This window comes from Rhodanobacter sp. Root179 (assembly GCF_001428465.1).
Classification (GTDB): Bacteria; Pseudomonadota; Gammaproteobacteria; order Xanthomonadales; family Rhodanobacteraceae; genus Rhodanobacter.
This window is the reverse complement of record NZ_LMHR01000084.1, coordinates 1-55,437: the sequence shown is the minus strand read 5'-3', so window position 1 is coordinate 55,437 and position 55,437 is coordinate 1. Positions and strand designations below refer to the sequence as shown.

56 protein-coding genes, 1 tRNA gene and 1 pseudogene (1 of these 58 only partly in view) are annotated in these 55,437 nt (G+C 67.4%); 39 read left to right on the top strand and 19 right to left on the bottom strand.

Annotated features, from left to right (window positions below; translation table 11 throughout):
• Both cycA and ASD82_RS12885 read left to right on the top strand, forming a co-directional pair.
• On the top strand, positions 1-878 hold the 3' portion of the coding sequence (gene cycA / locus ASD82_RS12890; protein ID WP_056718227.1) for a D-serine/D-alanine/glycine transporter. 502 nt of this gene lie to the left of the window's left edge; only the last 878 of its 1,380 coding nucleotides appear in the window; its start codon lies off the left edge, out of view; its stop codon occupies positions 876-878.
• 13 nt (positions 879-891) lie between these two features.
• Entirely contained in the window at positions 892-1,713 is an 822-nt protein-coding gene (locus ASD82_RS12885; protein WP_056718226.1) for an alpha/beta hydrolase-fold protein, read from the top strand.
• Positions 1,714-1,784: 71 nt separating this feature from the next.
• Here ASD82_RS12885 and ASD82_RS12880 read toward each other — a convergent pair whose 3' ends face one another.
• Entirely contained in the window at positions 1,785-2,444 is a 660-nt protein-coding gene (locus ASD82_RS12880; RefSeq protein WP_056718225.1) for a glutathione S-transferase family protein, read from the bottom strand.
• A 293-nt stretch (positions 2,445-2,737) separates the two neighbouring features.
• Here ASD82_RS12880 and ASD82_RS12875 point away from each other — a divergent pair, with 293 nt between their 5' ends.
• Both ASD82_RS12875 and ubiM read left to right on the top strand, forming a co-directional pair.
• Positions 2,738-2,977, top strand: coding sequence for a hypothetical protein (locus ASD82_RS12875; protein WP_056718224.1), 240 nt, complete (start codon positions 2,738-2,740; stop codon positions 2,975-2,977).
• An 87-nt stretch (positions 2,978-3,064) separates the two neighbouring features.
• Complete coding sequence (ubiM, locus tag ASD82_RS12870; protein ID WP_056718223.1) at positions 3,065-4,276, top strand: 5-demethoxyubiquinol-8 5-hydroxylase UbiM; 1,212 nt, start codon at positions 3,065-3,067, stop codon at positions 4,274-4,276.
• A gap of 85 nt (positions 4,277-4,361) precedes the next feature.
• Here the strand turns inward: ubiM and ASD82_RS12865 are convergent, their stop codons facing one another.
• Positions 4,362-4,778 carry an OsmC family protein gene (locus ASD82_RS12865; protein ID WP_056718222.1) on the bottom strand — a complete coding sequence of 139 codons (417 nt, stop codon included), beginning with the start codon at positions 4,776-4,778 and terminating at the stop codon, positions 4,362-4,364.
• A 44-nt stretch (positions 4,779-4,822) separates the two neighbouring features.
• Positions 4,823-6,583, bottom strand: coding sequence for an acyl-CoA dehydrogenase family protein (locus tag ASD82_RS12860; protein WP_082585341.1), 1,761 nt, complete (start codon positions 6,581-6,583; stop codon positions 4,823-4,825).
• 131 nt (positions 6,584-6,714) lie between these two features.
• Here ASD82_RS12860 and ASD82_RS12855 point away from each other — a divergent pair, with 131 nt between their 5' ends.
• The 3 genes from ASD82_RS12855 to ASD82_RS12845 all read left to right on the top strand — a co-directional run bounded on the left by ASD82_RS12855 (position 6,715) and on the right by ASD82_RS12845 (position 8,624).
• On the top strand, positions 6,715-7,479 hold the full coding sequence (locus ASD82_RS12855) for a hypothetical protein (RefSeq protein WP_056718220.1): 765 nt from the start codon (positions 6,715-6,717) through the stop codon (positions 7,477-7,479).
• A 39-nt stretch (positions 7,480-7,518) separates the two neighbouring features.
• Positions 7,519-7,785 carry a DksA/TraR family C4-type zinc finger protein gene (locus ASD82_RS12850; protein ID WP_056718219.1) on the top strand — a complete coding sequence of 89 codons (267 nt, stop codon included), beginning with the start codon at positions 7,519-7,521 and terminating at the stop codon, positions 7,783-7,785.
• A gap of 278 nt (positions 7,786-8,063) precedes the next feature.
• Entirely contained in the window at positions 8,064-8,624 is a 561-nt protein-coding gene (locus tag ASD82_RS12845; RefSeq protein WP_235580711.1) for a 2'-5' RNA ligase, read from the top strand.
• Between the two features lie 14 nt (positions 8,625-8,638).
• Here ASD82_RS12845 and ASD82_RS12840 read toward each other — a convergent pair whose 3' ends face one another.
• Positions 8,639-9,517: an EamA family transporter gene (locus tag ASD82_RS12840; RefSeq protein WP_082585340.1), complete on the bottom strand. Its 879-nt coding sequence runs from the start codon at positions 9,515-9,517 to the stop codon at positions 8,639-8,641.
• Between the two features lie 656 nt (positions 9,518-10,173).
• On the opposite strand from ASD82_RS12840, the gene ASD82_RS12835 reads away from it, so the two are divergent.
• A complete protein-coding gene (locus ASD82_RS12835; RefSeq protein ID WP_082585339.1) occupies positions 10,174-11,655 on the top strand; it encodes a carbohydrate-binding protein in 1,482 nt (493 codons plus the stop codon).
• Positions 11,656-11,698: 43 nt separating this feature from the next.
• On the opposite strand, the gene ASD82_RS12830 is transcribed toward ASD82_RS12835, so the two are convergent.
• Positions 11,699-12,064, bottom strand: coding sequence for a VOC family protein (locus ASD82_RS12830; RefSeq protein ID WP_157599266.1), 366 nt, complete (start codon positions 12,062-12,064; stop codon positions 11,699-11,701).
• 115 nt (positions 12,065-12,179) lie between these two features.
• Between ASD82_RS12830 and ASD82_RS12825 the strand changes: the two genes are divergently transcribed.
• Positions 12,180-12,524, top strand: coding sequence for a zinc ribbon domain-containing protein YjdM (locus ASD82_RS12825; RefSeq protein WP_056718215.1), 345 nt, complete (start codon positions 12,180-12,182; stop codon positions 12,522-12,524).
• A gap of 15 nt (positions 12,525-12,539) precedes the next feature.
• Here the strand turns inward: ASD82_RS12825 and ASD82_RS12820 are convergent, their stop codons facing one another.
• Both ASD82_RS12820 and ASD82_RS12815 read right to left on the bottom strand, forming a co-directional pair.
• Positions 12,540-13,784, bottom strand: a complete 1,245-nt coding sequence (locus tag ASD82_RS12820; protein WP_056718214.1) for a bifunctional diguanylate cyclase/phosphodiesterase — start codon at positions 13,782-13,784, stop codon at positions 12,540-12,542.
• A 78-nt stretch (positions 13,785-13,862) separates the two neighbouring features.
• Positions 13,863-15,077: an HD-GYP domain-containing protein gene (locus tag ASD82_RS12815; RefSeq protein ID WP_056718213.1), complete on the bottom strand. Its 1,215-nt coding sequence runs from the start codon at positions 15,075-15,077 to the stop codon at positions 13,863-13,865.
• 256 nt (positions 15,078-15,333) lie between these two features.
• On the opposite strand from ASD82_RS12815, the gene ASD82_RS12810 reads away from it, so the two are divergent.
• Entirely contained in the window at positions 15,334-15,783 is a 450-nt protein-coding gene (locus tag ASD82_RS12810; protein ID WP_235580710.1) for a PepSY domain-containing protein, read from the top strand.
• Positions 15,784-15,829: 46 nt separating this feature from the next.
• Here ASD82_RS12810 and ASD82_RS12805 read toward each other — a convergent pair whose 3' ends face one another.
• Together ASD82_RS12805 and ASD82_RS12800 are read right to left on the bottom strand one after the other, a co-directional pair.
• Complete coding sequence (locus ASD82_RS12805; RefSeq protein WP_056718211.1) at positions 15,830-16,255, bottom strand: organic hydroperoxide resistance protein; 426 nt, start codon at positions 16,253-16,255, stop codon at positions 15,830-15,832.
• A gap of 81 nt (positions 16,256-16,336) precedes the next feature.
• Positions 16,337-16,804 (bottom strand): MarR family transcriptional regulator, encoded by a 468-nt coding sequence (locus ASD82_RS12800; RefSeq protein WP_056718210.1) that lies wholly within the window; start codon positions 16,802-16,804, stop codon positions 16,337-16,339.
• A gap of 171 nt (positions 16,805-16,975) precedes the next feature.
• On the opposite strand from ASD82_RS12800, the gene ASD82_RS12795 reads away from it, so the two are divergent.
• Positions 16,976-17,452, top strand: a complete 477-nt coding sequence (locus ASD82_RS12795) for a nuclear transport factor 2 family protein (protein WP_235580709.1) — start codon at positions 16,976-16,978, stop codon at positions 17,450-17,452.
• A 12-nt stretch (positions 17,453-17,464) separates the two neighbouring features.
• On the opposite strand, the gene ASD82_RS12790 is transcribed toward ASD82_RS12795, so the two are convergent.
• Positions 17,465-17,998 (bottom strand): lipocalin family protein, encoded by a 534-nt coding sequence (locus ASD82_RS12790; protein WP_056718208.1) that lies wholly within the window; start codon positions 17,996-17,998, stop codon positions 17,465-17,467.
• 107 nt (positions 17,999-18,105) lie between these two features.
• Positions 18,106-19,326: an FAD-dependent oxidoreductase gene (locus ASD82_RS12785; RefSeq protein WP_056718207.1), complete on the bottom strand. Its 1,221-nt coding sequence runs from the start codon at positions 19,324-19,326 to the stop codon at positions 18,106-18,108.
• Positions 19,327-19,477: 151 nt separating this feature from the next.
• On the opposite strand from ASD82_RS12785, the gene ASD82_RS12780 reads away from it, so the two are divergent.
• Both ASD82_RS12780 and ASD82_RS12775 read left to right on the top strand, forming a co-directional pair.
• A complete protein-coding gene (locus ASD82_RS12780; protein ID WP_056718275.1) occupies positions 19,478-20,404 on the top strand; it encodes an ABC transporter ATP-binding protein in 927 nt (308 codons plus the stop codon).
• On the top strand, positions 20,401-21,162 hold the full coding sequence (locus tag ASD82_RS12775) for an ABC transporter permease (protein WP_056718206.1): 762 nt from the start codon (positions 20,401-20,403) through the stop codon (positions 21,160-21,162). Before ASD82_RS12780 ends, ASD82_RS12775 begins: the two co-directional genes overlap by 4 nt.
• A 4-nt stretch (positions 21,163-21,166) precedes the next feature.
• On the opposite strand, the gene ASD82_RS12770 is transcribed toward ASD82_RS12775, so the two are convergent.
• Positions 21,167-21,664, bottom strand: coding sequence for a hypothetical protein (locus ASD82_RS12770; protein WP_056718205.1), 498 nt, complete (start codon positions 21,662-21,664; stop codon positions 21,167-21,169).
• 282 nt (positions 21,665-21,946) lie between these two features.
• Between ASD82_RS12770 and ASD82_RS12765 the strand changes: the two genes are divergently transcribed.
• From ASD82_RS12765 to ASD82_RS12745, 5 genes are all read left to right on the top strand, one after another.
• The gene (locus ASD82_RS12765) at positions 21,947-22,804 is read left to right on the top strand and encodes a DUF3014 domain-containing protein (protein ID WP_056718204.1); all 858 of its coding nucleotides are present in this window, start codon (positions 21,947-21,949) and stop codon (positions 22,802-22,804) included.
• 18 nt (positions 22,805-22,822) lie between these two features.
• Positions 22,823-23,419 carry an RNA 2',3'-cyclic phosphodiesterase gene (thpR, locus tag ASD82_RS12760; protein ID WP_056718203.1) on the top strand — a complete coding sequence of 199 codons (597 nt, stop codon included), beginning with the start codon at positions 22,823-22,825 and terminating at the stop codon, positions 23,417-23,419.
• A gap of 231 nt (positions 23,420-23,650) precedes the next feature.
• Entirely contained in the window at positions 23,651-24,460 is an 810-nt protein-coding gene (locus ASD82_RS12755) for an SAM-dependent methyltransferase (protein ID WP_056718202.1), read from the top strand.
• A gap of 211 nt (positions 24,461-24,671) precedes the next feature.
• Positions 24,672-25,007 carry a hypothetical protein gene (locus tag ASD82_RS12750; RefSeq protein WP_056718201.1) on the top strand — a complete coding sequence of 112 codons (336 nt, stop codon included), beginning with the start codon at positions 24,672-24,674 and terminating at the stop codon, positions 25,005-25,007.
• 174 nt (positions 25,008-25,181) lie between these two features.
• Positions 25,182-26,831, top strand: a complete 1,650-nt coding sequence (locus ASD82_RS12745; protein WP_235580708.1) for a GGDEF domain-containing protein — start codon at positions 25,182-25,184, stop codon at positions 26,829-26,831.
• A gap of 21 nt (positions 26,832-26,852) precedes the next feature.
• On the opposite strand, the gene ASD82_RS12740 is transcribed toward ASD82_RS12745, so the two are convergent.
• Entirely contained in the window at positions 26,853-29,615 is a 2,763-nt protein-coding gene (locus ASD82_RS12740) for a M14 family zinc carboxypeptidase (RefSeq protein WP_056718274.1), read from the bottom strand.
• A gap of 178 nt (positions 29,616-29,793) precedes the next feature.
• Here ASD82_RS12740 and ASD82_RS12735 point away from each other — a divergent pair, with 178 nt between their 5' ends.
• The 6 genes and pseudogenes from ASD82_RS12735 (at position 29,794) to ASD82_RS12715 (ending at position 35,813) form a co-directional block, all read left to right on the top strand.
• The gene (locus tag ASD82_RS12735) at positions 29,794-30,606 is read left to right on the top strand and encodes a class I SAM-dependent methyltransferase (protein ID WP_056718199.1); all 813 of its coding nucleotides are present in this window, start codon (positions 29,794-29,796) and stop codon (positions 30,604-30,606) included.
• A 116-nt stretch (positions 30,607-30,722) separates the two neighbouring features.
• Positions 30,723-30,881, top strand: a pseudogene (locus ASD82_RS17960) (oxidoreductase-like domain-containing protein); the annotation flags it as partial.
• A 21-nt stretch (positions 30,882-30,902) separates the two neighbouring features.
• The gene (locus ASD82_RS12730; protein WP_056718273.1) at positions 30,903-31,673 is read left to right on the top strand and encodes an arginine deiminase family protein; all 771 of its coding nucleotides are present in this window, start codon (positions 30,903-30,905) and stop codon (positions 31,671-31,673) included.
• Between the two features lie 3 nt (positions 31,674-31,676).
• Entirely contained in the window at positions 31,677-32,147 is a 471-nt protein-coding gene (locus tag ASD82_RS12725) for a GNAT family N-acetyltransferase (RefSeq protein ID WP_056718198.1), read from the top strand.
• Positions 32,148-32,289: 142 nt separating this feature from the next.
• Positions 32,290-35,010, top strand: a complete 2,721-nt coding sequence (locus ASD82_RS12720) for an Ig-like domain-containing protein (RefSeq protein ID WP_056718197.1) — start codon at positions 32,290-32,292, stop codon at positions 35,008-35,010.
• Positions 35,011-35,099: 89 nt separating this feature from the next.
• Entirely contained in the window at positions 35,100-35,813 is a 714-nt protein-coding gene (locus tag ASD82_RS12715) for an ion channel (protein ID WP_056718196.1), read from the top strand.
• Between the two features lie 259 nt (positions 35,814-36,072).
• Here the strand turns inward: ASD82_RS12715 and ASD82_RS12710 are convergent, their stop codons facing one another.
• Positions 36,073-36,795, bottom strand: a complete 723-nt coding sequence (locus ASD82_RS12710) for an rRNA pseudouridine synthase (RefSeq protein WP_056718195.1) — start codon at positions 36,793-36,795, stop codon at positions 36,073-36,075.
• Between the two features lie 122 nt (positions 36,796-36,917).
• Between ASD82_RS12710 and ASD82_RS12705 the strand changes: the two genes are divergently transcribed.
• Together ASD82_RS12705 and ASD82_RS12700 are read left to right on the top strand one after the other, a co-directional pair.
• Entirely contained in the window at positions 36,918-37,913 is a 996-nt protein-coding gene (locus ASD82_RS12705; protein ID WP_056718194.1) for an LLM class flavin-dependent oxidoreductase, read from the top strand.
• Between the two features lie 61 nt (positions 37,914-37,974).
• Positions 37,975-38,832 (top strand): PA4780 family RIO1-like protein kinase, encoded by an 858-nt coding sequence (locus tag ASD82_RS12700; RefSeq protein ID WP_056718193.1) that lies wholly within the window; start codon positions 37,975-37,977, stop codon positions 38,830-38,832.
• A gap of 100 nt (positions 38,833-38,932) precedes the next feature.
• Here the strand turns inward: ASD82_RS12700 and ASD82_RS12695 are convergent, their stop codons facing one another.
• Complete coding sequence (locus ASD82_RS12695; protein WP_056718192.1) at positions 38,933-39,367, bottom strand: FKBP-type peptidyl-prolyl cis-trans isomerase; 435 nt, start codon at positions 39,365-39,367, stop codon at positions 38,933-38,935.
• A 138-nt stretch (positions 39,368-39,505) separates the two neighbouring features.
• A complete protein-coding gene (locus ASD82_RS12690) occupies positions 39,506-40,063 on the bottom strand; it encodes a YaeQ family protein (protein ID WP_056718191.1) in 558 nt (185 codons plus the stop codon).
• 64 nt (positions 40,064-40,127) lie between these two features.
• Here ASD82_RS12690 and ASD82_RS12685 point away from each other — a divergent pair, with 64 nt between their 5' ends.
• The 5 genes from ASD82_RS12685 to ASD82_RS12665 all read left to right on the top strand — a co-directional run bounded on the left by ASD82_RS12685 (position 40,128) and on the right by ASD82_RS12665 (position 45,394).
• Entirely contained in the window at positions 40,128-41,015 is an 888-nt protein-coding gene (locus tag ASD82_RS12685) for a pseudouridine synthase (RefSeq protein WP_056718190.1), read from the top strand.
• Positions 41,016-41,117: 102 nt separating this feature from the next.
• Entirely contained in the window at positions 41,118-43,121 is a 2,004-nt protein-coding gene (locus ASD82_RS12680; protein ID WP_056718189.1) for an oligopeptide transporter, OPT family, read from the top strand.
• 90 nt (positions 43,122-43,211) lie between these two features.
• Positions 43,212-43,553, top strand: a complete 342-nt coding sequence (locus ASD82_RS12675; RefSeq protein ID WP_056718272.1) for a carboxymuconolactone decarboxylase family protein — start codon at positions 43,212-43,214, stop codon at positions 43,551-43,553.
• Between the two features lie 72 nt (positions 43,554-43,625).
• Positions 43,626-44,696: a methyltransferase gene (locus ASD82_RS12670; protein WP_056718188.1), complete on the top strand. Its 1,071-nt coding sequence runs from the start codon at positions 43,626-43,628 to the stop codon at positions 44,694-44,696.
• Entirely contained in the window at positions 44,693-45,394 is a 702-nt protein-coding gene (locus tag ASD82_RS12665; protein WP_056718187.1) for a 16S rRNA pseudouridine(516) synthase, read from the top strand. The genes ASD82_RS12670 and ASD82_RS12665 overlap by 4 nt, the downstream gene beginning before the upstream one ends.
• Before the next feature lie 3 nt (positions 45,395-45,397).
• Here ASD82_RS12665 and ASD82_RS12660 read toward each other — a convergent pair whose 3' ends face one another.
• Positions 45,398-45,742, bottom strand: coding sequence for a YkgJ family cysteine cluster protein (locus ASD82_RS12660; protein WP_056718186.1), 345 nt, complete (start codon positions 45,740-45,742; stop codon positions 45,398-45,400).
• 46 nt (positions 45,743-45,788) lie between these two features.
• A complete protein-coding gene (locus ASD82_RS12655; RefSeq protein WP_056718185.1) occupies positions 45,789-46,379 on the bottom strand; it encodes a DUF1415 domain-containing protein in 591 nt (196 codons plus the stop codon).
• Between the two features lie 215 nt (positions 46,380-46,594).
• On the opposite strand from ASD82_RS12655, the gene ASD82_RS18125 reads away from it, so the two are divergent.
• Positions 46,595-47,701 (top strand): lytic transglycosylase domain-containing protein, encoded by a 1,107-nt coding sequence (locus tag ASD82_RS18125; RefSeq protein WP_235580707.1) that lies wholly within the window; start codon positions 46,595-46,597, stop codon positions 47,699-47,701.
• 82 nt (positions 47,702-47,783) lie between these two features.
• Complete coding sequence (locus ASD82_RS12645) at positions 47,784-49,343, top strand: YdiU family protein (protein ID WP_056718184.1); 1,560 nt, start codon at positions 47,784-47,786, stop codon at positions 49,341-49,343.
• A gap of 47 nt (positions 49,344-49,390) precedes the next feature.
• Here ASD82_RS12645 and ASD82_RS12640 read toward each other — a convergent pair.
• Positions 49,391-49,467: transfer RNA gene (locus ASD82_RS12640), tRNA-Arg, on the bottom strand.
• Between the two features lie 145 nt (positions 49,468-49,612).
• Here ASD82_RS12640 and ASD82_RS12635 point away from each other — a divergent pair.
• The 6 genes from ASD82_RS12635 (at position 49,613) to murB (ending at position 55,155) form a co-directional block, all read left to right on the top strand.
• Positions 49,613-51,148 carry an aldehyde dehydrogenase family protein gene (locus ASD82_RS12635; protein WP_056718183.1) on the top strand — a complete coding sequence of 512 codons (1,536 nt, stop codon included), beginning with the start codon at positions 49,613-49,615 and terminating at the stop codon, positions 51,146-51,148.
• 84 nt (positions 51,149-51,232) lie between these two features.
• Entirely contained in the window at positions 51,233-51,535 is a 303-nt protein-coding gene (locus tag ASD82_RS12630; protein ID WP_056718182.1) for a DUF4190 domain-containing protein, read from the top strand.
• A 6-nt stretch (positions 51,536-51,541) separates the two neighbouring features.
• Positions 51,542-52,315: an SDR family oxidoreductase gene (locus ASD82_RS12625; RefSeq protein ID WP_056718181.1), complete on the top strand. Its 774-nt coding sequence runs from the start codon at positions 51,542-51,544 to the stop codon at positions 52,313-52,315.
• Entirely contained in the window at positions 52,308-53,075 is a 768-nt protein-coding gene (locus tag ASD82_RS12620; protein ID WP_056718180.1) for a class I SAM-dependent methyltransferase, read from the top strand. The genes ASD82_RS12625 and ASD82_RS12620 overlap by 8 nt, the downstream gene beginning before the upstream one ends.
• 3 nt (positions 53,076-53,078) lie before the next feature.
• Positions 53,079-54,116, top strand: coding sequence for a quinone-dependent dihydroorotate dehydrogenase (locus tag ASD82_RS12615; protein WP_056718179.1), 1,038 nt, complete (start codon positions 53,079-53,081; stop codon positions 54,114-54,116).
• A 10-nt stretch (positions 54,117-54,126) separates the two neighbouring features.
• Positions 54,127-55,155: a UDP-N-acetylmuramate dehydrogenase gene (gene murB / locus ASD82_RS12610; protein WP_056718178.1), complete on the top strand. Its 1,029-nt coding sequence runs from the start codon at positions 54,127-54,129 to the stop codon at positions 55,153-55,155.
• Positions 55,156-55,437 lie beyond the last annotated feature (282 nt).

The following is a 55,437-nucleotide window of genomic DNA, read 5'->3' as shown; positions in this document are numbered from 1 at the left end:
TCGCTGCCGGCTTCGCCCTGGTGGCCTGGGGCTTCACCTCGCCGACCGGGCACCAGGCGTCGGTGGCGAACCTGTGGAATGACGGCGGCTTCTTCCCGAAGGGGCTCAGCGGCTTCTTCGCGGGTTTCCAGATCGCGGTGTTCGCCTTCGTCGGCATCGAGCTGGTCGGCACCACGGCGGCCGAGACGGCCGACCCGCAGCGCAACCTGCCCAAGGCGATCAACTCGATCCCGGTGCGCATCATCATTTTCTACGTGCTGGCCCTGGTGGCGATCATGATGGTCACGCCGTGGCGCATGGTGGAGCCGGGCAAGAGCCCGTTCGTGGAACTGTTCGTGCTGGCCGGCATTCCGGCCGCGGCCACCCTGATCAACTTCGTGGTGCTGACCTCGGCCACGTCCTCGGCCAACAGCGGCATCTTCTCGACCAGTCGCATGCTGTACGGCCTGGCCGAGGAGCAGCACGCGCCGAAGACGTTCGCGCGGCTGTCGCGGGCCGCGGTGCCGTCGCTGGGCCTGCTGTTCTCCTGCGTGTGCCTGTTGCTGGGCGCGGCGCTGATCTACCTGATCCCCGACCTGATCACCGCGTTCACCCTGATCACCACCTTGTCCGCGGTGCTGTTCATGTTCGTGTGGTCGCTGATCCTGTTCGCCTACATCGCGTACCGGCGCAAGCGCCCGCAGTTGCATGAAGCGTCGACCTACAAGATGCCCGGTGGCGTGTTCATGTGCTGGGCCTGCCTGGCGTTCTTCGTGTTCGTGCTGGTGCTGCTGAGCCTGCAGCCGGATACCCGCGAGGCGCTGATCGCCAGCCCGGTGTGGTTCGTGCTGCTGGGTATCGGATACGCGTGGAAGGGGCGCAAGGCGCGCGGCGCCTGAGTCCGGTCCTGGCATGAAGCGGCGTTCCACGCGGGGAGTCCTGTTGCTGCTGGGCCTGGTCGTCGCGGGCCACGCCGCTGCCGCGGACGTCGCGATGCCGGCGCATGCATCGTTCACCCTCGATTCGACGGTGCTGCGCGAGGCGAGGCACATCAACGTGTACACGCCGCCGGCTTACCCCACGGCGAAGGACGCCCGTTACCCGGTGCTGTACATGCCCGACGGCGGACTGCAGGAGGATTTCCCGCACGTGGCCGCCGACGTCGACGCGGCGATCCGGGCCGGCGCGATGCGGCCGATGATCGTGGTCGGCATCGAGAACACCGAACGCCGGCGCGACATGACTGGCCCGACCACGGTGACCAGCGACCGCGAGATCGCGCCGCGCGTGGGCGGATCGGCCGCGTTTCGTGCCTTCATCGCGGACGAGCTGATGCCCGAAGTGCAGCGACGCTATCGCACGGACGGCCATCGCGCGATCGTCGGCGAATCGCTGGCCGGGTTGTTCGTGGTCGAGACGTTCTTCGCGCAGCCGAAGCTGTTCGACACCTGGATCGCACTCAGCCCCAGCCTGTGGTGGAACGACATGGCGCTGGCCCGTGGTGCCGCGGCGCGACTGCAGGCGCAGCCATCACTGGCGTCGACCCTGTACGTGGCCAGCGCCGGCGACGATGGCCTGGACGAGAGCGGCGGTGGCCTGCTGCGGGACGCCCTGCGCAAGCACGCGCCGCGCGGACTGCGCTGGTACTACCAGCCGTGGCCGGAACTGAAACACGCCACCATCTATCGCGGCGCGTCGCCCGCGATATTCCGCCAGCTGTTCGCGCCGAAGTAGCGGTTCTCGCTCTGCAGGGCGGGCACGGCCCGCCCTGCGCGTCGACTTCGCTCGCGCAAGCGAGGGTGCGCTCAGTCGCGGTCAGGCGCACCGAGCGGGAAGTACGAGCGGTAAGGGCGTGCCTCTTCCACCGCGCGGGCGAACGAGGGACGCGCCAGCAGGCGCTGCCGATACGCGACGAGGTTTGCGAAGGCGGCGGGGATCGGGTGCGCCCAGTCGGCGTAGAACAGGGCGGGTGCGGCGGCGCAGTCGGCGAGGCTGAAACCGCCGCCGGTGGCCCAGTGCCTGTCGGCGAGTTTGTGGTCGAGCCAGGCATAGGCGGTGTCGAGCATGCGGCGGGCTTCCTCCACGCCGCGGGCATCGCGCTCGGCGGCGGGGCGCAACTGGTCGAACACCATCTTCTGCAGCGGCGTATGCACGTAGTTGTCGAAGAACCGGTCTAGAAAACGCGCTTCCAGCGCGGCTTCGGCATCGTCGGGAATCAACCGCTGCGGACCGGGATGATGCTGGCCCAGGTACTCGATGATGATGCTGGATTCGACCACGTTGCGTTCGCCGTCGCGCAGCAACGGCATGCGCCGCAGCGGCCACCAGGCGGTGAATTCGCGGTCGGTTTCGGCATCGTCCGGGGTGAGCAGGCGCAGCTCGAAGGCGATGTCATTCTCGTACAGCGCGATCAGCACCTTCTGGCAGTAGGACGAGAACGGGTGGGCGTAGAGCTTGAGGGTCATGGTGGAGCACCTGGCTGGGGATACGCGAAGGCGACGAACGAAGGTGGTCGGAATCGACAGGCCATGCTCGACCCTGCTGGCATCGGTACGTCACGGATTGCCCCGGGAAAGGTCGCGCCGAATCAGCGGCTGCGAGGCGTGCCGGATTCGCGCAGGCAACAGTGGCGCCGCCGGTGGAACGGATCGCCGTCTGTCTCGACCGGGCTTGACCGCGATCAAGGAAACGCCGCGGCGGGGCGACCACGATCGACACCGGCGACACCGGCCAGGTGTCGGTGCAGCGAGGAACTTCGATGGAATTTCATATTGCGCTGGTCGACGCGTCCCCCGAGCCCGGCGTGGTGCAGGACGCGCTGTTCGACATCGATCCCACGGCCGTGGTCGACCTGGACATGAGCGGACTGGTGATGCGCATATCGTCCTCGGCCACGGTTACCGACCTGGTCGAGGTGCTGGGGCAGGTCGGCTGGACGGTGGCGCCCGCACAGGTCGCGCAACAGCCGACGATCTGCTGCGGCGGCTGCAGCGGCTGAACCGCATCGACACAAACGTCTCTTGTTGATCGCGCGCCGTTCGCTCGCGCGCGTCGGCGCGCGGGCCTTTTCTCCGGAGTACCTGCCATGTGTTGCGATATCGTGATCATCGGCGCCGGCCCCGCCGGCTTGTGTTTCGCCCGCGCGCTGAAAGGCAGCGGCCTGCGCATCGCGCTGGTGGAGCGCCAGCCCGAAGCCGGCCTGATCGCACCACCGGATGACGGTCGTGAAATCGCGATCACCCACCACTCGCAACGCCTGCTGCGCGAGCTGGGCCTGTGGGCGCGCCTGCGCGAGGAGGAGATCGGCACGCTGCGCGACGCGATGGTGCTCGACGGCGACGACCGCGAGGGGCTGATGTTCCGCCACGACGAGGCGGGCAAGTCGCAGCTGGGCTGGCTGCTGTCCAACCACGCGATCCGGCGCGCCGCGTACGCCGGGGTGATGGAGTTGCCGGAGGTGGAACGCATCACCGGCGTCCAGGTGAGCACGGTGCGCACGGGTCGCGACGGCGCCGAGGTCGAGCTGGCCGATGGCCAGACGCTGCGTACGCAGCTGGTGGTGGCGGCGGACAGCCGCTTCTCCGACACGCGCCGGGCCATGGGCATCGGCGCCGACCTGCATGATTTCGGCAAGACCATGCTGGTGCTGCGCATGCGCCACGAGATGCCGCACGAACAGGTGGCGTGGGAATGGTTCGGCCACGGCCAGACCCTGGCCCTGCTGCCGCTGCACGATTCGCACACCTCATCCGTGGTGCTGACCCTGTCGCCGCCGGCGATGCGCGAGATGCTGGCGCTGGACGACGCGGCGCTGGAACAGGCCATGGCCGAACGTTTCGAGCAGCGCCTGGGCGCGATGCGCGTGGCCGGCCCGCGCTGCGCCTATCCGCTGGTCGGGGTGTATGCGCAGCGCTTCATGGCCGAGCGCTTCGCGCTGATCGGCGACGCCGCGGTGGGCATGCATCCGCTCACCGCGCACGGCTTCAATTTCGGCCTGCTGGGACAGGACACGCTGGCGGGCGAAATGCGCGCCGCGATGGCCGTGGGCCGGCCGTTCTGGGAGGCATCGGTACTGCAGCACTATGAGCGCCGGCATCGCCTGGCCACCCGGCCGCTGTATCTGGCCACCCGGATGCTGGCCGGCCTGTACACCGACGACCGCCGCCCGGCGCGGGTGTTGCGCAAGCTGGCATTGGGCGCGGGCGCGCGACTGGGGCCGTTCAAGCGCCTGGTGATGTCGGGGCTCACCGCCGAGTCGGCCGGCGTCCCCGCCTTGTTGCGCCGGCGCTCGACCTGAGAGTTGTGACTTTTCAACCTCGAAGCAACAGAAGAAAACCACAGGCAGTGGCTTTCCTCACCGGCCATGGCCGGAGCCGGCCTGCTCAGGCGGGGTAGCTGGCCAGGCTGCTGGCGATGCGCACTTCGCCGGTCAGCACCTTGTGGATCGGGCAGGCGTTGGCGATCTGCAGCAGGCGTTCGCGCTGCTCGTCGGTGAGGTCGCCCTGCAGGGTGATCACGCGGGTGATGTCGTTGCCGCTGGCCGGCGTGCCTTCGGGATTGAACTGCAGGTCCACGCCGACCCGGCGCAGCGGCCATTGCTTGCGCGCGGCATACATCTGCAGGGTGATCGCGGTGCATGCGCCCAGCGCCGACAGCAGCAGGCGGTGCGGCGCCGGCCCGGCATTTGCACCGCCATCCTCGACCGGTTCGTCGGCCAGCCAGGCATTGCCCTGGTCATCGGTGAAACTCACCGTGTACGGCGTTTGCCCGGTGACGGCGTGGACGGAGTAGATGGTCATCGGCATGGTTCCTGCGGCAGGGAAGGCAAGCTTGGCGGGCGCACTCAGATCACGTCCCACATGTAGCCATCGTTGGCCAGCACGGCGCCGGCCAGTTGCTCCACGGCGGCGTCCTCGTTGCGCTCCAGCCCGCGCACGTTGCGCGACATCCGTCGGCGCGCCTGCCTGGCGAACATCTCGGCGATGCTGACGGCCTGCGCCGCGGCGGGATGCGATTTCTTTTCCAGGCTGTCGGCACGCGACAGCACGCACAGGCCCACGAACAGGTCGATCGCGATGTCGGCCAGGCGTTTCTGTGCATGCTGCATGTCGGTGGCTTTCTTGCCGAAGCGACGCAGCAACTGGTCGGACGATCTGGACAACTCGACGGTGTATTTCTCGTACATGCCGGCGACCTTGCGCAGCCGCGGCGACAGCTCGTGGGTGATGCGGTCGATGCCGTAGCCGGTGGCCTCGCGCATGCGCCGGCCGGTATAGCTGCCGAGCACGCCGAAGCCCTTGATCGGGTCGTTGAAGATCTCGCCCACGGCGGATTTCAGCTCGCTCAGCCCGGTGCCCACGTCCTTCAGCCCGGACAGCGCGATGTACAGGTGCAGGATCTCGTTGGTGCCTTCGAAGATCGACAGGATGCGCGTGTCGCGGGTGATCTGCTCGTACGGGAACTCGCGCATGAAGCCGTTGCCGGCGGCGATCTGCAGCGCTTCGTAGGACGCGCGCTGCACCGCTTCGCTGGCGAACACCTTGCTCATCGCCGCCTCGACCGAATAGTCGCTGCCGCCAGCGTCGATCAGGTGCGCCACCATCCACACCGCGCTTTCGGCGGCGAAGCAGTCCATCGTCATCTGGGCGATCTTCTCGCGCACCAGGCCGAACTCGGCGATCGGCTGGCCGAACTGCTTGCGCTCCTTGGCCTGGGCGCAGGCCAGGCGGATCAGCGAGCGCATGCCGCCCACCGCGCCGCCACCCAGGCCGGTGCGGCCCGAGTTGAGAATGCTCATGGCCACCTTGAAGCCCTTGCCGACCGGGCCCAGCACGTTCTGCGCCGGCACCTGCACGTCGGCGAACGCCACCGTGGTGGTGCTTGATGCGCGGATGCCCATCTTGTCCTCGTGCGGACCGTGGCTGACGCCGGGCCACGCCGCTTCGACGATGAAGGCGGTGATCTTGCCCTCGGGCGTGTCGGTGCGGGCGAACACGGTATAGAAGTCCGCGATGCCGCCGTTGGTGATCCAGATCTTCTCGCCCGAGAGCGTCCAGCTGCCGTCGTCGTTGCGCACGGCCTTGGTGCGGATCGAAGCGGCGTCGGAACCGGCGCCGGATTCGGTGAGGCAGAACGCGGCGATCATCTCGCCGGTGGCCAGCTTCGGCAGGTAGCGCTGCTTCTGTTCGTCGCTGCCGAACAGCAGCAAGCCCTTCATGCCGATCGAGCTGTGCGCGCCGATGGTCAGCGAGACCGAACTGTCGTGGCTGGAGGTCTGGCCCAGCACCCGGGCATAGGCGCCGTTGGAAAGCTCCAGTCCGCCGAACTCCTCGGGAATGATCAGGCCGAACAGGCCCATCTCGCGCAGCGCCTGGATGAATTCGGCCGGCTGCTCGGCGTCGCGGTCGTACTGTTTCAGCTCGGCGGTCTTGTCGGCGAGGAACTGGTCGATCGCGTCGGTCATCGCGCCCAGCATTTCCCGGTCGCGGACGCGGATTTCCGGATACGGGAACAGGTTCTCTTCGAGGATATTGCCCAGGAACAGCTGCTTGGCGACGCTGTGCTCGCTGCGCAAGGCGGGGGTGGCGGGCAAGGGCGTGTTCACGGCGTTCTCCGGACGGGGGCTGAAGCGGCATTCTGGCACCTGTGGCGTGCCTGGCCATGACGCCAATCGCCGCAGGCCGATCACGCAAGCCGACGGGTTATGCTGGCCGTGCATCTGAACAGGGGAAGTCCATGCATCGTTTCGTCATCTTCGCCGCGCTGGTCGCGGCTTCCATGCTGGCCGGCTGCGCGCCGCACACCGCGGTCAAGCCGGCCAGCACCATCACCTTGAACGTCGATGCCGCGGGCAAGCCGGGGGCCGATGCGGACATGAAGAAAGTGCTGGGCGCCCTGGAGATGATCCAGGCTGGCCGCATCCAGCTGGCCATCGATGGCCCCCTGAACGAGGTGATCGACAAGTACGAGGCGCTCTACAAGGGCAGGGCGGGCACGGTGTTCTGCGCCCGCGGCCTGGGCGATGCGCTGATCTACTCGACCCTGGGCAGCAAGACGGTCAACGGCAAGGCGGATGTACCCGTAGAGGTGATCGGCTCGGCCTGGGCGCTGGCCTACTGGGCGCGTGGCTACGCGTACAGTGAAATGGCCCGCTACGCGGATGCGCGGGCCGAACTGGAAAAGGCGCTGGCCCTGTCGCCGATGGACAGCCAGTACAAGAACGAATTGGCGTTCACCTATCAGCGCAGCGGGGACTGGAACCGGATGCTGGCCCTGTATCAGGAGGCCGAGGGGACTGCGGAGATCAGCGGCACCACCCCGGAGGCGACCACCGAGCTGAAGTGCGTGGCGCTGCGTGGCCAGGGTTATGCCCTGGTCGAGCTGCACCGCCTCGACGAGGCGACCAAGGCCTACCAAGGCTGCTTGAAACTGGTCCCCGGCGAACCCAAGTCTTTGGGGGAACTGGGATATATCCAGAATTTGCGGGCGAAGGCGCACTGAGCTGCCGGCGCCCGCCCTGAAGTCTCGCGGAGGCAAGCCATGGCAACCGGTTGGGCCGGCGACGGCGCCGTCCAGGATCAGATCGATGCCACCGTCAGTGATGCGGTGCAGCGGGCGCGCCAACAGCTGCGACAAGGCCCGGGGCTGAGTCACTGCGAGGAATGCGAGGCGCCGATTCCCGAGGCGCGGCGCCAGGCCGTGCCTGGCGTGCGCCTGTGCGTGACCTGCCAGCAGGCGCAGGACACGGAACAGCGCAGCAGCGGCCCGTACAATCGCCGGGGCAGCAAGGACAGCCAGTTGCGCTAGCTGCCTGGGTGGTGGCGGGCTACGGCCATCGCGATGGAAGACGCTTGTGCGACTGCCCGGCGCGGGGCAAGCTCCGCAGGCTGCCGGACTGACGATGGGTTGACCTGATTGCAGCCGCCAGTTTGGGTAAGCTTGGCGACAGCGTTCGAAGCGCTGCCGGCGTGACCAGGGGGGACACCATCATTTCCAATCCGTCGAATCCTTGCGGACTTGCAGCTGGCATCAACTATTTTTTTGCCCTGCTGCCGGACGAGTGCGCGCGAACCGCGATGGCTGGCATGGGCGAGCGTTTTCGCAAGACCCACCGCATGGGCGGCACGTCGGTGGGCGTCGACAGCCTGCACCTGACCCTGTGCCCGATGGGCAAGCCCGAGCGACTGCGGCAACCGCTGGAGCAGGCCCTGCTTGCCGCCGGCGACGAAGTGCACGAGCAAGGGTTCCTGGCCACCTTCGACGCGGCGATGCGGTTCACCGCACGCGACGGCCAGTTTCCGTTCGTACTGTGCGCGGACAGCGCCACCGCCGAGGCGGCGCTGGGCCTGCGCAAGGCGATTGCGGCGGGGCAGGCCCGCGCGGGCCTGCAGGTCAGCGGAGTGTCCAGCTTCCTGCCGCATGTCAGCCTGCTGCACGGCGCCGCCATCGAGGCGATCGAGGAATCGGTGGCGCCGATCCAGTGGCGCGCCTGCGAGTTCGTGCTGATCCGCAGCTTCTTCGGCGAATCACGCTTCGAGGTGGTGGGGCGTTGGCCGCTGGCCGAGGCGTCGGGACAGCCGTCGGTCAATCTGCTGGACGAGCTGGCCAACATGCCGGACCTGCCCGAGTTGCCTGACGCCTACTGACCGCGCGGCCCCGGTCATATCGACGGCTCGGCGCTCGTCACCGGTGCCACCCGCCGGCGCCGTTCGCGCGCCAGGCGATGTTCGCGCCAGGCAATGTACAGACTGGCCGCGATGATGATGGCGGCACCTGCCGCGGTGTAGCGATCCACCGCCTCGCCGAAGATCCACCAGGCCAGCACCGCCACGATCAGCAGCTGCAGGTAACTGAACGGAGCCAGCAGTGACGCGTCGGCCAGGCGCAGCGCACGCGTCCAGCAGAAGTGGCCGCCGGTACCCAGCGCGCCGGACAGCACAAGCCATGGCCAGATCCCGGCGTGCGGCCATTGCCATACCGACAGCGCGGCGGGTAGCGACAGCGGAATCCACAGCAGGGTGGTCAGCAGCACGATGCGGTCGGCCGGTTCGCTGCCGGTCAGCGACTTGATGCTGATCGTCACCGCGCCGGTCAGCGCGGCCGCCAGCAGGGCGACCAGGCTGCCGCTGGTGAACGCATCGCTGCCCGGCCGCACGATCACCAGCACGCCGATGAAGCCGGCGACCACCGCGCTCCAGCGCCGCATGCGCACCACTTCGCCCAGAAACAGCACGGCGCCGATCGTGACGAACAGCGGTGACGAATAGGACAGCGCCACGGCCTCGGCCAGCGGCAGGTTCACGATCGCCCAGAACCCGGCCAGCATCCCGCCCATGCCCAGCACGCAGCGCACGATGTAGAAACCCAGTCGCGGGGTGCGCAGCAGCTGCCAGCCGTGGCCGTGCAGCAGGGGCAACGCGAACAGGGCGCCGAAACCGCTGCGGAAGAAGGTGATCTGGAACGGATGCAGTTGGGCCGAGGCCAGGCGGATGCAGACCGCCATCAGCGCAAACAGGCTGGCGCTGCCCAGCATCAGCATGACGGCGCGCAATGGCAGCGCCGTGACGGGGGGGGATGGGGTGGGTGTCGTTTCCAGGAGCGTGCCGCAGGAAGCGAAGAGTGGCGCGCATGGTACTGCAAGTTCCGACCCGGCTTCGCATCGCAGTCGCCGTGCAACGGCGTGTTGCCGGATGTCCGGCAATCATGGCGCAGCACCCGGACTCGGCCTTGCAGCGATCGGTGAGGTGGTGCCGACGTGCGATCGCGCCGGGGGCGATGCCGCTGCGGCGTCCCGACGTCGGCGAGGGCGTTTCATGATTCCTCGGCGCTTGGTGGACAACGTTGTCAATCCACATGAGGTTTAGTCACCTCCTCGCAACGTGAGGCAAGCCCGCGGCCTGATGACGGCTGGAGCCAAGCGCGGATCATGGCGGACGGTTCCCCGTCACAGTTTGGAAAAAGTCTGATAGACAACGTTGTCATTCGAGTCTATGACGGGACAGCACGTCCATAAGAAGCGGTAGCGAGCAAGGAGGCAGCAGGACACCGGGTTCCCCACCCCTGGCTGACCGGAGCGTCGCCAGGCCTGTCCTGACAACCCACCCGTAGCGATGTAGTCCCGACAGGAGACATCTCATGTTTGCGAAACGATCGGCTGTGTGGTCCGGCTTGGCTTTGAGTGCATTGGGCAGTGCCATGGGCACGTGCTTTTCGGTGGCCCTGCTGGCGGCAGTGCCGCTGCAGGCGACACACGCGCAGTCCGCGCCCGCCTGTGCCGCGGCGTGGAATGCGGCGACCGCCTATGGCGGCGGCAGCGTGGTCAGCGAGAACGGCAACAATTACCTGGCCAACTGGTGGACCCAGGGCAACGACCCGGCGACCAGCAATGGACCGAATGGTTCGGGCCAGCCATGGACCTCGCAGGGCGTTTGTGGCGGCAGCAATCCGCCGACCGATCCGCCGCCCACCGACCCGCCTGGGTCGGGTGGTTGCGACGCGGCATGGAATGCGGCGACCGCCTATGGCGGCGGCAGCCTGGCCAGCGAGAACGGGGTGAACTACAAGGCCAACTGGTGGACCCAGGGCGATGACCCGGCCACGCACAGCGGACCGACGGGTACCGGCCAGCCATGGACTGCCCAGGGCAGTTGCGATGGCACCACGGACCCGGGCGATCCCGGTGATCCGGGGGACCCTGGCGATCCGGGCACCCCGAACCCGCCCGCCGAAGGTTTCCTGTTCAGTCCGTACAAGGACGTCACCATCAACCTCAACTGGAATACCAACGTGATGCGCACCGCGGTCACCGGCACGGCGATTCCGCTGGTGGGCAGCGGCAGCCTGGTGTCCACCGCGTTGCCGAATCTGGGCGCGGTCACCCTCGCGTTCGCTTCCGGCGAATGCGGCAGCGAAAGCTGGGGCGGCATCCCGGCGGCGAGCTTCGCCAGCGCCAACATCCAGCCGCTGGTCGACGCGGGTGTCAGCTATGTGGTTTCCACCGGTGGCCAGGCGGGCAGCTTCACCTGCGGTTCGGCGGCGGGCATGGCGCAGTTCCTTTCGCGCTACGCCTCGCCCTACATGGTCGGCTTGGACTTCGATATCGAAGGTGCCCAGTCACAGGCGCAGATCAACAACCTGATCGCCAACGCCGCGTACGCGCACACCTTGTATCCGAACCTGCGCTTCTCGTTCACGCTGGCCACGCTGGCTGCATCGGACGGCAGCTACGGCGGGTTGAACGGCGTCGGCGACATGGTGGTGCGCGCGGTGAAGGCAGCCAACCTGCCGAACTACACGATCAACCTGATGGTGATGGACTTCGGTTCGGCGAGCCCCGGCGTGTGCGTGGTGTCGAACGGGCAGTGCGACATGGGCCAGTCGGCGATCCAGGCGGCGCTGAACCTGCAGCACACCTACGGCATTCCCGCCAGTCGCATCGAGCTGACCCCGATGATCGGCGTGAATGACGTCAGCAGCGAAGTGTTCCGGATTTCCGACGTGGACACCGTGGTCAATTACGCGGTGAACCAGGGCATGGCCGGCGTGCACTTCTGGTCGCTGGATCGCGACACGCCGTGCGCGGGCGGTGGCGGCACGGCATCGCCGATCTGCAATTCGGTGAACGGCACCACGCCGCTGCAGTACAGCAAGCGGTTCCTGCAGGACCTGGGCAAGTAGCCACAGGAGCTGGTGGACCGGCCGGATGCCGGTCCGCCAGCTTTCAGGACGTCGCCGATTCGACGAAGGTGACCATGTTGCCGTCCGGATCGCACACCGGCGCGAAACGCACGAAGTGCGTGGCCAGTTGCGGGGCAGGCACGTCGATGTGGCGATCCTGCAGGTCATGCAGGATTTCGTCCAGGTCCTCGACCATGATGCCGACCGACGTTGCGCCGGCGTGGCAGGGCGCTTCGGTCAGCTCGTTCCTCGACAGCAGCTGGATGCGCGTGCGCCTGGCGATCTGCCACTCGGCACAGGATGCATTGGGTGTGTCGTCCGGGCCCCGTCCGAACAGGCGGGCATACCAGGCGCTGGATGCAGCAAAATCGCTCACGGCAACAGTGGCGAGAACCTGGTGGGCAGTCATGATGTTTCTCCGCGGGTGTTGGCGCAAGATTTAGCGCCTCGTCCATGTCGGCAGCGTGAAGGCTCGCCCGATGCCTCTATAATCGCGGCCCGATTACCTGGTTCAGGGGCGTTCCGTGTCCGATATTCCCGCCTGTCCGTCCTGCGCGATGGAGAACACCTATCCCGACGGCGACAACTACATCTGCGCCGATTGCAGCCATGAGTGGCCGATCGCGTCGGGTAACGGCGAGGGTGGCGATGCGCTGGTGGTGCGCGACGTCAACGGCAACGTGCTCAACAGTGGCGACACCGTGACGGTGATCAAGGACCTCAAGGTGAAGGGTTCATCGATCCCGCTGAAGCAGGGCACGGTGATCCGCAACATTCGCCTGGTCGATGGCGACGACGAGCACATCGAAGGCAGCTCGGACAAGATCAAGGGACTGGTGCTGAAGGTGTGCTTCCTGAAGAAGGCCTGAGGCCGCTGCCCGTTGTCAGTCCGGGGGCAAGGCCTGGAAGCGCTGCACGAAATCGGCTGCTGCTTCCGGCATGCCGAGATGGTAGCCCTGGCCAAAATCGCAGCCCATGCCGGCCAGCAGGTCCTCGGTGGCCTGGTTCTCGATGCCTTCGGCAATCGTGGCGAGGTCGAGGTCGTGGGCCATGTTGATGATCGCGCTGACTAGTCGAGTCGTATGCGGATCATCCTGCATGGAGCCGATCAGTGACTGGTCGATCTTCAGTTCGGTGGCGGGGAAGCGGCGCAGATAGGAGATCGAGGCGTAGCCTGTGCCGAAGTCGTCGATGGCGATACGCACGCCCATGTCACGCAGCCGGCGCAGCACCTGCACGCTGGACTCCAGGTCCGCGGCCAGCGCGGTCTCGGTGACTTCCGCGATCACCGAGGTGGGCGCCACGCCCCAGATGTCGAGTGCGCCCCGGAACTGCTCGACCATGCCGGGCCGCGAAAAGGCCTGCGGCGAGAGGTTGATGGCAAAGTCCAGTCCGCCCTTCGCGCACAGCGGCGCGGCGTGGCGCAGGGTGGCGTTGATGCTCCAGCGGGTCAGCATCGAAATCAGGTCGCTCTGTTCGGAAAACGGCACGAAGCTGGCCGGCGACACCGCGCCGTGGCGGGGGCTGGTCCAGCGTGCCAGCGATTCGACGGCCACCAGGCGCCGTGCCTGCAGCTCGCATACCGGCTGGAAATACACCTGCAGCCGGTTCGCCTCGATGGCGTCGCGCAGTTCCTCGTAGAAAATCTCCACCTGGGTGTCGTGCGGCTGGTAGATCTGGCAGGACTCGCGCCGGCGCTGCGCTTCGTCCAGCGCCATCGCGGCGCGGCGGCACAGCAGGTCCGCGTCCTGCCCGTGTTCGGGGTAGAGCGCGATGCCCATCACCGCGCGCAACTGCCAGGGCGATTCCACACCGTGCAGCGGCTGCTCGAAGGCCTGGCTGAGTCGCGCGCTGGCCAGCAGCACGTGGTTGCGGCTCAGCATGTCGGGCAACAGCACGGCGTAGCTGTCGTCGCCGGCGCGGAAGACCCGGTCGGCGGGGCGCAGCGACCGCACGATCAGTTCATGGGCGATCTCGCCGGCGTGCTCGCCCTGCGCGTAACCGAAGCGCAACGCGATCTGGCGCAAGCCGCGGGCACGCAGCATGAGCACGGCGAAACGCCCGCCTGTTTCGGCGCAGGCGGCGATTTGTTCCTCGATCGCGGCAAACAGGGAATCCCGATTCAGCATGTCGATGGCAACGCGGCCTGGAGACTTGAGGACGGGTGGAGCGCGAACCCGTGGCACGGGCGAATCATCGCAGCTGCGTCATTTCAGGAACAGGCCGGCGGCGTCGATGCCATAGTCGCCGGCGACCAGGCTGCGCACGATGTCCACCGCGGCGTCATGGCCCTGCTGCATCAGGTCGACCTGATGGAAATCCTCCAGCGGCTGCTTGTTCGACCGGGTCAGCACGACGACCTTGGGGCGCAGCCGGCGCACCTGGTTCTGCGCCATCACCACGGCGACCTCGCCGGTGCTCAGCTCCACCAGCGACCCGGTCGGGTAGACGCCGAGGCAGACCTGGAAGCGCTCGATCATCTCGGCCTGGAACAACGTGTTGCGGGTGGCGTAGATCTGCCGCAGCGCGTGGTGACGGGAAATGGCCGGACGATAGGGGCGCGGACTGATCATCGCGTCGTAGGTGTCGATGATGCCGAGCATGCGTCCGGTGATCGGGATCATGTTGCCGGCCAGGCCGTCGGGATAGCCGCTGCCATCATGGCGCTCGTGATGGCTGCGCAGGATGTCGAGCACGTCCTGGTCGGTGATGTCCGACTCGGAGACGATCGCCAGCCCTGCCTCGACGTGCGAGCGCACCACGTCCACTTCGGCGGGCGAGAGCGAGCCGGGATAGCGCAACAGGTTTTCGGGAACGCGGGTCTTGCCCACGTCCATCAGCAGGCCGCCGGCGGCCAGGCTGAGAATGGTGTCCTCGGCGAAGCCCATGTGCCGCCCGAACGCGGCGGCAAGCGCGCTGCAACCGATCGAATGGCTGTAGGAATAGTTGTCGTGCCGGCGCAAGCCCTCGACCAGGAAAAATGCATCGGCGCTGCGCAGCACGCTGGCCACCAGCGGTCGCACTGCCTGCTCCACGCGCTCCACCGAGAGCTCGCGGCCGCTGGCGATGTCTTCGTAGATCCGGTCGACCATCTCGCCGGCGTTGTCCAGCGCGGCGTGCGCCCGCGGCGCTTCCTCCTCGACCGGAATCCTGTCGGCGTACTGGACGGTGTCCTTGAAGCGGGTCCCGGAGAGGCTGGTGCGGGTCAGTGCCGGTCGTGCCGTTATCGGCACCTGGCGGCGAAGGTCGATGTATACGTACTCGCAAACCGCGCGGACGGCAGCGAGATCCTCGGGACTGGCCAACCCCACTCCCTGCAGGGGAAAAGAGGTCGCGTCCCACGGTCGGTCGAGCCGGCACACGTACATGCCAAGCCGGAGGGCGTGGACGTCCATGCGCTGTTCTTCGATCTCAAAGGCCACGCATGGTCCCGGGCTGGCTGGAATGGGGCGAGCCGATGGTCTGGCCGAATGGCCCGGCGGCAGACTTTCCGCCTCCTGCAACACCCGGCAGCCTAGCAGGGGATTGTGTGCGGATGCCAATGAAGCATGTCGCGCAGGATGCGTTGATGCGGAGTGGTCATGCGCGCGTCGACCATTGGCCTGGCCGAGTGTCGCCACTACAGTGCAACACCTTGCCCAGGACCCTCGTGCCCGTATGTCGCCCACTCACCGATTCTTGCGTACCTTCCGATCGATCCATCTGCACCTGGGCTTGTTCACCGCCCCGATGCTGCTGTTTCTTGCCATCACGGGCGGGCTGCAGGTGTTCGGCCTGCACGAAGGCTCGCGCGGCAGCAGTTACGCGCCACCGGCCTGGCTGGCCAGTGCGGCGCAACTGCACAAGAAGCAGACCCTGGAAATGCCGCAGCGGCGGCGTCCGCCGGCCGCGGCGGCCGGCAACACGGCGCAACCGACGCCGGTCGCGCAACCGCGCGACGGGGCGGCGCGGCCAGCGAAGAAGAATCTGTGGCCGATGAAGGTGTTCTTTGCGCTGGTCGCCCTGGGCCTGCTGGTGTCGGTGTCGAGCGGGCTGTACATGGCGTGGCGCTTCACCCGCCGCCCCGCGGTGTTCGGTGCGGTGCTCGGCGCCGGAGTCGTGGTGCCGTTGTTGCTGCTGTTGTTCTGACCCGTCGGCGCGGCAGGCTGGAATGCGGCCTGCCGCGGCCGGTGACTCAGGCGATGGTCAGCGTCACGTCGATGTTGTTGCGGGTGGCGTTCGAGTAGGGGCAGACGATGTGCGCCTTCTGCACCAATGCCTCGGCCTCGGCGCGCGGCATGCCGGGGATCGTGATGGTCAGCTCGACCTCGATGCCGAAGCCGGTGGGAATCGGGCCGATGCCGACCTGGCCGGTGACTTGGGTGTCGGCTGGCAACTGCTGTTTCTGCTGGCCAGCCACGAACTTCATCGCGCCCAGGAAGCAGGCCGAGTAGCCGGCGGCGAACAACTGTTCCGGATTGGTGCCGTCACCGCCGGCGCCACCCAGTTCCTTCGGGGTGGTCAGTTTGACGTCGAGCACGTTGTCGGAGGAGGTGGCGCGGCCGTCGCGACCACCGGTGGCGGTGGCCTTGGAGCGATACAGGACTTTTTCGATGGACATGGCGGATTCCTTGGTTGGGGGTGGTGAAGTTGCGTGCTATCAAATAGCGCGCTATTTGAATGATGGAAAAACGATTGGCGATCAGTCCTCGGTGGACAGCTTGCGGCGCAGGTCCTGCAATTCCTGCTTGAGGTGGATCAGCTGCTCCGGTGCGCAGCGGGTAGCGCAGAAGATCGATTCCTGCACCTTGCCGGCCTTGCCCTGCAGCGCCTTGCCCCGGGCGGTCAGCGAGATCACCACGTGGCGTTCGTCATCGCGCGAGCGCAGCCGCGTCACCAGGCCTGCGGACTCCAGCCGCTTGAGCAGCGGGGTCAGGGTGGCGGAGTCGAGGAACAGGCGTTCACCGATTTCCGACACGCTGAGGCTTTCGTCCTCCCATAGCACCATCATCACCAGGTACTGCGGATAGGTGATGTCGAGGGCCTTGAGCAGCTTGCGATACACCTTGTTCATGGCCAGCCCGGCCGAATAGAGCGCAAAGCACAATTGCGCATCCAGCCGGGGTACGGCGTTGGCGGCAGGCTTCGTGGTGGTGCGGGCGGCTTTCATGACTGCGCATATTACATAGCGCGCTATTCGTTTGCAAGCGACCCTGTTCGCGAGATTGCAGCCGTATCGCGCGGCTGGAGTAGAGTTGTGGACCCGCCGGTGCCGCCAGAGGTTCCGGCATCCACGCAGCAGCCCAGGGGACTACGCATGGACTTCCGGATCAGCAGGTTCGTGACACTCGCGGTTGCCGCCTCCGTGGCGCTGGGTGGGGCCAGTGTCCACGCCGGGGAAACGTACAGCGCGGCCCAGCGCGAGGCCTTGGGCGCGGTCGATGCGCTGTTTGTGGCCATGACCCGGCATGACGTGGAAGCTTCGCGCCGGCTGATCCTCCCCGGTGCCAACTTCGTGGTGCTGCTGCCCGACGGCAAGCTGCGGATCGAGGCCGATACCGGTTATCTCGACACGCTGGCCAAGCGCAAGGAAGCCTTCCTCGAGCGCATCTGGGATGCGCAGGTCACCGTGCAGGGGAATCTCGCCCAGGTCTGGGCGCCGTACGACTTCCATCTGGACGGCAAGCTGTCCCATTGCGGCATCGACAGTTTCAGCTTGGCGCGGACCGCCGATGGCTGGCGCATCGCCGGCATCAGCTACACGGTGCAGAAGGTAGGTTGCGCGCCGAGCCCGCTGGGCGCCGTGCACCCGCAGTGAGGGCGTTTCAGGTCACTCCAGCGGCGCGGTGATCATCAGCTGGTCGACGTCGTAGCCGCGCTGGCGCGAGTGTTCCTTCAGCGTCTGGAACAGCGCATGGTCCATCGACGCCTTGCGGGCGAGGATCCACAGATGTTTCCGGCCGGGACTGCCGATCACCGCCCATTGGTAGTCCGGGTCCACCTCGATCACCCAGTAGTCGGCCCAGGTCACCGGCAGCCAGCTCAGCCAGCCCGGGGCGAAGCGCACCTCCAGCGCACCGGGCTGGCCGTCCTTGATCCGGGCCACGCCGGTGACCGACATCTGGCCCTTGCGGGTGCGACAGGTGTTGTCCACGCGTACGGTGCCGTCGGCGTTCGGCGTGTACCTGGCGGTCACGCCGTCCAGGCACTTGCGCTCGAAATACATCGGCAACCGGGCGATCTCGTGCCATTGGCCGGCGTAGTGGTTGAGGTCGAGCGAGCGCACCGGCTCGTTCGGCAGCGTGGCCGCCGCGACGGGTGCGGCGAAGGCCAGCGATGCGAAAAACAGAAGCAGGAAGGGCATGGCGGATGCCGGCAAGGAGGGACAGAGCATGCTACGTGTCGGAAGTGCTACTGGATGCGGGCATCGAGCAGGAATGGCCAGGGGCGCGTCATCGGCTGGCGGGTACGTCATGGCTTGCGCTCCAGCCGGGCGAACGAGAAAAGCGATGCCAACCGGTGCCTGCGCCGTTCGATCAGCGCGCGGATCAGCTCCGCGCCCAGCATGCTGTAAGTGATGCCATTGCCGCCATAGGCCATCGCGAAATGCACGCGCGGCCCGTATTGCGCGTGCGGCCCGAAGAACGGCAGGCCGTCATCAGTCTCGGCGAAGGTGCCGCCCCAGGCGAAGGTAGGGGTCAGCCGGAGGCCGGGAATGGCCCTGGCCACCTTGCCCACCAGTTTGCGCGCCTTGCGGTCGACCCGTGCATCGCGCAGGGCCGGCACGTCGATGGCGTCATCTTCGCCGCCGACTAGCAGACGGTGGTCGGCGGTGCTGCGCAGATACAGGTAGGGGCGGGCGGTTTCCCAGGCCATGGTGTCGGCCAGGCCATGCAACGCATCCGGATCGAGCGGATCGGTGACGAAGGCGTAGCTGCTGCGGTTTCGTGCCACCGGCGTCTTCAACCATTGCTGGCTGGCGTAGCCGGCGGCGACCACCACGTGTTCCGCGCGCAGGCGGATGCCGTCGCTGCTGCGCAGGGTGACGCCCAAGCTGCCCGCTTCGATGGAATGGATCGTGCTGCGATCGAACACGGCCGTGCCGCGGCGTTCGAGCCGGGCGAACAGCCGGTTGGCCATCCGGTACGGGTCCATGCGGGCGGCCAGTCGGCTGAGGATCGCGCCTGGCGCCTCGATGCCGTAGTCGCCACGGAGCGCGTCCGCCGACAACCATTCCACGGCCAGCCCGTGCTTGCGACGCAGCGCGAGTTCGTCCTGCATCGCCGGGACATCGCGGCGGCGGCTGGCGTAGTAGAGGCTGCGCATTTTCGCGAAGCCGACGTCGCGCACCTCACGGGCCAGCGTGCCCAGGCGCGGGATCGCCTCGGCGCAGGCGGTGTAGGCAAGTACCGCATCGGCCTCACCGTAACGCCGCGTCAGCTCGCTCATTGGCGTGTCGATCTCGTACTGCAACAGCGCCGTGCTTGCCGCGGAACTGCCCCAGCCGATGTCGCGCTGTTCCACCACGACAACGTCGTGTCCCGCCGCGACCAGTTCATGGGCGATCAGGGCGCCGGTGATGCCGCCGCCGATCACCGCCACGTCGCAGCGCGTGTCCTGCTGCAACGGCGGGAACGCATGCATCAGGCCGTTGCTGATCGCCCAGAACGGATAGCCGCTTTTGAGATCCATGCCGGTTGACCCTGGCGCACCGATTCGATGGCGCAGCGTCAGGTGTCCGATGTCTTCGCCTCGTGAGCGGAACTACCGGACTGGCAGGCTGGCCTTGGCCATCGCCACCGGCATACCATGCGCGTTCCCCGATCGTTGCCAGGACATGTGCGTGCCGCCGATCATTGCCGTAAAGCAACTCAGCAAGACCTACGCCTCCGGTTTCAAGGCACTGAACGACATCAACCTGGAAATCCGCCAGGGCGAGATCTTCGCCCTGCTCGGACCCAACGGTGCCGGCAAGACCACCCTGATCAGCATCATCTGCGGCATCGTCAACCCCGGCGAGGGCACGGTGCTGGCCGATGGCCACGACGTGGTGCGCGATTACCGCGCGGCGCGCGCGAAGATCGGCCTGGTGCCGCAGGAGCTGACCACCGACGCGTTCGAGACGGTGTGGAACACGGTCAGCTTCAGCCGCGGCCTGTTCGGCAGGAGCGCGAATCCGGCGCATATCGAAAAGGTGCTGAAGGACCTGTCGCTGTGGGGCAAGAAGGACAGCCGGCTGATGACCCTGTCCGGCGGCATGAAGCGCCGCGTGATGATCGCCAAGGCGCTGTCGCACGAGCCCCAGATCCTGTTCCTGGACGAACCCACCGCCGGCGTCGACGTGGAGCTGCGCCGCGACATGTGGGCGATGGTGCGCGCGCTGCGCGACACCGGCGTCACCATCATCCTGACCACGCACTACATCGATGAGGCCGAGGAGATGGCCGACCGTATCGGGGTGATCAACAAGGGCGAGCTGATCCTGGTCGAGGACAAGGCCGAGCTGATGAACAAGCTCGGCCGCAGGCAGCTGACCCTGCAGTTGCAGAGTCCGCTGGACAGCGTGCCGGCCTCGCTGTCCGGCTATGCGCTGGAGCTGTCGGCCGACGGCAGCCAGCTGGTCTACACCTTCGACGCGCAAGGCGAGCACACCGGCATCGACGTGCTGCTGCGGCGGCTCGGCGAGGCGGGCATCGACTTCAAGGACCTCAAGACCAGCCAGAGTTCGCTGGAGGATATTTTCGTGAACCTGGTGAGGGAGCGCGCATGAACGTCTACGCCATCCGTGCAATCTACCTGTTCGAAATGGCGCGCACCTGGCGCACGCTGCTGCAGAGCATCGTCTCGCCGGTGATCTCCACCTCGCTGTACTTCGTAGTGTTCGGCGCGGCGATCGGCTCGCACATGAACGGGATCGACGGGGTCAGCTACGGCGCCTTCATCGTGCCGGGACTGATCATGCTGTCGCTGCTGACGCAGAGCATCTCGAACGCCTCGTTCGGCATCTACTTCCCGAAGTTTGTGGGCACGATCTACGAGATCCTGTCGGCGCCGGTGTCCGCGTTCGAGATCGTGGCCGGCTATGTGGGCGCGGCAGCGAGCAAGTCGATCATCCTCGGGCTGATCATCCTGGTCACCGCGCGACTGTTCGTGCCGTTCCAGATCGAACATCCGCTGTGGATGCTGGCGTTCCTGCTGCTCACCGCGCTCACCTTCAGCCTGTTCGGCTTCATCATCGGCATCTGGGCGGACAATTTCGAGAAGCTGCAACTGGTGCCGCTGCTGATCGTGACGCCGCTGACCTTCCTCGGCGGCAGCTTCTACTCGATCCACATGCTGCCGCCGTTCTGGCAGAAGGTCACCCTGTTCAATCCGGTGGTCTACCTGATCAGCGGTTTCCGCTGGAGCTTCTACGGCGTGTCCGACGTGAGTGTGGGTGTCAGCGTGGGCATGACCCTGATGTTTCTCGCGATCTGTCTGGCCGCGGTGTGGTGGATCTTCCGCAGCGGCTATCGGCTGAAGGCCTGACAGTTCAGCTCAGCGCGGTATGCGCATGGAACGGCAGCAGCGTGGCGCCGGTACGGGCCACGGCCGGTTCGGCGGCGCCCAGTTGCTCCTTGCTGGCGTCGATCACCACCAGGATGCGCCCGGCCGCGATCTCGTCCTTGAACTTGCGGCTGACTGCATCGGGCACCTCGAAGCCGACCATCTCGCCGATGCAGGTGCCGAACGCGGCGCCGGCAATCGTCATCGCCGCGGCGCCGGCGAGCGTCACGCCCAGCGGCGGCACGGCGACCGCGACGAGTCCGAGCAGCAGGCCAGTGCCTCCGCCGCAGACGCCGCCGCGCACGGCGGCGGGGTAGAAGTCGTTGCGCCCCTGCATCAGGTGATCGGGGATCTTTTCCAGCTCGATGTCTTCGCGGGCGACCAGCGAGATATCGTGGTCGTCCACGCCGGCTTGTCGCGCCGCGGCCATCGCGGCACGCGCTGCCAGCAGGTCGGGGGTGCTGAATACGCATCGGGTTTTCATGGAGTGTCCCTCCACTTCCGGCATGGCGCCCCTGCGGACGGCACGGGCAAGGCGGGTTTGCCGCGCCTATCTTTGTCGTCGCAACGTCATCGTTGCGTGACCCCCTTGTTATCAGAAACGAGGGCTGCGTCGGCGCGTCTTTACATGCGCCGAAGGGGAACGGGAGCACGGTCGCCCCATCCGCAGGCCTGTACGGTGTGCCCTCGCAGGTTCGGGCGAGCGCGATGAACGAATGGGGCGCATGCAAGTCCAACCGGGATATACGGCGCAACGGGAGATATCGTGGGCAAGCAACAAGCATCGACAGGCAGCTGGATCGGAGCGGTGGTCGTGGTCCTGGCCATCGTGGCGGGAGGCATTTACCTGGCGCGCAAGGCCATGCACCCGGGCGCGCCGGAACCGACCACGCCGGCCGTTTCGGCATCGGCCCGAACTGCTCCGGCCAGCACGCCGATCCAGCATCCGATCGAACAGGCACAGGCCGGCCCGGCAACCGCCTCGACCGCCGCGCTGCCCGCACTGGATGACAGCGATGCCGGCGTGGCTTCGGCACTGGCCGCACTGGCCGGCGGCAGCGACCTGTCGTCGCTGCTGGTCAGCCAGCAACTGATCACCCGCATCGTGACCACCATCGACGCGCTGCCCCGGCACGACGGGCTAGGTACGTTCACACTGCCGGCGCATGTGCCCAAAGGCGCGTTTGCGGTCGATGAGGTCGACGGCGCGACGGTGATCGGCGCCGGCAACAGCGCCCGCTACGCGCCCTACATGCAGGTCGTGGACGCGACCGACCCGCAGGCGCTGGTGGCCTGGTACGTGCATGCCTATCCGCTGTTCCAGCAGGCCTACCGGCAACTGGGCTATCCGAAGGGCTATTTCAACGATCGCCTGATCGTGGTGATCGACGACCTGCTGGCGGCGCCGGAACCGGCCCAACCGCCCGCGGTGGTGCGCTCGAAGACGTTCTACGTCCATGCCGATCCCGCACTGGAGTCGCTCTCGACCGGACAGAAGCTGCTGCTGCGCGTCGGCTCCGCCAACGAGGCCAGGATCAAGGCGAAACTGCGTGCGATCCGCGCCGGGCTGATCGGGCAACATTTGCCGGCCACGCCGGCGGCGGTCGACGGAAGGTACCCATGAACTTGCCTGGTCGCTCCCGTGCCCGCTGACCATCCGCAACTCGACCTGCTTGGTGCTATCGATGCGCATCCCGCCGAAGTGCACCGGCTGTTCCTGGCGCTGCTGCCGGATGCCGCGACCCGCGCACGCCTGGCGCAGATCGCGGCATCCCTCAAGGCCGACCACCCCGGCCTGCGCGCACGCTGGGTGAATCCGGCGCGCTACCACGCCACGCTGCATTTCCTGGGTGACCACCCGATGCTGCGCCAGGACCAGGTCGATGCCGCCAGGGCGGCGGCAGGCCGGCTCGGCGGCGTGCCCGCGTTCGATTGGGTGCTCGATCACGCCAGCAGTTTCCGCGGCCGGCAGCCGCCCTGCGTCCTGCGCGGCATCCACGTGCCCCAGCCGCTGCAGCAGTTGTGGCAGGACTTGCGCCACGCCCTCGTCCTGGCCGGGCAGGGGCGGCACGTCGAGCGCAGCTTCACGCCGCACGTCACGCTCGCCTATGGTCAGGGCATGCTGCCGGAAACGGCACTGATCGAGTCGGTGGCCTGGCCGGTCACCCGGGTAGGGCTGATCCACAGCGTCGTGGGGCAGCAGGACTATCAGGTGCTGGCGGACTGGTCGCTGCGTTAGCGCGCCCGGTGATATCGCTGTAGTGGCGTCGTCGCAGCGGGTGCGGTATCCGGATGGACGCCCGTTTCGTCCTCGTCGTTGTTGCGGGCGTGAGCCGGCCAGCTTCGCGCGCGGCGATCGCGGCGGGTTCTCGACTACAGGGCTGCCGTTCGATCAGGTCGCCGGGGGAGGCGTTTCCGTCGACGCGGGATTCGGGTACAACGGACCGATCCATCTCAAGCGAGCAACAAGATGCAAGCAACGCCTTCGACCGGAAGCCTGGTCTGCGTCGGTCTGGGCATGACCCTGGGTTCGCACCTGGGGCCGCTGGCGCGCAGCCATATCGAACAGGCCGACGTGGTGTTTGCCGCGCTCTCCGACGGCATCGTGGAACTGTGGCTGCAGCGCATGCATGCCGACGTGCGCAGCCTGCAGCCGTTCTACCAGGAAGGCAGTTCGCGCATGAACACCTACTGGCAGATGGTCGAAGCCATGCTGGTCGAGGTTCGCGCGGGCAAACGGGTCTGCGGCGTGTTCTACGGCCATCCCGGCGTGTTCGCCTGGGTACCGCACAAGGCGATCGAACTGGCTCGCGACGAAGGCTATCGCGCGCACATGGAGCCGGGCGTGTCGGCCGAGGACTGCCTGTACGCCGATCTGGGCATCGACCCGGGTGCGTATGGCTGCCAGCACTACGAAGCCAGCCAGCTGCTGTTCTACCAGCGCCGCATCGACCCCACCGCCTACCTGATCCTGTGGCAGGTCGGCGTGGTGGGCGACCAGTCGATGGCGCGCTTCTCGACCAACGCCGCCTATCGCCAGGTATTGGTGGACGTGCTGGCACGTGATTACCCGCTGACCCACGAGGTGATCGTCTACCGCGCAGCGACCTTGCCGATTCAGTCACCGCGCATTGAGCGGCGACTGCTGGGCACGCTTGCCCAGGCAACGGTCGAGATGGCGGACACGGTGGTGATCCCGCCGGCACGTCCGTTGCAGCCGGATCATGAAATCCTGGCGCGCTTCGATGCGCTGGACAAGGCGCTTTCTCCGGTATCGTGAGCGCAGGGCGATGCGCTGGCGGTAGCCCGACGGTGGCGCTATGCTGCCCAGCGCGTCCACGGGGAGTATCAGACGCGCTACTGCCGGGGGGCAGACTATCGTTTTCGGTGGATCGATTGAGTGAATGGGTGTGGCGCGTCGCCGTCGACGTCGTTCATCAGCCGGTCTGAACGTTTGCAGTTGCACCACGATCAGGTTCAAAGGGGGAATCTTGTCAGACATTATCGATTTCATGGAAAGGATGGGGGGCGATGCCCAGCTGTCGCAGGCGTCAGCGGACGAGCTGTCCGAGGTCCTGTCCGCAAGCGATCTTGCACCCGAGATGCAGTCGGTGGTGATGGAGGGGAATGCTGCAAAGCTGGAAACTCTGCTCGGAACGAAGCCCATGTGCATGTTGGTGGCACCGCCCGGACCGCCAGGTACCGAGTCAACTCCGGTGCGGCCGGCCGTACCGCCGCCGCCGCCGGATGACGCCGAGGAAGAGCAGGAAATCAAGGACCTTGCTGAACACGCGAGTGCCAGCGAACGCGAGATTCGTCGGGCCTAGTCGATGCCCAATTCCGGCACCCGGTGTCGATGGCTGCTGATCAGCTTGATTGGCAGCCTTGCCCTGTTTGCCGGCATGGCTTGCGCGACAGAACCCGCGACGACAAACGAAAGCGAAGTCCTGTTGCAGCAGGCTGAGACACAGGCTTGTCCCACCGCGCTCACGAAGCAATGCGTGAGCTTGCTGCGTCGTCTGGATTCGATGGCGGATCAGTTGTCTCCGGAACGGAGGCAGCATCTGCGCTATCTGCAGGCTTGGCAGGCTGTTCTCGGTGGCGATTACCAGAAATCGGATGCGCTCATTGACGGCATCCTGAGCCACTCGCAAGATCCGAACCTGTCGTTGCAGGCCGCGATACTGCAAGTGAATTCCCTGTCGGAGCAGTCCCGCTTCGAAGAGGCCTTCCGCCAGCTGAGCCGATTGATCGTTTCCCTGCAGGATGGCGTGGGTATCACTCCGCGCATGCGGGAAAAGGGCTTTGTAGTGGCATCCTCCCTGTACGCGGACGCTGGCCAGTATGAATTGGCGTCCTATTACGCCAACGAGATATTCAGGCAGGGTCTGGCAATCGACGGCTATACCTGCGTGGACGACCATGCCCGCATCGCGGCTCTGTTCGGCAGTGGCCAGTGGGAGGGCATCGAATCGCTGGTGGCGCAGGGCATCGAGGTCTGCATCAAGGAGGGCAACAGCCTCTACGCCAATGGCATTCGCTATTTCGCGGCCAAGCTGGATGTCAGTCGCGGGCATCCGGAGCAGGCGATCGCCCTGCTGCGGAAGAACTACCCGGCGGCGGAACGCGACGGCTACGCTCCCCAGCTGGCCCAGTTCAACGCCTTGCTGGCTGCCGCTTACTACGAAACCGGGCAACTGCAGCTGGCGCGGGAGTCGGCGCTGGCGGCGATCACGCACGGCACGCACAACCATTACGCCGAATCCATCAGCACGGCCTACCGGATCCTGTATCTGGGTGCCAAGCAGCAGGGTGACTTCGCCTCGGCGCTGGCGTATCACGAAAGGTACATGACTGCCGACAAGGGCTATCTGGACGAGCTCAGCGCGAAGGCGCTGGCGTTCCAGACCGTGCAGCAGCAGGTGGCGGCGAAGAAGCTGCAGATCGACACGCTGAACAAGCAGAACCGGATCCTCCAGCTGCAGCAGTCGCTCGATCGCAGCGCGTCGGAAACCAACCGGCTGTACATCATCCTGCTGCTAACCGTGCTCGGCTTCATCGCGTTCTGGACCTACCGCATCAAGCGCTCGCAACTGCGCTTCATGAAGCTGGCGCGGCGCGACGGGCTTACCGGGATCTTCAACCGGCAGCATTTCGTCAGTTCGGCCGAACTGCAGTTGCAGTATTGCCGCAAGTCGTCGCGGCAGGCCTGCCTGGTGCTGATCGATCTTGACCACTTCAAGGTGGTCAACGACACGCACGGGCATGCGGTGGGCGATCGCGTGTTGAAACGCGCCGTGGCGGCCTGCCAGAAACACCTGCGCTCCACCGACATCTTCGGCCGGCTCGGTGGCGAGGAGTTCGGCATCGTGTTGCCAGAATGCACGCTGGAACAGGCCCTGGGCCGTGCCGAACAGATCCGTGCGGCGATCGCCGACGCGGCCGGCAGCGACGATTCGCTCGCGGTGGCGGTGTCGGCCAGCTTCGGCGTGGCCACCATCGAGCGTTCGGGTTACGACCTCAGGAAGCTGCTGATCGATGCAGACGACGGCCTGTACCGCGCCAAGCGCGAGGGCCGCAACCGGGTCCGCGTCTGCGATGACGCGCAGCCACGCGAGCGTGTCGCCGGCGTGGCGGTCGAGCAGGCCTGAGCCGCTTCCTGCGGGAAAGGCTTATCGCGAAGCGCGCTCCGCCGTCTTGCCCGTCGGCGCATCCAGCCGGTCATGGTTGAGGATGGCGTTGAACACCAGCGGGTAGCTGCCGATGGTTTCGCCGCGCCAGATCGGGTTGCTGGCGAACAGCAGCACATGGCCCTTGCCGTAGCGGGCGTCGACCACGGCGGCGCGTTCGGCGATCTCGTCGCCACCATCGAGCAGGCCGGCGATCAGCAGGTCTTTCGCCGCGGCGTAGCGCAGGATCACCTGCGGTCGCTGGTCCAGCGGGATCACCCACGGGTTGTTGCGCATCTGCTCGGCGTTCAGCGGCATCGGCTGCCATGGCTTGACGTCGGGCAGCGCCGGCGCGGCGGTCGCGGCGCGGCCTTCCGGCGTGTCGGTGTCGTGCGGGCCACCCCGTCCGGTCGGGCGCTGGAAGTTCTTCGCGCTGGGCAGGCCGCGGTCGCCGGTAAGCAGGCTGGATACGCTGAACGACTGTCCGGCCGCGCTGTACAGGGCCAGTTCGTCGCGCATGTAGCTGGCGGCGATCGGACTGCGCCGGTCGACGAACTTCGCCTGCAGCACGCTGCCGACGACCTTCAGCCGACTGGTGGGAACGATCGAAACGCCCGGCGCCATGCCGGTGTCGATGGCGAACTTCGCAGTGCCCTCGGCGGTGACCAGCAGCCCGCCGTCGCGCACGAACTGCTGGAGCCTGGCCAGCCCGCTGCTGCTCAGGCCGGGCCGCATGTCGTCGGTGGCATCGATGCGACCCAGGTTCGGCGTCAGCGCCGTGGTTTTCCACGGCAGCGGGTTGCCCCACATCGGCATGCCGTCGACGATTTCCCGCGCGCTGGCGTCGCCAATCGGGGCGAACAGGATCACGTCGTACTTCGCGTGCAGGTCGCCGATCCTCGCCACATCCTGGGTGCTGATGTAGTCGTACGGCACCTGCAGGTTGTCCAGCGCGATGCGCCACCAACCTTCGGTCTGGGTGCCCAGCCAGGTGTGCATCAGCGCGATGCGGGGCAGCTTTCCGTTGGGCAGATCGATCGCGGCCAGGCCCGTCGGTACGTTGACCGGCTGGCCGACCTGGCTCATCGGCGCCTGCAGGATCGCCGGATCGGTGATTCGCGCCACCTGCACGTCGAACAGGTCGCCCATCGACCAGCCGGTGTCGTCGTAGGGATGCTGCTGGGGGTCTTTCGGCGACCAGTACTGGCGATCCAGCAAGGTGTCGGCGATGCGCGAGTAGGGCTGGTCCATGCGCACCACGTAGCTGCCGGCGGGGAACGTCTGCGTGGCCGGCTTCTTCTGCTGGTCGGCCGGGGCGGGCAGGCTCACGGTGACCGGCGCGCTGGTGCGGCTGATCTCCACATGCTGGCGCTGCAGCACGCGCAGCAACTGGGCGCGCGAGCCGGCGCGCGGATCGCTGGCGCTGAACACGTAGGCGGCGGGCCCGGCCTGCTGCGGCTTCTCGATCGAGCGTTTGGCCTTCAGGTAGAAGTTCTTCAGAAACTGCTGGCCATTGCCGGCGAAATAGTTCAGCGCGGTGAGCAGGCCGGTCTGCTGGTAATTGTTGTTGTTGCGCTGCGACCACAGCACGGTGGGCAGCGGCGGGTTGGGCCGGTACCAGGTGCGCTCGTACTCGGACGGTTCGAGGATGCGCTGCACGGTGTCGGCGCCGCCGTTGCCGAAGGTTTCGTAGAGCCGGCTGATGCCGTTGTGCATGGCCGCGATGAACATCAGGTAGCCCGGGCTCCAGGTGTCGAAGTCGCCGTGGGTGAACACGCCGGGCATGCCCAGCCGGGTCATCTGCTGCACATTGTCCCAGCCGAGCTGCTGCCATTCGCCGGTGAGGATCGGGTCGATCCACGCGTTGTACGGGCCGTCGCCCACCGTGTTGTCGTACAGGAACGGCACGGATTCATGCAGGTCGTGCAGCACCTGGGCATGCCAGCCCACGAAGGTGTCGGCCACGTTGCGGGTGAGCGCCAGCGACATGCCCATCGCATCGCGGTTGTTGTCGTGCGCCACGTAGTGGCCCCAGTACATCAGTCGCGGATAGTTCTGGCCGGGGTGGGCCAGGTGCCAGTTGTACAGGTCGACCATGCGGTCGCGGCCATCCACCTCGACCACCGGCGTGATCAGGGTGATCACGTGCGAGCGGATGTGGCGGATGTATGGCGCCTCGTCCACCGCCAGGCGGTAAGCCAGTTCCATCAGCGCGGTGGGCGAGCCGGTCTCGGTGGAGTGGATGGCGCCGGTGATGTAGTAGACCGGGGTGGACTGGGCGACCAGCTGGTCGGCCTTCGCATCGTCCATGGCTATCGTGCGCGGGTCGGCCAGCTGGGCCAGCCGCGCCCGGTTCGCGTCCAGCCCGGCCAGCAGACTCTCGTCGGCGATCGCCACCGCGATCATCTCGCGGCCTTCCTCGCTCTTGCCGATGGTGAACACCTTGACCCGCGGACTGGCGGCGGCCAGCGCCCGGAAGTAGCGATGGACGTCGGCGCTGTACGGCAGGTAGTTCGGCGCGCCGGCGACATGGCCCAGCACCTTCTCCGGCGTGGGGACGCTGGCGGAAGCGGGCAGGTAGTCGGTCAGCGGCGTGTTGAACGACGGATCGGTGGTGAACTTCAGGATCTGCGCGGTATAGGCCTGGTCGACCGGCTGATCCGGCGCGCGGGCGTAGTCGTTGGCCACGACGGTGCTGGCGGCGTGGGCGGCGAACACGCCGAGCGAGAACAGCACGCCGCATGAGAACCGGATGGTTGTATGCATGATCAGCTTCCCCCGTGGCCGAGGCCGGCCGATTTCCCCACTTTGCCAGAGCGCGCCGGACTGCGGATAGGCCATCAGTCAGGTAGGGATTCGGCTCGCATGCACCGTGCCGGTCGGCACGGGTTCGTGGCGCGAATCGGGTGCACAATCGGCAGACCTCTTGCCATGGAGTAGCGTCATGCGACCGACCGTGCTTGCAACCCTGTTTTGCCTCGCAATTCCCGTTGCCGTTTCGGCCCACGCGCCGAACCCGAACGCGGCCTCGCAAAAGGCCGAGAAGACCGGTATCGACAAGGCCGCTGTGGAGAAGGCTGCTGTGAAGAAGGCTTTGAACGACCCCGCCCGCGCCGCCGACAAGGGCGACGACAACCGCCGCAAGATCGAACAGGTGATGCTGTTCGCCCAGGTCAAGCCGGGCCAGAGCGTGCTGGAACTGGTCCCGGGCAGCGGCTACTGGACCCGCGTGTTCAGCGCCGTGGTCGGGCCGCAGGGTCACGTCTACACGGTGTGGCCGAACGAGATGGGCAAGTTCGACACCGAAAGCCTGGCCAACTGGCAGAAGCTGACGGCCACGCCGCACTACGCCAACGTGGGCATCCTGCAGCAGCCGGCGGCGAAGTTGCAGGCGCCGGCGCCGGTGGACCTGGTGTTCACCGCGCAGAACTACCACGACTTCCATGATCCGTTCATGGGGCCGATGGACATCGCGGCCTTCAATCATCAGGTGTTCGATGCGCTCAAGCCCGGCGGCCTGTTCGTGATCATCGACCACGTCGCTCCGGCCGGTTCGGGACTCGCCGATACGAACACCTTGCACCGGATCGACCCGGCCTCGGTGAAGCAGGAAGTGGAGGCCGCCGGCTTCGTCTTCGACGGCGAAAGCAAGGCGCTGCACAACGCCGCCGATCCGCACGACATCAAGGTGTTCGACAAGTCGATACGCGGCCACACCGACCAGTTCATCTTCCGCTTCCGCAAACCCGCGAAGTGATTGGCGCAACGCGACCTGCTTGAGTTGCGGCGGTGTCTGGCGGCACCATCGGAGCGACACGCCCATTCGCCGATGCCCGCAGGAGCGCCGTGAATTCCGATGAACCCGTCGCACCGGTGACCGATCCGCACGATCCGCCACCGGTGCGTCCGCCCGAGCCTGATGCCGCCGATTGTTGCGGCGAGGGTTGCGTGCGCTGCGTGTACGACGTGTACGACGAGGCGCTGGAGCGTTACGAGCGCGCGCTGGCCGCGTGGCATGCGCGCCATCCGGGACAAGCTAAGGGGCATCGAACCATGTGGATCGCCATGACGCGTGAGGTCAGCCCGGCACTCGGCGATTGCGAGCTGTCGTTCGTCGAACGCGCCGCGATCGACGTGGCGCAGGCCAGCGCGCAGCATCACGCCTACCAGCGCGCGCTGGAAACGCTGGGTTGCCGGGTGATCGCGCTGCCGGCCGAAGCCGATTTGCCCGACTCGGTGTTCGTCGAGGACACCGCGATCGTGCTGGACGAGGTGGCCGTGCTGACCCGCCCCGGCGCCGCGTCCAGACGCGGCGAGGTAGCCAGCATCGCCGCGGCGCTGGGCGGGTGGCGACCGCTGCTGGCGATCGAGGCGCCCGGCACGCTCGACGGCGGCGACGTGCTGCGGCTCGGTCGCACGCTGTACGTAGGCGAATCGGCGCGCAGCAATGCGGCGGGCATCGCGCAGCTTCGCGAATTGCTGGCCGGCCACGGTTACACGGTGCAGGGCGTGCCGACGCATGGCTGCCTGCACCTGAAATCGGCGGTGACCCAGCTCGACGACGACACCGTGCTGTTGCAGCCGGCCTGGGTGAACCGCGCACGCTTCGCCGGTTTCCGGGTGATCGAAGTCGACCCAGCCGAGCCGCATGCGGCGAACGTGGTGCGCATCGGCGACGCCTTGCTGATGCCGGCCAGCTTTCCGCGCACGCGGCAACGCCTGCTCGATGCCGGCTTCGAGGTGACCGCCGTCGACGTCTCCGAGCTGCAGAAAGCCGAAGGCGCGGTGACCTGCTGCAGCCTGGTGTTCCGCGGGCCGGAGTGAGCCGTGGGCATTCGCTACCGGCTCGCCCGTCCGCAGGATGCACTCGCGATCGGCAGGCTCGCGCGCCGGGTAACCCGGCGCTGGATCCTGCCGGAGCAGCCGGCCAGCGCGGCAGCGTCGCTGCTCTACGGCATGGGCGCCCGGGTGATCCGGCGCAAGATCCTGGCCAGCCAACGCTTCCAGCTGGCCTGGCAGGATGGCGAGCGCCTGGTGGGCGTGGCGGCGATGCGCGACGAATCGCACCTGTTCCAGTTCTTCGTCAGCACGCGCCTGCACGGCCACGGCATCGCCCGCCGACTGTGGCAACGCGCGATGGACGATGCGTTCCGCCGTGCCGGCACGCGCCACTTCACGCTGAATTCCTCGGCGATGGCGGTGCCGGTCTACCAGCACCTGGGTTTCGTCTGCAGCGGGCCGCTGAAGATCAGCGACAACGGCCTGGTGACCCAGCCGATGCATCTGGATCGGCCGTGAAGCGGGCGCCCTGACCTGCGGCGATCCGCGAGTTTTTGCGTTGAGCGTCACCGCAACTACGAATTTTGGTCATACCGCGGCAAGCGCCGGTCGCATATAAAACGCGCCGGGGGAATCCTTGCCAACGCGTAGGGATTTATCAATGTCGTGGAACAACAAGATCGTCCGCAGCCTGGTGCTCGCGGGATGCGTGGCCTGTTGGCCGACGCTGGCCGCTCCGCTGCTGCCGGATCACCAGGAATTCGACGCCGCACTGCAGGTGCCGTTCCAGGCGACGGCAGGGCGGGACATCGTGATGCACTTCGAATACCCCGGGGCCAACCCGGGCACGCCGGTGGCGTGGCAGGTCGCGCTGCTCGATCGCGATGGCCAGTCGCTGCGCGAATGGAATGGCGGCTCCGTGCTGCACACGCGCCAGGCGCAGGCCAGCATCCACTGGGACGGCCTCGATGCAGGCCACCAGCCGCTACCCGCCGGCTACTACAGCCTGCGTCTGCGCGCGATCGCGCTGGACGATGACAACGCGCGCCGCATCGGCAGCGGCCTGGCCAGTCGTGCGCTGACGCTGGCCGAACGCCTCGCGCCCGAGGCGATCACCGAGCAACGCCAGGAAATCCAGATCGGCCATGTGCCGGCGGCGGTCATGCCGCACTTCACCGCGCTGGCGCAGCATGCTGCCCCGCAGACCTTCGCGGCCAGCACTGGCGGGCTGCCCTACACGGTCTGGTACGGCGATTTGCACAGCCAGACCAACCACAGCGACGGTGGCGGCGCGCTGGCCACCTGCCACGGCGAGCAGAATCCGCAGAGCAGTGCCTACGGCCCGACCGATGCCTACCAGTACGCGATGGGTCGCGGCCTGGACATGCTGATGACGTCCGAGCACAACCACATGTACGACGGCTCCACCGGCACCAACACGTCGGCCAGCCCGGCCGCCGCGCACAACCTGTTCGCCTCGGGCCTGCAGGCCGCCGCCGCGTTCCGTGCCGCGCACCCGAACTTCCTGGCGATCTACGGCCAGGAATGGGGTGTGATCAGCAACGGCGGCCACATGAACATCTTCAACGCCGACGGCCTGATCGAGTGGGAGAAGAACAGCGCCGGCCAGCTGATCGGCGACTACGAGATCGCCAAGGGCGACTACGGCTCGCTGTACACGCTGATGCGCAGCAAGGGCTGGATCGGCCAGTTCAACCATCCCGCGCAGAGCGGCCAGTTCGTGGTCGGCGGTACCAATTTTGGCTACACCGCCGATGGCGACCAGGTGATGGTGCTGGCCGAAGTGCTGAACAGCTCGGCGTTCTCGGTGAACACCACCGAATCGGAAACCGTGCGGCCCAACTACGAGATCGCCTTCAACACGATCCTCGAACGCGGCTACCACGTGGCGCCGAGTTCGGACCAGGACAACCACTGCGCCAACTGGGGTGCCAGCTTCAGCAACCGCACCGGCGTGCTGATCCCGACCGGCACCGCGCTGAGCCTGGACAGCTTCCTCGACGCGCTGCGCGCCCGGCGCGTGTTCGCCACCGAGGACAAGACCGCGCAGATCGTGCTGACCGCGAGCGGCCACGTGATGGGCGAACGCTTCGCCAACAGCGGTCCGCTGACGCTCGACGTGAACTACGCCAGCACTTCCGGCCAGACGGCGCAGCACGTGGAGCTGTTCGAGGGCGTGCCCGGCAGCAATGGCAGCGTCACCAGCCTGTCCGAGACGGCCACGACCACGGTCACGCCGGCGGCGGGCGAGCATTTCTATTACGCCAAGATCACCCAGGCCAACGGCCTGCGGCTGTGGTCGGCGCCGGTATGGGTGACCGAGGGTTCCGGTGGTGGCGGCGACACCACGGCGCCGACCGCGACCGCCAGCGAGAACGGCAGCAGCGGCAGCATCAGCTTCACTGCCAGCGCCAGCGACAACGTCGGCGTGACCCGGGTGGAGTTCTACGTGGACGGCGCGCTCAAGGCCATCGATGCCAGCTCGCCGTACAGCGCCACGCTCGACTCGACCACGCTGGGCGACGGCACGCATGCGCTGATCGCCAGGGCGTATGACGCGGCCGGCAACGTCGGCAGCAGCAGTCCGGTCAGCTTCAGCGTGTCCAACGGCAGCGGTGGCGACAGCACCGCCCCCACGGTGAGCGCCTCCGAAAGCGGCAGCAGTGGCAGCATCACGTTCAATGCCACCGCCAGCGACAACGTCGGCGTGGCACGGGTGGAGTTCTACGTGGATGGCACGCTCAAGGCCACCGACGCCAGCTCGCCGTACAGTGCGACGCTGGACTCGACCACGCTGGGCGACGGTACGCATGCGCTGATCGCCAGGGCGTACGACGCCGCCGGCAACGTCGGCAGCAGCACGGCCGTGGCCTTCAGCGTGTCCAATGCCACCAGCACGCCCGCGCAACTGATCGCCAACGGCGGCTTTGAAGGCGGAACGACGGGATGGACGCAAACCAGCGGCGTGATCACCAGTGACAGCAGCGAGCCTGCCCATGCCGGCAGCTGGAAGGCGTGGCTGGACGGTTACGGCAGCAGCCACACCGACTACGTGCGCCAGCAGTTCAGCATTCCCGTCACCGTGGCCCATGCCACGCTGAAGTTCTTCCTGCACGTGGACACGGCCGAGTCGGGCAGCACCGCGTACGACACGCTGCAGGTGCAGCTGATCACCTCGACCGGCAAGTACATCAACCTGGCCAGCTTCTCCAACACCAACGCCGCCAGCGGCTACCAGCAACACACGATCAGCCTGGATGCGTACAAGGGGCAGACCGTGCAGGTCAATTTCTACGGCAAGGAAGACGGCAGCCTGGCGACTTCGTTCGTGATCGACGACGTGGGCGTCGAGGCACAGTGAGTGTGCACATGGCGGGAAGCGCAAGCTTCCCGCCATGCTCGCGGCTGCGGCTACACTGCATCGGGTCGACGCCGTGCAGGGAACGAGGGATGAGTGACATCGACGCGACCGGGACCACCGGCAAGCTGATCCGCTACGCGCACCTGCGCTGGCTGGTGCGCATCCTGCGGCACCCTTCGGCGGTGCTGTTGCTGGTGCAGCTGATCGGGCTGCTGCTGTACCCGTTCATCGAACACACCCGTCCGGCCCGCGCACTGTTCGGCGCGTTCGGCGTGCTGGTGCTGTGCCTGGCGATCGCGATGGTGCAGCGTACGCCGGGGCGGGTATGGGTCAGTGCGGCCATCGCGGTGCCGGCGGTGCTGTTCAACGTGCTCGACCTGACACTCGGCCTGCCGGGGCTGAAACCCTGGTGGGCGGCGCTGGAGTCGCTGTTCTATTTCTACGCGGCGATCTGCCTGATCCGCTACATGCTGGCGGACCGGCGCGCCACCAGCGACGAGCTGTTCGCGGCCGGCGCCACGTTCACCCTGCTGGTCTGGGCGTTCACCTATCTGTTCGTGCTGTGCCAGACCCTGCAGCCGGGCTGTTTCGCGGCGGCGGTGAATCCGGATGCGCCGCGCAGCTGGACCGAGCTGCTGTTCCTGAGCTTTGCCCTGATGTCCAGCACCGGCATCGGCGACGTCATTCCGGTCACCGTGCACGCCCGTGCGGTGGCCAGCCTGGAGATGTTCGTGGGGGTGATGTACATGGCGCTGGTGGTGTCGCGACTGATCGGACTGACCCTGTTGCGCAAGGGCGAGTAGCGACAGCGACAGATGCGCCGGGCGAGGTGTCCCGGCGCAACCGCAGTGACTCGCGGTCCGCCGGGGCAGCGGGCGCTTACTTGCTGTTCTTCTTCTTTTCCTGCTTGGCCGCCTTTTTTTCCTTCATGGTCTTGGCCGGTTTCTTCTTCTCGTCCTTCTTTGAATCCATGCCCTTGCTCATGTTGCTCTCCGCGATGTGGATGGTTGGCAGTGACGCATGGGCAAGTCTAAGCCGTTCTGCCGGTTCCGGGCAGGGTGCTCAGATGCGATCGTCGGGGGCCAGGTAGCGCCATTGCCCCGGCGGCAGTTTCGACAGCGGAATGCGCCCCACCCGCAGGCACTTCATCGCCAGCACCTTGAGGCCAACCGCGTGGCACATCGGCTCGATCCGGCTCGCCGACATCCGCTTGAAGGCGAAGCGCAGGCGCTGCTCGCTCTGCCAGCTGACCTTGATCGGCGGCATCGCGTAGTTGTTGAAGCTGAGGCCGTGGTTGAGCAGGGCCAGGCCGTTCTCCTTCAGCGTGCCGCTGACCTCGACCACGAATTCCTGCTCGATCCGGTCGATGTCCTCGGTGAGCTTGCGGCTGACCCGCCAGTCCTGGGTGAACACCAGCAGGCCGCTGGCAGCGGTGGGCAAGGCCAGCGGCGCGCCGAGGCCGTGCATGTGCCGCTGCAACGGCCGCACGCCGGAAGCGTCGTCGGCCCATCGGGTGGCCGGCGTGACCAGCGCGCGGGCCGGGTTCGGGCCGTCGCCCGCGTCGTAGCCGGCCGGCTTGTGCAGCACCAGGGTGACTGCCTCCAGCGGCGCCAGTTTGGCAGCCGGGTCGATCTCGACGCTCTGCGTGTCGACCATGAACTGCGGTTCTTCCACCACGATGCCGTCGACCCGCACCCAGCCGCCCTCGATGTACTGCTCGGCCTCGCGGCGCGAACATTGCGCCAGCGCGACGACGCGCTTGGCCAGGCGGAGGGATTCGGTCATCGGGCATGCCAGCGGGTGAGGGTGGGCCATTGTAGGCCGGCTTCGGCGCGGGAAATCGGCGGCTGGCAATCGGCGCCGGATGTCCCCACATCGAAGTCATCCGTTTTGGCATGAGTCACGACATGATCCCGTTTTCCATTCTCGACCTGGCCCCGGTGACCGAAGGCAGCGACGCCAGCCAGGCGTTCCGCAACACGCTGGACCTGGCCCGCCTGGGCGAACAGCTGGGCTATCGCCGCTACTGGCTGGCCGAGCACCACAACATGCCCGGCATCGCCAGCGCCGCGACGGCGGTGCTGATCGGCCACGTGGCGGCGGGCACCTCGACCATCCGCGTCGGCGCCGGCGGCATCATGCTGCCCAACCATTCGCCGCTGCAGGTGGCCGAGGCGTTCGGCACGCTGGCTTCGCTGCACCCGGGCCGGATCGACCTGGGGCTGGGCCGTGCGCCGGGCACGGACCAGGCCACCGCGCGTGCCTTGCGCCGCTACTTCGATGGCGCGGACAGCTTTCCGCAGGATGTGCTGGAACTGCTCGCCTATTTCGAGCCCGCCGTGGCCGGACAGCAGGTGCGCGCCGTCCCCGGCGCGGGCGTCGAGGTGCCGGTGTGGCTGCTCGGCTCCAGCCTGTTCAGCGCGAAGCTGTCGGCGCAGCTCGGCCTGCCGTTCGCGTTTGCCTCGCACTTCGCGCCGGACGCGATGGACGAGGCGCTGGCGCTGTACCGGTGCGATTTCCAGCCCTCCGCCCGCCTGCAGCAGCCGTACGCGATGCTGGGCCTCAACGTGGTCGCCGCCGACAGCGATGCCGAGGCGCGCCGGTTGTTCACCACCCAGCAGCAGAGCTTCATCAACCTGCGTCGTGGCCGGCCGGGGCTGATCCCGCCGCCGATCGACGACATCGAGGCGTACTGGACGCCGCCGGAAAAGCTGATGGTGGAGCGCGCGCTGGCCTGTGCCGTGGTCGGCGACGCGGCCACGGTGGAACAGGGCATCGCCGCCTTCATCGGGCGGCACCGGCCGGACGAACTGCTGCTGACCGCCAACGTGTTCGAGCACGGGGCGCGGCGGCGTTCGTTCGAGCTGGCGGCCGCGGCACGCGATCGTCTGCAGGCCGCATGAGTCCCGGGGCGCCAATCGGCCATAATGGGCGTTGTTCTCCCATCGCGAAGCTCTTCCACGCATGAAAACCCCCAAGGGCCTGCAGGACCTGATCGACGAAGGCGTGATCGATCAGGTGCTGCGACCGCTGAAGAGCGGCAAGGAAGCCTCCGTCTACGTCGTCCGCTCGGGCGAGGACATTCGTTGCGCCAAGGTCTACAAGGACATGGCGCAGCGCAGTTTCCAGGCGCGCGTGCAATACCAGGAAGGCCGCAAGGTGCGCGGCAGCCGGCAGATGCGCGCGATGGGCAAGGCCACCAAGTTCGGCCGCAAGGAGGCCGAGGCCGCCTGGAAGAATGCCGAGGTCGACGCGCTCTACCAGCTCACCGCCGCCGGCGTGCGCGTGCCCAAACCCTACGGCTATTTCAGCGGCGTGCTGGTGATGGAGCTGGTCACCGACGCGGAGGGCTACTCGGCGCCGCGGCTGGGCGAGGTGGAACTGTCAGCCGACACCGCCCGCGAGTACCACCGCTTCCTGATGCAGCAGGTGGCGCGGATGCTGTGCGTGGGCCTGATCCACGGCGACCTTTCCGAATACAACGTGCTGGTGGGACCGGACGGCCCGGTGATCATCGACCTGCCGCAGGCGGTCAGCGCCTCGGGCAACAACAACGCCCGCACCATGCTGCGGCGTGACGTGGGCAACATCAGCATCAGCCTGTCGCGCTTCGCGCCGGAGCTGCTGGACACCCACTATGGCGAGGAGATGTGGGCTCTGTACGAACTGGGTGAACTGCACCCGGACAGCGAACTCACCGGCCACTTCGAGTTCGACGAGACCATCGCCGACGTGGACAGCGTGATGCAGTCGATCATCGATGCGCGCGAGGAAGCGATCATCCGCCAGCAGGGGCGCGAGGCCGCGGCACAGGAAGACTGAGCTTCGCGGCGTAGGGCGGGCACTGCCCGCCGCTCTTCATTCCGCGCATGACGCAAGCAAAAAGCTGGCGGGCAGTGCCCGCCCTACGCCTGTGGGGGCGTCAATGCGTGCTGACGTCGACCAGTTCCACGTCGAACACCAGCGAGGCGTTCGGCGGGATGTCGCCACCGGCGCCGCGCGCGCCGTAGCCGAGCTCGGCGGGAATCAGCAGGGTGCGCTTGCCGCCCACCTTCATGCCGGCCACGCCCTGGTCCCAGCCGTCGATCACGCGGCCGGCGCCCAGCGGGAAGTTGAACGGCGCGCCGTGGTCGTACGAGCTGTCGAACTTGGCGCCGTGCTTGTCCTTGGCGCTGTCGTCGTAGAGCCAGCCGGTGTACTGCACCAGCACGTCCATGCCGGGCTTGGCCTCGGCACCGGTGCCGACCCGGGTGTCGATGATGGTGAGCTTGTCGACCTTGCCGCTGGCGTGCGCCGGAGGCGGCGTGCTGCAGGCGGCGAGGGCGAACACGGTGAGCAGGGGCAGCAACCAGCGCATGGGTGACTCCGGGAAGGTGGATGGAAAGGGACAGGGTATTACGTGTCCAAGAGCTTGTGGCGACGTGGACCCCACCCCGACCCTCCGCCGCAGGGCAGGGCAGGGAATCCGGCGTTTTTTGGCTTCGTGACAGGCGGGTCAGCTCACCAGTTCGGCGGCGACCATGCGCTTGAACGGCTCGACGGCCACCGCGTCGGCATCGTTCATCAACTGCAACTGGCCGTCCTGGATCAGCGCCTGCAGGCGCATGCCACGCTGCAGCAGTGCCACCAGTTCGGCCACCGTGGCGACGGGAATGTCCAGCACGGTGAGGTTCTTGTTGCGGGCCAGCGCGCTGGCGTTCTTGTTCCACCAGATCTCCGCCGCGTTGCCGCCGTAGTTGATCACCACCACCTGGCGCGAACGGCCGCAGGCCTTGCGGATGCGCGTCTCGTCGGGCTGGCCGACCTCGATCCACAGCTCGATCTCGTCGGTATACGCCTTGCGCCACAGCGCCGGTTCGTCCTCGTCGCTGATGCCCTTGCCGAACTCCAGGCGATCCTCGGCATACAGCGCGAACGCGAGCAGGCGCACCATCAGGCGCTCTTCGGTTTCCGACGGATGCCGCGCCAGGGTCAGCGCATGGGTGGCGTAGTAATGCCGGTCCATGTCGCTGACCTGCAGTTCGACTTTGTAGATGGTGGAGTTCAGTGCCATGGGCGTACCTGGAGACAACAAGCCGACCATTGTACGCGCCGGGCAGCACCTACACTGTGCGGGCATGAAGTCGCCCACGCCCAGCTTCACCCGTGACGCCCGCGCCAGCACGGTGCACCTGCCGCCGGGCCACTGGGCGACCGTGCTCGACGCGCTGTGTACGCACTTCGCCGCGATCAGCCGCGCGCAATGGCTGGACCGCATCGAACGCGGACGCGTGCTGGATGGGCAGGGCGGCGCGATCACGCCGCAGACGCCGTACCGGGCGGGGCTGCGCATCCACTACTACCGCGAGGTGGCGGATGAGCCGGTGATCCCGTTCGGCGAAACCGTGCTGCATGTGGACGAGCACCTGGTGGTGGCCGACAAGCCGCACTTCCTGCCGGTGACGCCGGCCGGCGGCTTCGTCGAACAGACCCTCCTGCGCCGGCTGGTCCAGCAACTGGACAACCCCGCGCTGGTGCCGCTGCACCGGATCGACCGGCTCACCGCGGGCCTGGTGCTGTTCTCAGCCAACCCGGCCAGCCGCGCCGCGTATCAGGCGCTGTTCCGCGAGCGGCGCATCGACAAGCGTTACGAGGCACTGGCGCCGGCCTTGCCCGGGCTGGCGTTTCCGCACCTGCGGCGCTCGCGCATCGTTGCCGGCGAGCCATTCTTCCGGATGCGCGAGGCGGCGGGCGAGGCGAACAGCGAGACGCGCATCGAGGTGATCGAACAGGGCGCCGGTGACTGGCGTTATGTGCTGTTCCCGCGGACCGGAAGGAAGCACCAGTTGCGCCTGCACATGGCCGCGCTGGGGGCACCGATCAGCGGCGATCCCCTGTATCCGGCGCTGGCCGAGCCGGCCGCCGACGATCACCTTCGGCCGCTGAAATTGCTGGCGAAGGAGCTGGCGTTCGTCGATCCGTTGTCCGGACAACCACGGCACTTCGCGAGCGTCCTGGCGCTATAGGCGGGCGGCACCTGCGGGCTCGCCGTTTCGCGCCATCGGTAACCACCCGCAGCCATTCCACGCTATCTTCCACCGCAGCATCCATCCGGGGGAGAGTCATCTGTGAGTGCAAAACCAGCTTCCATCAGCGCGCCACGCACCGAGTTGACCGTACGTGGGTTGATCATCGGTATCGTGATCACCCTGGTGTTCACCGCGGCCAATGTGTTCTTCGGGCTCAAGGCCGGCCTGACCTTCGCCACCTCGATTCCGGCGGCGGTGATCTCGATGGCGATCCTGCGCAACTTCAGGAACTCGACCATCCAGGAAAACAACATCGTGCAGACGATCGCCTCGTCGGCGGGCACCTTGTCGGCGATCATCTTCGTGCTGCCCGGTCTGGTCATGGTCGGCTGGTGGACCGGCTTCCCGTTCTGGATCACCTTCGGCATCTGCGCCACTGGCGGCATCCTGGGCGTGATGTACACGATCCCGCTGCGCCGCGCGCTGGTCACCGATTCCGACCTGCCGTATCCGGAAGGCGTGGCCTGCGCCGAAGTGCTGAAGGTGGGCGGCGGCGACGATTCTGAATCCACCACGGAAGAGAGCAGCCGCGCCGGCCTGCTCGCCGTGATGGGCGGCTCGGTGGTCTCGGCGCTGTTCGCCATCGTGGTGGCCACCCGCGTGTTCGGCAGCAACGTGGCGCAGTATTTCCGCCTCGACGATCGCGGTTCGGCGACCGGCTACGACTTCAATCTTTCCTTCGCGCTGCTGGCAGTCGGGCACCTGGTGGGGCTGTGGGTCGGCCTTGCCATGTTGTTCGGCGCGGTGATCGCGTGGGGCTGGGCGGTGCCGCATTACACCGGGCTGCTTGTTGGCGTCACCGGTGCCGCGGCGGACGTGGCGCAGGCGGCGTGGAGCAGCAAGGTGCGCTTCATCGGCGCCGGCACGATCGGCGTGGCGGCGATCTGGACGCTGGCCAAGCTGGTCAAGCCGGTGATCGGCGGACTTGCCGCGGCGATGGCCTCGTCGCGGGCGCGCAAGTCCGGCCAGGGCGCCAGCCTGCCCCGTACCGAGCTGGACATGCCGATCGGCATCGTCGGCCTGGTCAGCCTGCTGTGCCTGCTGCCTATCGCCTGGCTGCTGGGTGATTTCGCCGGCGATACCGGCCTGGGCGACCATCTGGGCCTGCTGCTGGCCGGCGGCCTGGTGTTCGTGGTGGTGATGGGTTTCCTGGTTTCGGCGGTGTGCGGCTACATGGCCGGCCTGATCGGATCGTCCAACAGCCCGCTGTCGGGCGTGGGCATCCTGGTGGTGATCGTGGCGGCGCTGTTGCTGGTCGCCGGCGTGCAGTCGCAACTGCCGGTCAGCGCGGGCAAGGGGCTGGTGGCGTTCGCGCTGTTCGCCACCTCGATCGTGTTTTCGGTGGCGACCATCGCCAACAACAACCTGCAGGACCTGAAGACCGGCCAGCTGGTCGACGCCACGCCGTGGAAGCAGCAGGTGGCGCTGGTCGCCGGCGTGCTGGTGGGCGCGGCGGTGATCCCGCCGGTGCTGGACCTGGTCAACCAGGCCTACGGTTTCGCCGGCATGCCGGGCGTCGACCCGGCGCGCGCGCTGGCCGCGCCCCAGGCCGGACTGATCTCCGCGCTGGCGCAGGGCGTGATACAGGGCAACATCGACTGGAGCCTGATCATCCTGGGCGGCGCGATCGGCGTGGTGCTGATCATCATCGACGCGGTGCTGGGACGCAGCAGCAAGTCCGCCTCGCTGCCGCCGCTGGCGGTGGGCCTGGGCATCTACCTGCCGACCTCGACCACGCTGATGGTGGTGGTCGGCGCGATCGTCGGCTGGTATTTCGACAAGCGCGCCGACCGCGCGCGCGATCCGGAGGCGACCAAGCAGCTGGGCGTGCTGCTGGCCTCGGGCATGATCGTGGGCGAGAGCATCATCGGCGTGGTGATCGCCGCGATCGTGGTGTTCTCCGGCAAGGAGGCGCCGCTGGCCCTGGTCGGCGGCGGCTTCGCCAATGCGGCGATCTGGATCGGCGGAATTGCCTTCATCGCGGTCAACGTGGCGCTGTATCGCTGGGTGGCCCGACTGGGCCGTACACCCGCGGCCGGTTGACGGGTTGACGGGCATTTGTCCGCGCCGTGGCGCATGATCGCGCTGCGGCGGGGCAGGTCGCCCGGCTGCCACGACAACGAGGTGACCGTCATGCTGGATTGGTTGCAATACCGCAAGGAACTGCTGGGCCGGATCGGCGAGATCGGCAAGCTGAGCCCGGATACCCTGAAGGGCTACCAGACCCTGTCTGGCGCCGGCGAAAAGACCGGTCACCTGGATGCGAAGACGCGCGAGCTGATCTCGCTGGCGGTGGCGGTGACCACCCGCTGCGACGGCTGCATCACGGTGCACGTGGGCGAGGCGCTGAAGCATGGCGCCAGTCGCGAGGAAATTGCCGAAGCACTGGGTGTCGCGGTGGCGATGAATGCCGGTGCCGCCCTGGTGTATTCCGCCCGCGCGATGGATGCGGTCAGCGCGCACAGCGGCGGTTGAGTCGGCAATCGGCGCGGACGCAAGGCGCCGCCACGTACAATGCCGCCATCGTTTTGATGGTCGAGGGTTGACGTGACGGTTGCCGGAGTTTCCGCTGCCGCGCCGGATGCGGCGCTGGCGGCCCTGTTCGTGCCGTTCGAGTCCGGCGAGTTGTCCTTGCCGGCGGACGGTCGCGTGCTGTTCCTGCGCGCCCGCGCTGGCGTGCGCCTGCGCGAAATGGCGCGGCCGGGTTGGCTGTGCGAGCAGGGCTTCCTGCCGTTTGCCGACGAACTGGCGCGCAACGGCCTGCGCGTGGGCGAGCCGGCGGCCGGGGAGAAATTTTCACTGACGCTGCTGCTGCCGCCGCGCCAGCGCGACGAAGCCCGCGCGCTGTTCGCCCGCGCGTTGCAGCATGTGGCGGCCGGCGGCGTGCTGCTGGCGGCGATGCCGAATGCCGAGGGCGCGAAGTCGGGCGAGGCGGACCTGGCGAAACTGGCCGGCGCCGTGCAGCACCAGTCCAAGCACAAGTGCCGGGTGTTCTGGAGCACGCCGTCTGCCGACACGGTGGACCAGGCCTTGCTGGCGGAATGGCTGGCGCTGGATGCGCCCCGCGAAATCATGGACGGCTACATCAGCCGCCCCGGCCTGTTCGCCTGGGATCGCGTCGATCGTGCCTCGGCGCTGCTGGCCGCGCATCTGCCGGCGGACCTGCGCGGCAGCGTGGCCGATCTCGGCGGCGGCTACGGTTATCTTTCCGCGCAGGTCATCGCGCGCTGCCCGCAGGTGCAGGCGATCGACCTGTACGAGGCCGAGGCGCGCGCGCTGGAGCCGGCGCGACTCAACCTGGCCCGGGCGAAGCGCGCAGCCGGCAGGGAACTCGCGGTGGCGGTGTACTGGCATGACGTCACCCGCGGCCTGGCGCGGCGCTACGACGCCATCGTCAGCAACCCGCCGTTCCACCAGGGCCGCGCCGACCTGCCCGAGCTGGGCCGCGCGTTCATTGTCAGCGCGGCCGAGGCGCTGCAGCCGGACGGCCGCCTGTTGCTGGTGGCCAATCGCCATCTGCCCTACGAGGCCGTGCTGGCCTCGCGTTTTCATGACGTGCGCACGCTGGTCGTGCAGGAAGGATTCAAGGTGATCGAAGCGGTGGGAGTGCGGGGATGAAACTGGTCAAGCTGATCGCCAACCTGGGCTATGGCAGCCGCAAGGACGTCACGGCGCTGTTCCGTTCCGGCCGCATCACCGATGCTGAGGGCGAAGTGCTGTACGCCGACGACGTGGTGCCGTACGAGACCATCCGCGTCGACGACGAGCCGCTCGATCCGCCGCCCGGCCTGGTGCTGATGCTGAACAAGCCGATGGGCGTCACCTGCTCGCGCAAGGACCCGGGACGGGTGGTCTACGACCTGCTGCCGCCGCGCTACAGCGTGCGCTCGCCGGCGCTGTCCAGCGTGGGCCGGCTCGATCGGGACACCTCCGGCCTGCTGCTGTTCACCGACGACGGTGCGCTGCTGCACCGGATCATTTCGCCCAAGGCGCAGGTGACCAAGGTCTACGAGGCGACGCTGGCGCAGGATCTGCGCGGCGACGAAGGCGCGCTGTTCGCCAGCGGCAGCCTGATGCTGGAATCGGAGAAGGAGCCGCTGGCGCCGGCGAATCTTGAAGTGCTGGGCCCGCGCCATGCCCGACTCAGCGTCACCGAGGGCCGCTACCACCAGGTGCGGCGGATGTTTGCCGCCACCGGCAACCATGTCGAGACCCTGCAGCGGATCTCGGTGGGCAGGCTCGCGTTGGGCGAGCTGCCGCTGGGCGAATGGCGTGCGCTGGATGCCGACGAGGTCGCGCTGATCTTCGCGCCCTAGCACCTACAGCATGTGCACCGCGGTAGGGATCGTGGCGCCGAACCACTTGTGCCGCTCGTCGCGGCAGCTGGGGCTGCCCATCGCGAACTTGCGGCAGATGCCCGGGCGTTCGTCATAGATGGTGCAGCCCGAAGTGTTCGGATCGACCGCCGCGCACCAGCCGTCCTCGCCCTTGGCCAGGGTTTCCATGCCGTGTTCGTCGCGATCGATCAGCCACGTGGGCACGTGGTCGTCGGGCATCAGCACCACGGTGAGGCGGCAGCACACGGCTTCGCAGGTATTGCAGTGGACGCCGGGGTCGATGCTTTCGGCGTAACGGTCGACGGGCTGTGCGCGGGAGGGATTCATGCGCCAGCTTGGCACTGCCGCGATGAACAGGATGTTGAGGCGACGATCAGTCCGCCTTGTCGTCCCACAACGCCTGCCAGCCATCCGCACCCAGCCGGCGCAGGGTTTCCTGGTTGCGGCGATAGATCGCGTCGGTGTCGCTCATCTGTTCCATCGCGCGTTCGACGCTGGCTTCGCGCAACAGGTGCAGGGTGGGGAAGGGTGAGCGGTTGCTGAAGTTCTCCACGTCGTCCGCGTCGCTGTCGGCGAACTGGTACTGCGGGTGGAAGCTGGCCACCTGCCATTCGCCTTCCAGTCCCAGCGTCTGCACGGCCGCATCGGCCACGTCGAGAAAGTCGTTGTAGTCGAGGAAATCGCCCAGCACGAACGGATGGATCAGCAGGCCGGTCTCGCATTCCTCCGGCGTCAGCGCGTTGAGCGACTGCAGCTCGCCGCAGAGGTCGTCCAGCAGCGCGTCGGTATCGCGCGCCTGGCTCACCCGCAAGCGCAGCTTGCCCTGCACGTGGGGCGCGCGGGCGAACGGACACAGGTTCAGCCCGATCACCGCCCGTTCCAGCCAGCGCGTGGTGGCCGCCAGGTAGGGCGCGTCCCCGGGCAGGGCGTCGGCGTTCAGGTCGTTGGCGGGGGACGGGATCATGCGATTTCCGGTTCGGGGACGAGCCCGACTATAGCCGTTGCGGGCGGGCCACCGGCACGGACTGGCTGCGGCGCGCAGGTGACGTGCGATGATGTCCGACGCATTCCGGGCACGCGGCTTGCTTGGGTGATGGTTTCCCTTCGCCGGCCACCGCTGAACGCGGCGTTGCCCGGTCGCATGGTGAGGATGGATTCGTGGATGGTTCGAGCGGCCGGATGACAGGTGCGACCCACCTGGCACCCGGCGAAAAGCCGGAAGCTCCTCGCCCCGCCGTGGCGCGCGCCGCGGCGGCGACCGCGTGCGCGCCGACGGCCAGTCGTTTCCGCGGACCCCAGCGCCGCCCCGATCCCCGGGCCAGGCCTGCCACGCCCGCGCCGGCGCGGCATGCGCTGGTGCGTCGGCGCCGCGAATCGACGCCACGCGAGGTGCCAGGCCATCGTGGACGATGGACGGCAGCGTTCGCCGCCTGGCGTCACTTCGCGGCGCGCGTGCCGGCCCTGGTCAATGTCTATCTGCCATCGGTGCCGCGCTACCTTGCACCGGCGATCCTGGCCGCGGCGTGTCTTGCGACAGCGATCGGCTTTGGCGGCGGGCGCCATCCCGGGCATGCGACGGCTCCCGCGATGACGGCGCAACCGGCGCCCGGAGCGCCAGCCCTGGTCACGGCCGTGCCACGCAGGGAGGTGGCCGCTCCAGCGGCGGCTCCGGCGATTCTGCCGTATGCCGCGGAACAGCGGACGCCTCCCGCGCCGTCCGCCGACCGCCTGCTCAGCGAAGTCAGCACGATGGACCTGATGATGCCGATCGCCGAGCCCGACCTGGACATCCGTTCGCGCCACAGCCTGTGGGCCCAGGTGGGCAAGACCTACGGCATCGACCCGCTGTTGCTGTACAGCGTGGCGCTGGTGGAATCGAAGTCGCTGTATCCGGACGGCCGGGTGGCGCCGACGCCGTGGCTGTTCCGCGTCGACGACCATCTGGTGCGGGGCGATCGCCAGCACGTGCAACTGCAGATGGCCGCGGCCAGCCAGTTCGGTTCGGCGGTGCAGGACGTGGGCATCATGCAGGTCTATTACCCGATGCACCGCGACGCGGTGCGCGACCCGCTGACCCTGCTCGATCCGCGCACCAACATCACCGTCGGGGCAAAAATCCTCCGCGACGGCATGCGCCGCACCCGCGATCGCGTGATGGGCGTGGGCTATTACCACAGCCGCACGCCCAGCCTGGCCAGGGGTTACGGCACGGCCGTGCTGACCGTCTACGACCGGCTGAAGGCGCAGCATCGCAAGTCGGCCAGGCAGGGGCCGGTGGCGCGCTAGGTTCCTCCGGTCGCAGGCGAGCGCCTTGCATCGCGGGGTAGTCGCCCGGATATAGGCAGCACCTCCCGCGGTCACCATCAGCATGTTCCAGCTGCGCTTCGACAACGCCTTCGTCCGTGACCTGCCCGGTGATCCGCAGCAGGGCGCGGGCCCGCGCCAGGTCGAAGGCGCGCTGTATTCGCGGATCGATCCCACGCCCGTGGCTGCGCCGCGGCTGCTGGCGCATTCGGCGGAGATGGCCGCCACGCTGGGCTTCAGCGAAGCCGAGGTCGCTGCGCCGGAATTTGCGCAACTGTTCGGCGGCAATGCCCTGCTCGACGGCATGCAGCCGTACGCGGCGAACTACGGCGGCCACCAGTTCGGCCACTGGGCCGGGCAGTTGGGCGATGGCCGGGCGATCTCGCTGGGCGAAGTGATCAATGCCGGCGGCGAGCGCTGGGAGTTGCAGCTGAAAGGCGCGGGCCTGACGCCGTACTCGCGCGGCGCGGATGGCCGCGCGGTGCTGCGCTCGTCAGTACGCGAATTCCTGTGCAGCGAGGCGATGCACCACCTGGGCGTGCCGACCACGCGGGCGCTTAGCCTGGTCGGCACCGGCGAGCCGGTGCTGCGCGACATGTTCTACGACGGCAACGCGGCCACCGAGCCGGGCGCCATCGTCTGCCGCGCGGCGCCTTCGTTCCTCCGCTTCGGCAACTTCGAACTGCCGGCGTCGCGCGGCGACATCGGTCTGCTGCGGCAACTGGTCGACTTCGCCATCCGGCGTGATTTCCCCGAACTGCAGGGGCAAGGCGAGGCGCTGTACGCGGAGTGGTTTGCCCAGGTCTGCGAGCGCACCGCCGCGATGATTGCGCACTGGATGCGGGTGGGCTTCGTGCATGGCGTGATGAACACCGACAACATGTCGATCCTGGGCCTCACCATCGACTACGGTCCGTACGGCTGGATCGACAACTACGACCCGGACTGGACGCCGAACACCACCGACGCGCAGCGTCGCCGTTACCGCTTCGGCCAGCAGCCGGACGTGGCCTGGTGGAACCTGAGCCGGCTGGCCGGCGCGCTGGCGCCGCTGTTTGCCGACGTGGCGCCGCTGCAGGCGGGACTGGATCGCTACGCGGCCGCCCATGGCGCTGCCGATCGGGCGAATATCGCCGCGAAACTCGGCTTCGCCGAATGCCGCGATGACGACGTGGCCCTGATGCAGTCGTTGCAGGGCCTTATGCAGCAGGCCGAGATCGACATGACGCTGTGGTTTCGCGCACTGGCTGACCTTGACACGCGGGCGCCCACGCTGGCGCCATTCGCCGCGGCTTTCTACGACGAAGCGAAACGTCGCGAGGCCGAGCCGGCGCTCGACGACTGGCTGCGCCGCTACGCGGCGCGGCTGGCCGACGATCCGTTGCCGGCGGGACAGCGTCGCGAGCAGATGCGCCTGGCCAACCCCCGTTACGTGTTGCGCAATTACCTGGCGCAGCAGGCGATCGACCGGGCCGGGCAGGGCGACCTCGACGGCATCACCGAGCTGCTCGACGTGTTGCGCCACCCGTACGACGACCAGCCCGGCCGCGAGGCGTTCGCGCAAAAGCGCCCGGACTGGGCGCGGCACAAGGCCGGTTGCTCGATGCTGTCGTGCAGTTCCTGAGCCGGAAAGCACGAAGGCCGGCGATGCCGGCCTTCGTGCTGGGAAAATGGTGCCCTCGAGACGATTCGAACGTCCGACCTGCCCCTTAGGAGGGGGCCGCTCTATCCAACTGAGCTACGAGGGCAGCGCCGGGATTTTCGCATGGATCGCGCGGTTCTGCTGCTCCCCTGCCGCCAGAGGGAGGGAGCAAGGTGGTTGCCCCTGCTAGAATGGCGAATTACCGATTTCATCCACGGTGCCGGCAGGCGCCGCATGTCCAGGAGACATCCATGTCCCATGCAATCCTCAGCGCGCTCGGCCTCGACGGCGAGCAGTCCGGCAGCTACCTCGGCCAGGGCGAGTGGTCGAAGACCACCGACGCCGGCGCGTTGCAGCCGGTGAACCCGGCTACCGGCGAAGTGCTCGGCACCGTGCATGCGTCCAGCGCCGCCGATTATGAAGTGATCGTCCAGCGCGCCAAGGCCGCGTTCAAGGTGTGGCGCACCACGCCCGCGCCGCAGCGTGGCGAAGCGGTGCGCCTGTGCGGCGAAGCGCTGCGCAAGCACAAGGACGCGCTCGGTTCGCTGGTTGCGCTGGAGATGGGCAAGATCAAGCCCGAGGGCGACGGCGAAGTGCAGGAGATGATCGACATCGCCGACTTCGCGGTGGGCCAGAGCCGCATGATGTACGGCTCGACCATGCATTCGGAACGACCGGGTCATCGCATGTACGACCAGTACCATCCGCTGGGCCTGGTCGGCATCATCAGCGCGTTCAACTTCCCGGTCGCGGTGTGGGCGTGGAACGCGATGCTGGCCACCATCGCCGGCGACATCTGCATCTGGAAGCCGTCGCCGAAGACGCCGCTGTCGGCGATCGCCACGATGAAGATCTGCAACGAGGCGCTGAAGGACGCCGGCTTCCCCGACCTGTTCTTCCTGTTCAACGATGCCGGCAGCGACCTGGCGCAGGCCTTCGTCGACGACAAGCGCATCCCGCTGATCAGCTTCACCGGCTCGACCAAGGTCGGCCGCATGGTCGGCGAGCGCGTCGCGCAGCGCATGGGCCGCTCGTTGCTGGAACTGGGCGGCAACAACGCGATCATCCTCGATGAAAGCGCCGACCTGAAGCTGGCGATCCCGGGCATCGTGTTCGGCGCCGTCGGCACCGCCGGCCAGCGCTGCACCACCACGCGCCGCCTGTTCGTGCACGAGTCGATCTTCGACGGCGTGCTCGACACCCTGGTCAAGGCCTACCAGCAGGTCGAAGGCAAGATCGGCGATCCGACCCTGGCCACCACGCTGATGGGTCCGCTGAACAGCCAGGAAGCGGTTCAGGGCTACCTGAAGGCCGTGGAGAACGCCAAGGCCGCCGGCGGCACCGTGCGCACCGGCGGCAAGGCGCTGACCGACCGCAAGGGCAACTTCGTGCTGCCGACCATCGTCACCGGCGTGAAGAATTCCGACGACGTGGTGCAGACCGAGACGTTCGCGCCGATCCTCTACGTGATGCCGTTCAAGACGCTGGACGAAGCCATCGACATGCAGAACGACGTGCCGCAGGGCCTGTCGTCGTCGATCTTCACCAACAACCTGCGCGCGGGCGAGCAGTTCCTGTCGGCGGCCGGTTCGGACTGCGGCATCGCCAACGTCAACATCGGCACCTCGGGTGCGGAGATCGGCGGCGCGTTCGGCGGCGAGAAGGAAACCGGCGGCGGCCGTGAGTCCGGTTCGGACGCGTGGAAGGTCTACATGCGCCGGCAGACCAACACCATCAACTACTCCGACGCGCTGCCGCTGGCGCAGGGCATCAAGTTCACGGTGTGACGAAAGTCGGCCACGGGCGTTCGCCGTCCGTGGCCGTCCGATGCACGAAGGCGTTGTGCCACCTCCCTCACGAGTGAGCGAACGATGAGCTATCAACCGTCTTATCGCCCGGGCAACACGACCAGTTCGCTGGCGGTGGTGAGCCTGGTGTTCGGCATCCTGACGTGGATCTTGCTGCCGTTCATCGGTGCGCTGGTGGCGATCGTCTGCGGTCACCTGGCACGCGGCGAGATCCGCCGCAGCCCGATCGACAACCGCATGGAAGGTGACGGCATGGCGGTGGCCGGGCTGGTGCTCGGCTACGTCCAGCTGGCCTTGTGCGTGCTGGGCATCTTCCTGCTGATGGCGGTGCTGATCTTCGGTTTCGCGTTTGCCGGCTGGCACTGACGGCGCATGAACAAGGCGCTGCCGGCTCCGTTCGATTTCCGCGGCTATCGCGTCGTCGTGGCCGGTGGCAGCCGTGGCATCGGCCGCAGCATCGCGCTGGGTTTTGCCGCCGCTGGCGCCGGAGTCTCCATCTGCGCCCGTGGCGCAACAGCTCTCGAGGAAACTCGCCAGGCCATCGCGGCCCACGGCGTGGTCGCGCACGCGCAAGGCTGTGACCTGGCCGACGCGAAGGCGATCGAAGCTTATGTGGCGAATGCCGCCGACGCGCTCGGCGGCATCGACGTGCTGGTCAACAACGCCAGCGGTTACGGCTTCGACGAAGGCGACGAGAGCTGGCTGGCCGGCTTCAACGTCGACCTGATGGCCGCGGTGCGCGCCTCGCGCGCGGCGCTGCCGCATCTCAAGGCGTCGGCCCACGGCTGCATCCTGCACACCAGTTCGATCGCGGCCTTCCGTCCGCGTGCGAACGGCGCGGCCTATGCCGCGGTGAAGGCGGCGCTGAGCCAGTACACCACCTCGCAGGCGCTGGCGCTGGCCGGCGAGCGCATCCGCGTCAACGCGATCGCGCCCGGCTCGATCGCGTTCGCCGATGGCCTGTGGGAGCGGCGCCGGGTGGAGCAGCCGGAGTTGTACCGCGCCACGCTGGCGAAGATTCCGTTCGGCCGCTTCGGCACGCCGGAGGAAATCGCCCACGCCGCGCTGTTCCTCGCTTCGCCGTTCGCGGGCTGGATCACCGGCCAGACCCTGGTCGTCGACGGCGGGCAGATGCTCAGTGGCTGACTTCCAGTCCACCACGCGCTTCAGCGATCGCGTCGACGACTACGTGCGCTATCGCCCCGACTATCCCGTGGCGCTGCTCGACTGGCTGCAGCGCGAGCAGGGCGCGGACCGCCACTGGCGCGTGGCCGACGTGGGTGCGGGCACCGGCATCTCCTCGAAGATGTTCCTCGATGCGGGTTACCGTGTGACGGCGGTGGAGCCGAATGCGCCGATGCGCGCCGCCGCCGAACAATGGCTGCGCGGGTACGACGGCTTCGATGCCGTCGACGGCCGCGCCGACGCCACCAAGCTGGCCGATGCCAGCGTGGATCTGGTCACCGTGGCGCAGGCGTTCCACTGGTTCGACGAGGCGGCGGCACGGCGCGAGTTCGCGCGCATCCTGCGTCCGCAAGGGCTGGTGGCGATCTGGTGGAATTCGCGCCGGCTCACCGGCACGCGCTTCCTCGAGGGCTACGAGGCCTTGCTGCTGCGCTTCGGCACCGACTACACCAGCGTGGCCGAGCGTTACGCCGACGATGCACACATGCGCGTCTGGTTCGGCGCCGGCTATCGCGGCAGCGCCAGCTTCGGGCACGGCCAGCGGCTGGACTTCGACGCGCTGCGCGGGCGCCTGATGTCGTCCTCGTATGCGCCGCAGGCGGGGCATCCGCGGCATGAACCGATGCTGCAGGCGCTGCGCGAACTGTTCGACAACTGCGCCGAAGACGGCACGGTAAGCTTCGATTACGACACCCGCATCTTCGCGGGCCAACCGGTCTGATCCATGTACGACATCCTGCGCCCGCTGCTGTTCCAGCTCGACGCCGAGAAGGCGCATCACCTCACCCTGTACGGGCTGGGCGTGGCCCAGCGCAGCGGCTTCGCCCGCTGGATCGCCAAGCCGCCGGCGGACCTGCCCACCACGGTGTTCGGCATCACCTTTCCGAACCCGGTCGGCCTGGCGGCCGGCCTGGACAAGAACGCCGAGTACCTGGACGCGCTCGATGCGCTGGGCTTCGGCTTCATCGAAGTCGGCACGGTCACGCCGCTGCCGCAGCCGGGCAACGACAAGCCCCGCATGTTCCGCCTGCCAGGGCACGAGGCGATCATCAACCGGCTCGGCTTCAACAATGGCGGCGTCGATGCGCTGGTGCGCAACGTGCAGCAGTCCAGCTACCACGGCGTGCTCGGCATCAACATCGGCAAGAACAAGAACACGGCGAACGAGAAGGCGGTCAACGATTACCTGACCTGCCTGCACAAGGTCTACGAACACGCCAGCTACGTCACGGTGAACATCTCCTCGCCGAACACGGCCGGATTGCGCGACCTGCAGCAGGAAGCCACGCTGTACAAGTTCATTTCCGTGCTGCGGGCGGCGCAGGAGCGGCTGGGCTCGCAAGCCGGCAAGCGCAAGCCGATGCTGCTGAAGATCGCCCCGGATCTTTCCGAAGCGGAGCTGGACGCCATCGCCGAGGTGCTGCTGCGCACCGGCATCGACGGGGTGATCTGCAGCAACACCACGATCGATCACGAGTCGGTGGCGGACGACCCGCGCGGCGGCGAGGCGGGTGGCCTGTCCGGCAAGCCGCTGTTCGCGCGGTCCACCGCGGTACTCGCCGGCATGCACAAGCGCCTGCAGGGACGCATTGCGCTGATTGGCGTGGGCGGCATCCTCGAAGGCAGCGACGCGGCCGAGAAACTCGACGCCGGCGCCTCGCTGGTGCAGGTCTACTCGGGCCTGGTCTATCGCGGCCCGCACCTGGTCGGCGAATGCGTCAACGAAATCCGTCGCCAGCGCGAGGCCGCCCATGCCGTCTGAGCGCACCGACATGGGTGGTTACACGCTGATAGAAAACGCCTCGCTGGTGAACCGCAACACGCTGCGCGTCGATGCGCGCGCCACGTTGCTGGCGGAAATCCGCGACGCCAGCAAGCTGCCCGAACTGCTCGACTTTCCCGCCGTGCGCAACGGCCGCCTGCTGGTGTTGGGCGAGGGCAGCAACATGCTGTTCACCGGCGATTTCGACGGCACCGTGCTGGCGATGGAAACCCGCGGCGTGCAGGTGGAAAGCGGCGGCGACAGTGCACGCATCGCGGTGGCCGCGGGCGAACGCTGGGACGACTTCGTGCGCTGGACGCTGGGCCAGGGCTACGCCGGCCTGGAAAACCTGATCCTGATCCCCGGCACCGTGGGCGCCGCGCCGATCCAGAACATCGGCGCCTACGGCTGCGAAGTGGCCGAATTCGTCGAAAGTGTGGAAGCGTGGGATACCCGCGAGCACCGCGTGGTGACGCTGGACCACGCCACCTGCGCATTCGCCTATCGCGACTCACTGTTCAAGCACGAGCCAGGTCGCTACATCGTCACCGCCGTGCGCTTCGTGCTGCCCCGCCACCGCGCACTGCGCACCGACTACGCCGGCATCGACGAGCAGCTGGCGCGGATGGGCATCGACAAGCCCGCACCTTTCCACGTCGCCGAAGCCGTCGTGCACCTGCGCACGAAAAAACTGCCCGATCCGGCCGTGATCGGCAACGCCGGCAGCTTCTTCAAGAACCCCATCGTCGACGCCGCGCTGGCCGATGCGCTGAAACGCGAGCATCCCGAACTGGCCGCCTGGCCGCAAGCGGATGGCCGCAGCAAGCTTTCCGCCGCGTGGCTGATCGAAGCCGCCGGCTTCAAGGGTTTCCGCGAAGGCGATGCCGGCATCTCGAACCGGCACGCGCTGGTGCTTGTCAACCACGGCCACGCCACCGGACCCCAACTGTGGGCGCTGGCGCAGCAGGTGATGCACGGCGTGCACGCCAGGTTCGGCGTGCAGCTGGAACCTGAGCCGGTGGTGATCGGCGCGCGCTGAGCGGTTGTGTCGGCGCTGAGCGCCTGTTGCTTCTGGTGCGTGCAGAGCAAAAGTTTTCGTCCCCCTCGGCGGCCGAGCTACTTATCGTAGGGGCTGGCACTGCCTGACGGCTCTCCTAAGGTGCTGCGTCGCGTGCCTGCTCTGATAGGAGCGCATCCTGTGCGCGATGCGCTTTTGCCTATTGCTGTGCATCAGAGCGAAAAGCTTTCGTCTGCCTACGGCAGCCGAGCCACCTTTCTCTGTGTGGCCAGAGAAACGTGGCCCAAAGAGAGGCCACCCCGC

What these genes read in the sequence shown, in the direction of transcription:
- ASD82_RS12885 (WP_056718226.1), top strand. Translation starts at nt 892, where the DNA reads ATGAAGCGGCGTTCCACGCGGGGAGTCCTGTTGCTGCTGGGCCTGGTC.
- ASD82_RS12880 (WP_056718225.1), bottom strand. Translation starts at nt 2,444, where the DNA reads ATGACCCTCAAGCTCTACGCCCACCCGTTCTCGTCCTACTGCCAGAAG.
- ASD82_RS12875 (WP_056718224.1), top strand. Translation starts at nt 2,738, where the DNA reads ATGGAATTTCATATTGCGCTGGTCGACGCGTCCCCCGAGCCCGGCGTG.
- ubiM (WP_056718223.1), top strand. Translation starts at nt 3,065, where the DNA reads ATGTGTTGCGATATCGTGATCATCGGCGCCGGCCCCGCCGGCTTGTGT.
- ASD82_RS12865 (WP_056718222.1), bottom strand. Translation starts at nt 4,778, where the DNA reads ATGACCATCTACTCCGTCCACGCCGTCACCGGGCAAACGCCGTACACG.
- ASD82_RS12855 (WP_056718220.1), top strand. Translation starts at nt 6,715, where the DNA reads ATGCATCGTTTCGTCATCTTCGCCGCGCTGGTCGCGGCTTCCATGCTG.
- ASD82_RS12850 (WP_056718219.1), top strand. Translation starts at nt 7,519, where the DNA reads ATGGCAACCGGTTGGGCCGGCGACGGCGCCGTCCAGGATCAGATCGAT.
- ASD82_RS12845 (WP_235580711.1), top strand. Translation starts at nt 8,064, where the DNA reads ATGGGCGAGCGTTTTCGCAAGACCCACCGCATGGGCGGCACGTCGGTG.
- ASD82_RS12840 (WP_082585340.1), bottom strand. Translation starts at nt 9,517, where the DNA reads ATGCTGATGCTGGGCAGCGCCAGCCTGTTTGCGCTGATGGCGGTCTGC.
- ASD82_RS12835 (WP_082585339.1), top strand. Translation starts at nt 10,174, where the DNA reads ATGGGCACGTGCTTTTCGGTGGCCCTGCTGGCGGCAGTGCCGCTGCAG.
- ASD82_RS12830 (WP_157599266.1), bottom strand. Translation starts at nt 12,064, where the DNA reads ATGACTGCCCACCAGGTTCTCGCCACTGTTGCCGTGAGCGATTTTGCT.
- ASD82_RS12820 (WP_056718214.1), bottom strand. Translation starts at nt 13,784, where the DNA reads ATGCTGAATCGGGATTCCCTGTTTGCCGCGATCGAGGAACAAATCGCC.
- ASD82_RS12805 (WP_056718211.1), bottom strand. Translation starts at nt 16,255, where the DNA reads ATGTCCATCGAAAAAGTCCTGTATCGCTCCAAGGCCACCGCCACCGGT.
- ASD82_RS12800 (WP_056718210.1), bottom strand. Translation starts at nt 16,804, where the DNA reads ATGAAAGCCGCCCGCACCACCACGAAGCCTGCCGCCAACGCCGTACCC.
- ASD82_RS12790 (WP_056718208.1), bottom strand. Translation starts at nt 17,998, where the DNA reads ATGCCCTTCCTGCTTCTGTTTTTCGCATCGCTGGCCTTCGCCGCACCC.
- ASD82_RS12785 (WP_056718207.1), bottom strand. Translation starts at nt 19,326, where the DNA reads ATGGATCTCAAAAGCGGCTATCCGTTCTGGGCGATCAGCAACGGCCTG.
- ASD82_RS12775 (WP_056718206.1), top strand. Translation starts at nt 20,401, where the DNA reads ATGAACGTCTACGCCATCCGTGCAATCTACCTGTTCGAAATGGCGCGC.
- ASD82_RS12770 (WP_056718205.1), bottom strand. Translation starts at nt 21,664, where the DNA reads ATGAAAACCCGATGCGTATTCAGCACCCCCGACCTGCTGGCAGCGCGT.
- ASD82_RS12755 (WP_056718202.1), top strand. Translation starts at nt 23,651, where the DNA reads ATGCAAGCAACGCCTTCGACCGGAAGCCTGGTCTGCGTCGGTCTGGGC.
- ASD82_RS12740 (WP_056718274.1), bottom strand. Translation starts at nt 29,615, where the DNA reads ATGCATACAACCATCCGGTTCTCATGCGGCGTGCTGTTCTCGCTCGGC.
- ASD82_RS12735 (WP_056718199.1), top strand. Translation starts at nt 29,794, where the DNA reads ATGCGACCGACCGTGCTTGCAACCCTGTTTTGCCTCGCAATTCCCGTT.
- ASD82_RS12730 (WP_056718273.1), top strand. Translation starts at nt 30,903, where the DNA reads ATGTGGATCGCCATGACGCGTGAGGTCAGCCCGGCACTCGGCGATTGC.
- ASD82_RS12720 (WP_056718197.1), top strand. Translation starts at nt 32,290, where the DNA reads ATGTCGTGGAACAACAAGATCGTCCGCAGCCTGGTGCTCGCGGGATGC.
- ASD82_RS12715 (WP_056718196.1), top strand. Translation starts at nt 35,100, where the DNA reads ATGAGTGACATCGACGCGACCGGGACCACCGGCAAGCTGATCCGCTAC.
- ASD82_RS12710 (WP_056718195.1), bottom strand. Translation starts at nt 36,795, where the DNA reads ATGACCGAATCCCTCCGCCTGGCCAAGCGCGTCGTCGCGCTGGCGCAA.
- ASD82_RS12705 (WP_056718194.1), top strand. Translation starts at nt 36,918, where the DNA reads ATGATCCCGTTTTCCATTCTCGACCTGGCCCCGGTGACCGAAGGCAGC.
- ASD82_RS12700 (WP_056718193.1), top strand. Translation starts at nt 37,975, where the DNA reads ATGAAAACCCCCAAGGGCCTGCAGGACCTGATCGACGAAGGCGTGATC.
- ASD82_RS12695 (WP_056718192.1), bottom strand. Translation starts at nt 39,367, where the DNA reads ATGCGCTGGTTGCTGCCCCTGCTCACCGTGTTCGCCCTCGCCGCCTGC.
- ASD82_RS12690 (WP_056718191.1), bottom strand. Translation starts at nt 40,063, where the DNA reads ATGGCACTGAACTCCACCATCTACAAAGTCGAACTGCAGGTCAGCGAC.
- ASD82_RS12685 (WP_056718190.1), top strand. Translation starts at nt 40,128, where the DNA reads ATGAAGTCGCCCACGCCCAGCTTCACCCGTGACGCCCGCGCCAGCACG.
- ASD82_RS12675 (WP_056718272.1), top strand. Translation starts at nt 43,212, where the DNA reads ATGCTGGATTGGTTGCAATACCGCAAGGAACTGCTGGGCCGGATCGGC.
- ASD82_RS12665 (WP_056718187.1), top strand. Translation starts at nt 44,693, where the DNA reads ATGAAACTGGTCAAGCTGATCGCCAACCTGGGCTATGGCAGCCGCAAG.
- ASD82_RS12660 (WP_056718186.1), bottom strand. Translation starts at nt 45,742, where the DNA reads ATGAATCCCTCCCGCGCACAGCCCGTCGACCGTTACGCCGAAAGCATC.
- ASD82_RS12655 (WP_056718185.1), bottom strand. Translation starts at nt 46,379, where the DNA reads ATGATCCCGTCCCCCGCCAACGACCTGAACGCCGACGCCCTGCCCGGG.
- ASD82_RS18125 (WP_235580707.1), top strand. Translation starts at nt 46,595, where the DNA reads ATGACAGGTGCGACCCACCTGGCACCCGGCGAAAAGCCGGAAGCTCCT.
- ASD82_RS12645 (WP_056718184.1), top strand. Translation starts at nt 47,784, where the DNA reads ATGTTCCAGCTGCGCTTCGACAACGCCTTCGTCCGTGACCTGCCCGGT.
- ASD82_RS12635 (WP_056718183.1), top strand. Translation starts at nt 49,613, where the DNA reads ATGTCCCATGCAATCCTCAGCGCGCTCGGCCTCGACGGCGAGCAGTCC.
- ASD82_RS12630 (WP_056718182.1), top strand. Translation starts at nt 51,233, where the DNA reads ATGAGCTATCAACCGTCTTATCGCCCGGGCAACACGACCAGTTCGCTG.
- ASD82_RS12625 (WP_056718181.1), top strand. Translation starts at nt 51,542, where the DNA reads ATGAACAAGGCGCTGCCGGCTCCGTTCGATTTCCGCGGCTATCGCGTC.
- ASD82_RS12615 (WP_056718179.1), top strand. Translation starts at nt 53,079, where the DNA reads ATGTACGACATCCTGCGCCCGCTGCTGTTCCAGCTCGACGCCGAGAAG.
- murB (WP_056718178.1), top strand. Translation starts at nt 54,127, where the DNA reads ATGGGTGGTTACACGCTGATAGAAAACGCCTCGCTGGTGAACCGCAAC.